Consider the following 54,501-nt stretch of genomic DNA (forward strand, 5'->3'; position numbering starts at 1 on the left):
AGCATGTCTTTGTCCTTTAGACCAGTTTCAGCTAACCCTAAATATCTACCTTTATTTTCTATCCCGTTTGTCGGGCTAATTGTAAAGTCTCTAATATGGAGCTCGTATATGACAACATCATTTTTAGTAAGATTAAAAAGATCAGGCCAATGGTCAGGCTCTGTCAAAGAAAGATCTCCAATCATGGCCTTTTCTCCATTTACACATAGAAATTTGGCATAAGGATCAACCACTTGTCGCCAAGTTTGATTAACATAGACCTCAAAAAGATACCAATTACCTTCATGATTTCCTTCTAATTCAAGACGCCAAACTCCTTTTTCGTCCCGCTGACATGAATGAGCTACACCCTTTTCTTCATACCAATGCTGAAAAATAATTACATTTAACCTTGTCGCAGTTGGGGCCCAAACCGCAAAATTGGCTTTCTCTTTTTGATAGTGTACCCCTAGGTCCTTCCCATCGTAATAGAACAAATCATCAAACTCTTTTGTTCGAACAGCTTCCGTAATCTCCAGATAGCAAGCAATACCTTTATACATGACATAACTGTTTTCTCCAAAGGGGAATGGAAAACCTAGACTTAATTCCACCTTCTTCCCCTCCAAAACTATAACGTTTAAAGGATATTCTCCATCACTATTAATCATCGACCAACCATTTCTGTCTATTTCATGAGAACTTTCAACGATTACTCTAATCGTGTCAACGGTTACAAGTTCAGCCTTTTCCAATCTATAATTGACAAATGGCTCCTTCTTTTGCTTCAATGATGAAAGCCCCCTAACTTTTTTAATCTTCATATTTAATACTACTACACTATGAACGAATGTAGAGAAGCATTCGTTCAGAAGAAAGTTCTATGTTATCGAGGAGATCGGTTAGGATTGAACTGAATTTTTGGAGGAAAAAAATGAGTACGCAAACGAATATTAGAGCCAGATTATTAATTTCTTGTCACGATCAACCAGGAATTGTTTCAGCTGTTTCAACTTTTCTACACCAATACAAAGCAAACATTGTTCAATCAGATCAATATTCCACTGATCCATCCGGCGGAATGTTCTTCATGAGAATTGAGTTTGACCTATTTGAAGAAGGCTACGATTTCACCATTGTGCGTCAAGCTTTTGCTAACGTAGCGTCTTCTTTCAAAATGGAATGGAAGATGGACCTAGCATCCAGAAGAAAGAAAATGGCCGTCTTTGTCTCAAAAGAAGATCATTGTCTGCTTGAACTCCTTTGGAAATGGAGAGCCGGTGAGTTACCAGTTGATATTCCGCTTGTTATTAGTAATCATCCTACCCTTCAACAAGAGGTAGAGTCTTATGGAATCCCTTTTATCCATATCCCTGTTAAGAAAGATAACAAAGCAGAAGCAGAGCGTCAGGCAATAGACAAACTTCTACAGCACGATGTAGATTTCATTGTACTTGCTAGATATATGCAAATCCTCTCTCCTGATTTTGTTGGTACATTCCCTAAGAGAATTATTAACATTCATCACTCTTTCTTACCTGCTTTCATTGGCGCTAACCCTTACGCCAAAGCTTTTGAACGTGGAGTGAAATTAATTGGTGCAACGGCCCATTATGTAACAAACGACTTAGACGAAGGACCTATTATTGAGCAAGATATTCTTCGAGTCAATCATCGCTACACAACAGAACAATTACGAGTAGCCGGCAGACAAATTGAACGAATCGCATTATCAAGAGCTGTCGCTTGGCACACGAACGACCAAATCATCGTACACGGCAACAAAACAATTATTTTTTAAAAGATTTCGTAGTGATTGTTGCTATTGATATTCGATGCCAACTAAAGTGTAATGGAGCGGAAGGCACTTGACTCCTGCGGGAAAAAGAGGAAGGGCAAGACCACACAGACGGACGTCGTGAGGGCTTGGCTCCTCCCCGCGGAAAGCAAGTGCCTGTAGCGCAATGGAACGGCGTTTAGGAAAAAATGTCTCAAAAAGTTCAATAACTTTTTGAGACATTTTTTATCTACAACTTTTTAAGCTCTAAATTAATATAATTAAACTCACTTTCCTCCATAGGAGGATCCAAATAGATAATGTGAGCTCCTTCTTTGATTTCTGGTAATGAATAATCCCCATAGTGTTTAATCCAAAGTTGCAGTGATTCAACTAAATGACTTCTTGCTTCTCTAACCGTATCTCCAAAACTGACACATCCATCTAGATCAACCATTTCTATCATAATCTCTGAACCACCACACCAGTTATTCACTTTTTGAACTCTCCATGTGAAATCGCTTATCTGATATGGTTCAAATGTGATTGGTGTCTCTTTCACTATACTCCTCCTCCAGCAAATCTATTCTTGTTCGTGTTTATCCTCGATAGCTTCATTTTCTTCCTCTGATTCTTGCTGGGCCGTATAGCAATAGTCAAGAAGAGCTGATGTTACTTTCATTTGTTGATTTTTAATGGGCGAAGGATGCTTTTGTAGCTTCTCTTTCCAAGCCTGAAACGTTCTTTTATCTATTAAATCAACTTTGGTCCCTTGGATTTTATGATCTATAATGCTATTTGGACTAATGACTACATTTTTTATAGGGAAGGAAAGGTCATTTTCCTGTAAAATAGGCTTGATAATTCCTGTCATTCTCTGTAATGATACCAATGGGCTAATTCGTTTCTTACGAGTTTGATTGACAAACTCTATCCAGAAGCGTTCAGAACTTGCTTCAAATACACTGTGTTCTGATCCATCTAACAAGGTAATACAATAGATTTCTGTTGGACTTATTAAGATAATATCTAGTTCTACTGGAGCCTTTTTAACAGAAAAAACAGGTTTATACATAAGAAAGTAATTATCAGGAATTTGTTGCGTAAAAAATTTTAACCAAGAGTCTCTTTTATATTGCGGCTGTAAAGTAGATTCCCCTAACAAAGACGAACTTGCCCATCTTAATTGTGAATGAAACAATTCCTCTATGAAATTCGCTCTAACCTGCTCTAGAGAGAATGTCGGTTGGTTAGATTGGATATCCACATGTGTTGAAAGATCTTTCTTGTTTTTCTTTCCCCATTTTCGTAACCTATCAAAAAATCTAGACGTTTCTCCTTCCTCCTCTTGATAATCGTCTTGAAAAGATTCATATTGCATTTGTTCCCATTCTGATTTTAAATAATACCATCTTTCTTTTTTCATACGAGTATACTGACTCGGATAGCGATTCAAATCAAATTGATAACGTGAGATATAATCTTCAAGCTTAATTAAATGAGCCATACTCGTCCTCCCCCTACCTCTATGTTAATAAAATATAATGACTAAAACTGGTCCGATAATTGAAACGATAACTGCACTTATTGTCATAGCAATTGAGCTAGCAGCTCCTTGACTTTCACTATTCTCTAACACCTTTGCCGTTCCAATCGCGTGTGACGCACAACCAATTCCAATTGCTTTTCCAATCTCATTTTTAATTTTAAACCACTTATAAACATATGGTGATAGAACAGCTCCCCCAATTCCCGCAACCATTACAAATACAGCTGCTAAAGGTGGAATACCTCCTATTGCCAATGCGACATCCATAGCAACTGGAGTCGTTACAGATTTTGGTATCAGCGAAAAGATGAGCTCTTTATCTATACCAAGCATCATAGCTAATAGCAAGCCGCTCAACATTCCAACCATCGCACCAACACTAACACTAATTATAATAGAATATAAATGCTCTTTTAACATCTTCATTTGTCGATAAAGAGGATAAGCTAACGCTACTACAGCAGGACCTAGTAATAACTCTATCCAACGACCACCGCTATAATACGTTTCGTAAGGGATTCCTGCTAGAACAAGTATAATGACCATACAAAAAGTTGAGACAAGAATCGGCAAAGTAAAAGGAAACGGAAAACGTTCATAAAGCTTTTTTGCACCTAAATACATTAATATTGTCAGTAAAATAAAACCCAAAACATTAATCATTGTTTATTTTGTTCCTCTTTTCTCTTCACTAATTTTTCTCCAATATAACCTGTTACTACCATTACCATAATTGTACTTATAAGAGAAATGAAGATTAATAGAATTCCTTTACCAGCAAAAAGATCAAGATACAGCAGTATGCCTACTGTTACCGGTAAAAATAAAAGAGGCAAATGTTTTATTAGAAAAGTTGATCCAGCATCCACAAACCGAACTGGAATGATTTTGAAATTTAAAGCTAGAAATAAAAGCAGCATGCCAATCATGCTGCCAGGTACCGATAAGGAGAGAAATTTCTGAATCCAAACCCCAACTAAGTAAAAGCCGGTTAATATAGCAATCTGATAAAGTAATATTAAAAATTTCATTCTCGATCTCCAGTTAATGAAAAAGAGTAAATCTCCTTGTATTTTGGTTCTTCTGTTAAGACGCTTTTGTAAAGAATTATGTTTTCTACTTTCCATTCAAGTTGCAAGGTATTGCCACTGTTCCCTTCCTCATTGTAGCTATCTAAGCCAACCCATTTTCTTGCAAGGGTAATATGAGGCGAGAACGGCCTTTTTTCTAAAACGAATCCTGCTTCTTCACAAAGCTCATAAACTTTGTTTCTAAGGTCGTGTAGCTTTGGTTGATCTTTAACTCCCATCCAAAAAATTCTCGGTTCAGTTTTCTTTCCGTAAGTTCCTAAAGAAGATAATTGCAAGGAGAATGGATGCATGTCTGATAATATTTTTTGTCCATTTTGATTGATGTATTCAAGCTGCTCGTTTGTACAAGCTCCCAGAAAAACAAGTGTTAAATGAAGGTCTTCCTCATGAACCCAACGCTTGAAAGGATAAGATTCTTTCTTAAAGGTTTTTTTCAGTTCTTTTTTTATTTCAGTAGGTAGGGGAACTGCTATAAAATAATGAGATTGCATTCCAAACACCTTCCTCAAAGTTTCTCTTTGTATGTTGTACTATTGTTAGTTGGTTTAGTCAATATCGTTATGTTAAGTTCCCTTCTAATTAGAATAAAGAGCGCCGGAATGTACCAATGCGCTCTTCATAATAAGATAAGTAAAATTTAATTAAACGTTTGATTAAGCATCCTTTGCTAATTCATAAATGGCCTCTGCATATAAAGCAGTCATGCGAAACAAATCATCAATGTCAATAAATTCATTTTTTTTATGAGCCACATCTTCACGTCCAGGAAACATTGGACCAAATGCTACCCCTGTTGAAAGCGATCTGGCATAAGTTCCACCACCGATTGCAAGTAATGTCGGTTCTTCTCCGGTTTGTCTCTTATAAACAGATTGTAGTGTCTGTATAAGTGGGTGTTCTTTTTCTACATAATTCGGTTCCATATGATCATGAATAGTGAAGATAGCCTGTTGTTCTAAAGCTTTCTTGTTTAATCGGTTAAAACAATCGTCAAAAGAAGCAGTTACCGGGTAACGGATGTTTAACCCTACCTGCGCTTCTCCCTTGTCTTTAAATTGCATTAACCCTAAATTAACGGTTAACGGTCCTGAAACGTCATCTGATAGAGCAATTCCAAGTGTGTTTCCTTGTTGGTCACTATGTTCGACAATAAAATTTAAAAAGGCATTAGCCGAATTTTGAAAAACGAATTGAGTCAAAAACTTAGTTAAATACACACCCGCATTTAAGCCGTTTTCAGGAGTAGAACCATGCGCCGCCACTCCCTCATAAATAAGATGTAACAAGTCACCCGTTTGTTCAACTTGACCATTGTGTTGATTTTTTTGCAGATACAGGTTGAATTTAGTTGCCATTTCAACTAACTGTTTTTCTTCTCCATTTATGGAAACAACAGCTTTGTCAGGCACCATATTAAAACGCTCCCCAGATTGAAAACTAATCAACGTCAACTCAGAATAATCATTTTCCTCATGATTATTCCAGTTAAATGACACATCTGTAATGCCCTTTTCCGCATGAATAATAGGGAAATCTGCATCTGGAGCAAAACCTAGTGTCGGCATTTCTTCATGCTTAAAATAGTGCTCAACACATCGCCAATTACTCTCTTCATCTGTTCCTAGAATCATTCGAACTCTTTTATGTAGCGGTAACTGTAATTCTTTCACAATCTCCATAGCCCAAAAAGCAGCCATCGTTGGTCCCTTGTTATCAATAGCGCCACGAGCAAATATTTTATTTTCTCGAATCTCGGCCGCAAACGGAGCGGAAACCCAACCATCGCCTGTAGGAACAACATCAATATGACATAAGATCCCTACACTTTCTGCGCCCTCTCCCATTTCAACTACTCCAGCATACCCATCAATATTTTTTACATAAAATTGATGTTCTTTTCCTTTATTTAACATGTGCAAAAGTGCTTTGGAAATACCTGCCCCAAAAGGTTGGGTTTCAGTTGCTGTCGTTTCGTCTAAAACACTGTTAATACGCAGAAATTCCTGTGTATCTTGGATGATATGCTGTTTTCTTTTCTCTACTTCTTGAAGCCAATTGACGTTCACTACTTCATCACCTCTACCATAATTACGGAATATAATCATACAAGTATTTTGCATCAAAGAGTAAATTAATGTAAAATGTAGACAATAAGAAAAGACCAACTCACTTGTCTAATACAACATTACCTTTCAGCTTCACGAAAAGCAATAAAGGCAGAAGAGAAGCTTCTCTTATTTATCTTTACTTTTCAGAACATTCTCACTGTATTTGTAATGTTCATGCATGTTTTATCATGACATTACATAGTATCTAGTAACTAAAGTCATGATTCTGAATAAGGAGTGGTTATTTGAAAACTTCAACTGATCGTATGCTGACTCGTATTAAGTCTATCTACCTTTACATTAAACAAAGGGGGACCGTCACAACGAATGAACTAGTTGAAGAATTCGGCATCACCCAACGGACGATTCAACGCGATTTAAATGTGCTAGAGTATAATAATCTCGTTGAAAGCCCTTCTCGGGGCAAGTGGAATGCAACAAATAAGAAAACAAAAGTATCTTAATATGAAATGAGAAAGAAAAGGCTGATTCGATTGTCCAAGACACCCGAAACGCCTTTTTTTCTTATTAACTATTTACGCTTTCTGTTTCCCAAGTAAGATCTCTACTTCTTCGTCGGTTAACTCCCTATACGTTCCAAGTTCAAGTTCGGAATCAAGCTCTAAATCCCCTATTTTTAACCGCTTTAAAGTTGTCACTTTTTTTCCCACTGCTTCAAACATTCGTTTTACTTGGTGATACTTTCCTTCCGTTATCGTTAGTTCAATCTTTGACTCAGCCCCTTGTTCAAGCACAACTAACTGTCCTGGCTTCGTCTCATAACCATCTTCTAACGTAACCCCTTGTTCAAAAAGCTTCACATCCTCTTCTGTTACTCTCCCTCTAATCGTTGCATAATACGTTTTAGGAACATGTCTCTTTGGTGACATAAGTGCATGTGAAAATTGCCCATCGTTTGTAATTAGTAAAAATCCTTCTGTATCCTTGTCTAAACGTCCCACTGGGAATGGTTCATACATCGCGTGCTCATAAAGAAGTAGATCTATAACTGTCTCATGTTCATCATCTTCTGTAGCTGAGATGACCCCCTGTGGTTTGTTCATCATCAAATAGATATAAGGTTTATACTTAACTTCTTCACCGAAAACCGTAACTAAGTCTTTTTCGGGATCTACATGAACCTTCCCTTCTTTTACGACTTCCCCATTAACATGTACACTACCTGATTTCATTAATTTTTTTACATCTTTTCTTGTACCAAAGCCCATATTGGCTAATAACTTATCCATCCTCATTTAACTTTTCACCCTTCTGTTCTAATTGCTGAGCTATTTTTTTAGCAAACCCACCTAAGTCCTGATTTTGATAAGCTTTTATGACTCCTTGAACGGTTTGACTCAAGGTATGCTCTGCAATTTTCGGAGAAATTGCATTTCTCTCTAGTTTTTCTTTTAATTGATAAACCATTTTTATTGCTGCTTCTGTTCCTAGTTAATTAGCCAGTAAAACATCAGCTTCTGAACCAATCTCTATATTCATCGTTGGAAACAAATTTTCTATTTTGCCCAAATCTTCTTTATACTGTTCCCCTAACACAAATAAACCGCTTTTTTCTTTTTTCACAACCATTGCGTGACCTGCGAGCTTTAACGGAACCACTTTTTTATTACCGACCATAAGCTGAACATCTTCTTCTTTAAAAGCTGTAGCCATGTGATAAAACGTCACATTATGATCAAATAGATTTTTGTGCTTTAAGATAAAACCTTCATAACCATCTGGAGGAAGACATAAAAACACATCTTTTATTAAGGAAAAGTGTTGTTCATTTGCTTTTTTAACATTTGGAAAATCAGCTAACAAATAATCAACCGTTTTTGGATTTCGACCATAAAGATAGGTTTCTTTATCTTCTCTCATTACTGTCAACAACATACTTGCAAGGCGACCTGAACCAACAACTAATCTCATCATAATCCTCCTTTGAGAGCTGTTAATTGAATTTGTTCGCATGAAACTTCTACCTTTGTCTTTGTTCTAGATCGTTACCAATGCTACGCTCGTGACATGTTTTAAAGGAAAAAAAGCTGTTTTCGTAAGGGTTGTTGCTATAATTAACTTTGCTCTCTTAGTGGAATGGAGCGGAATGCAACGAACATACTGAGACGTGTAACCCATAAAAACACCAACGTATGAGAAAATAGCTTAGAAAAGCCCTTCTCACTTTGGCTGTGCGTCTAACGTTGCAATGGCTCCGCTCGCCACTCGCAGTCTATGAGAAAAGCACTCATAGACTGCTTAAAAGCTTGTGGCGGCTTCGCTCATTGCTGAGTTTATAGAAAAAGGAAGGGCACCTTTTTCTATAAACTCTAAAAAGAGTTGCTAATCATAAGATTATCAACTCTACATACTGTTTTCTTCGGTCTCAAACATATAATGCTTCGTCCTTATGTTTACGTTCATTACTATCCCCATTGCTATCATGTTGGTTAATAGCGCACTTCCTCCGTAGCTAATAAATGGAAGGGCTAAGCCGGTTATTGGCATTAATCCAATTGTCATAGCTACATTTTGAAATACTTGAAACACTAATAGCCCAATTACTCCAGACACTAAGTATGTTCCAAATAAATTATTACAAGTTAACGCAATAATAACCATTCGGTAAAACAAGAGAAAATAAGTAACAATTAAAATGGTGGCACCTAGAAATCCAAATTCCTCACCAATTACGGTGAAAATAAAATCGGTGTGAATTTCAGGAATTCGGTCACTTTGCGTTTGGACTCCTTGCATATATCCACTACCATACAATTGCCCAGAACCAATCCCTCTCATCGCATTCACTAATTGATAACCATATGTTCCTTGATGTTCATAGGGATCTAACCAACCATAAATTCGATCAAGCTGATGCGAAGCGATAAATTTTGTGAATAACTCAAAATTATGATTATGAAGATAAACAAGAGAAAGAATTCCTCCAACAGCTCCTAACCCTAAAACGAGTAAGATTCTCCAAGCTACACCCGACATTAACAGCATCGTCGCCATAATACTAGCTATAACTAGTGCGGTTCCGAGATCTGGCTGCTTCAAAATTAAGAAAAAGGGAGGTAAACCAATAGCAAAGACTTTTGCGACAATTATTAAATCAGATTGTAAGTCTTTTGCCCCTCGGTTAACTGTTACTCGGTACAGCATATGAGCTAAGGCAAGGATTAAGAATATCTTCATAAATTCCGAAGGCTGTATTTCTGCTGGCCCTATGTCTAGCCAGCGCTGAGAACCATTTCGAAAAACGCCCAATGGAGAAAAAGCAACAAGCAACAATAGCGTGACGCCAATCCCATAAAGAGGAATCGAGAAATTCTTAAATAAATCGTAATCTAACACCATGATACTAACCATGATGACGATACCTACAACGAACCAAATAATTTGTCGTTTTACATAATAAGTGGGGTCATCACTAAAATACTGACCTGACCCACTATAGATCGCAAGTAAACTAAAACACATGAGCACAAACAACAGAAAGAGTAATGTGTAATCAATCTGTTGAAAGCCAGTTTTACGTTCTTCCATTGTAGCCTCCATCTATTAGAGATGTCATTTTAGCAATTGCAGATAATTAAAGCTTATTATACAACGTATGCTATTGCTTCAAAACAATTATAACATCTAATTAGAAAACAGCCCTCTGCATTTAAGAAGCGGAAAGCTGCGTTTCTTCCTTGTATTCTTTTTGTCTATTTTGTCTAATGTTATTGCGTGAGATGTTCGCTAATATTGCCAGTGAAACAAGTGTGATAAACAGAGAAGATCCACCATTACTTACCAAAGGCAGTGGAATACCTGTAATTGGAAGCATCCCTGTTACGGCTCCGACATTAAAGATAATTTGAATGGCTATCTGAAATACAATCCCAAACGCCAGTAAGCTACCGAAAGGATTTTTACAACGTGTCCCTATCATAACACCTCGAGTAATAATAAGTGTATGAGCACCAAGAACGAAAAGCACTCCAAACAACCCTAGCTCTTCCGAAACAACGGCCAGAATAAAGTCCGTGTGTGCCTCCGGTAAATAGAATAACTTTTGAACACTTTGACCAAGGCCTGTCCCACTAATTCCACCATGTGCCATGGCAATATATGACTGAATAACGTGAAAACCAGTTCCCGTCGGATCGGCAAATGGATCTTGAAATGAGGTCAATCGTCTGACCCGGTAAGGTGCAGACAAGGCAAACACAACAAATAGAGAAACCCCCACAGCAGCAAGTCCAATTAAATGTCGCCATTTCGCTCCTGAGAAAAAGACAATCATTAAAGTAACTAATAAAATTGAAGTAGCCGTTCCTAAGTCTGGTTGCATCATAATTAAACCAAACACAATTCCCACAACGACTAAAGGAGGCATAACTCCTCTTATAAACTGATCAATATACGCCTGTTTCTGTGAGTACACCTGCGCAAGATAAATAATCATACCTAACTTAACAAACTCTGAAGGTTGGACAACTAATACCTTTAAGTCTATCCAACGTTGTGCCCCGTTAATATCTCTTCCTAGAAAAGGAGTAAGCACTAGAAAGAGTGCTAGAACCGATAAAATAATGATGATCGGCGATAAATTTCGATATAAACGATAAGGCACGTGCATGACTACTAAAAAAGCAAAGGCAGCCAAGCCAAACCAGACAATTTGCCTTTGTATAAAAGCGTAAGGATTTGGGTTTTCTCCTACAATTCCTAACGCGTAACTTGCACTAAATACCATCACTAAACCAAATATGGCTAGAAGGAACGTTGTGAAGATTAGTAACCAGTCATTGTCTTTTCTAAATGAATACTTCATCGCACGCCCCCTCACTTAGCTTTTTTCGTTTTCACGATCTTTGTATTCATTATATAAGGCTGTTTTTCGTAAAGACGTTTCCTCGCACCTTGTTCGTTGCATTCCGCTCCAGCCACTCGCTTTCCGCGGGGAGGTGTCGAGCCTCCTCGGCTTTGCCTGTGGGGTCTCGCCTTTACCTCTAAATCCCGCAGGAGTCGAGTGACTTCCGCTCCATTTCACTAGAGGGCAACTACCTTTGTAGCAAAGTTAATAAGAACGTCCTTAATTTATCTTTCTAATTATATCAAACGACATATGTAAGCAAAAGAGGCTTTCATTGCCATTACTTGTCGAATTTAGCAAGATAAGAAAGACTAAATTTTAGTTTAACCCTCTTGTTGCTGTTTTTTCTTCTTTTTTAAGAATCTAAATCTTGCACCGAGAACTTGGCCTGCTAGGTTCGATCGGTAACCAAGGTATAAATAAATGACAGCTCCAACTGTGATCCCTAAAAATAGGCTAGGAAATGCTTGTAATTGTGTTGTAATAGGGAAAATGGTTTGCATTCCTGTGTTTACGATGCTTACTCCTAGAGCCATAAATGCTGCAAAGATAAGAATTAATAAAGCACGTTTAGCTATTAGTACATAGTTAAATTCAGCAAACTTACCTATTGCCCACACTGTAACGATAAGGGATGACGTATAACCAAGATATGTGGCAAACACTCCACCCAATGGACCAAACAATGATAGAAGCCAAGTGTTCAAGCTGAGCTTTAGCAATAATCCTACGCAAAGGGCTACCACAGCATATTTTTGTTTATTCATCCCTTGTAAAATGGCTGCTGTTACAGCAAATAAAGAAAAGAATAACGTAATAGGAGCATAGTAACGTAGAATATAGCCTCCTATTTCATAATCATCCATCCCATATAAAGCACCAAAAGCCGGATAAGCTAGCACAGCCATTCCAACCGCAGCAGGCACCGTTAAAAATAAGATTACTTGATAAGTTTGCGTGATTTGTTTTTGTAATAATGGTTGGTCATTCGTTGTATATGATTTTGTAATTGTTGGCAATAGTGTAATGGAGAGAGCAGTCGCAAGCGCCATTGGAATAAGAATAATTTTATGTGCCGTGTTGGAAAAAACAGCAAACGCGACTTCAGATTCTTCTTGTGATAATAAATTACCAATTAATGTGTTATTAAATGTAAACAGGTCGATCAATTGATACAATGGAATCGCTAAACCAACGAATGAAAGTGGTAGTGCATAAGAGATTAACTCTTTATACATCGACTTTAGCGATAATTCATGATCAACTTTACTTTGCTCGATTTGTTCATAAATATATTTCTTTCGCTTGAACCAATAAACGACTAACACCGTTAAGCCACCCAATGCTCCAACAAAAGCGGCAAAGGTCGCAAAACCAACCGCAACACCTAAACTCCCTTGCATAACTTGTACAATTGAGAACGTTACAGCGAGAATAAAGACAATACGAACAATCTGCTCAACCACTTGTGAAATTGCTGTCGGCCCCATTGATTGGAAACCTTGAAAATACCCACGTATGATAGACATCATTGGTACGACAATTAATGCCACACTAACCATTCGAATTGTAAAAACAATATCTTCGAATGAATTTCCGTTTTCAGTCGGATTTTTTATAATCAACGGAACGAGATAAGGGGCAGCAAAATATAAAAGCATAAATGCTAAAACACCTGAGAGTCCCATAAATAGAAGGCCTGATTTAAATAATCGATGTCCAGTTCGGTAATCACCAAGTGCATGATATTTCGATACAAATTTCGAAACCGCAAGTGGTACACCCAATGTAGCTAGACTTAATAAGACTGTATATGGTAAATAACCATACGAGTATAAGGCAATACCCGTTTGACCAACAATAGCGGTAAAAGGAAAAATGTATATAAGACCGAGTATTTTGGAGGCAAAAGTTGCAGCAGTTAAAATCATTGTACCGCGCATTAATTTGGAATCAGCCATTCATGATACCTACTTTCAAATAAAGATACATTTAATCGTTTAAGTTTTTAGGTGCAAGTTGGAAATAAGCATCCTAATTACGTGAAGACTCTAATGCATTTTACCATAGTATGAGAGCCAACGCTCATTTTATCAAATTCCTTTTTCGTTGGAAACATGCTACTCTATTTATCTGAGAAATAAACGGATCGAATCTGTTCTACATAATTTGAAAATAATCTTTTTAAACCATATTAATAACGAGGTGAACCTTATGAAATATGATGTGATCGTCATTGGTGGTGGTCCCTCTGGACTGATGGCTTCTATCGCTGCGGCCAAGCATGGTGCTAAAGTTCTTTTACTTGATAAAGGAAACAAACTAGGAAGAAAGCTTGCCATATCAGGTGGTGGCCGTTGCAATGTCACAAACCGTATGGAAATTCAAGATTTAATTGCTCACATCCCAGGTAATGGCCGTTTTATGCATAGCCCCTTTTCTGTTTTCAATAATGAAGACATCATCTTATTTTTTGAAGGATTAGGAATTAAGCTTAAAGAAGAAGATCGCGGAAGAATGTTTCCTGTAACAGATAAAGCTGCTACTGTTGTAGCTACATTGTTACAACAAGTTCAGGAACTTGGTGTTGCCATTCGGACAAACACTTCTGTTAAAACGATTCATTACAACAATGAAACTGTCTCAGAGGTTGAACTACAAGATGGTAGTAGATTAGCTACGGCAAGCATTGTAGTAGCCACAGGAGGGAAATCAGTCCCACACACAGGAAGTACTGGAGATGGATATCCTTGGGCTGAAAAAGCCGGCCATACGATAACAGAACTCTACCCAACGGAAGTTCCCATTACCTCAAATGATGCTTTCATTCGTAATAAAACGTTACAAGGATTATCATTAAGAGACATTGAGTTAACCGTTTTGGACCCTAAAGGTAAAAAAATTAAAACACATGATGGCGATATGATTTTCACTCATTTCGGTATCTCTGGGCCCGCTGCTTTGCGCTGCAGCCAGTATGTTGTCAAAGCATTAAAAAAACACAAAACAAAAACGATTAAGCTTGAGATTGATTTATTTCCAAAAATGTCTGAAGAATCTCTTTTTCAGGAATTACTAGCTAAAGCCAAAAGCGAACCGAAAAAAGCATTAAAGAATTTATTAAAAGGGTTTGCGACAGAGCGCTTTTTACTTTTTGTCTACGAAGAACTTCAATTAGATCAACAAGCTATTGCCAATACAATTTCTCATGACGTTTGGCGATCTGTCGTTACAATGTGCAAACATTTTTCTGTTGAAGCAAATGGAACCCTTTCTATTGAAAAAGCATTTGTAACTGGCGGTGGAGTTTCTATTAAAGAAATCGAACCGAAAACGATGCAATCCAAAAAGAAAAAAGGATTGTTTTTCTGTGGAGAAGTATTAGATATCCACGGTTATACAGGTGGATATAATATCACCGTTGCTTTTTCCACAGGGTACACAGCAGGAAAATCAGCGGCAGAACAAGTTGTTCACACATAATATCCACATTATACACAAATAGTTTGATGAACTAGATTCCTGTCGTTTAATTTTGACAAAAACCTTTCTAATTCAACATTTAGTGAATGTGGATAACTAATGATATCCACAAAGTTACCCACATTACGAACAGGGAAAAAGGACCCGTGTTAGGAGCCCTTTTTCCCTGTCGTTTTGATTTTTCTCAATCTTCCGTTAACGTTAGTAAGTACTCCACTAATGCTTTTTGTTCTTTTTCTGTAAAATTTGTAGTTCTATCTACCCAAAATTCATGTCCTTCACCAGTAACATGAACATCCTTTAATTCTGATTTCGTCTGATTGGCTTGAATTACTTTGTTTCTCAATTGTTTGTCGATTAATGCTAACAAACTATTGTAAGGATCCACTTCAATTCCATTCATAAGCGTTCCTGGTAAACCGAGCTGAGTTTCCATATCTTTTCCTACTGCTACTCCTCCATCATGCAAATAAGGAGCAGTCCACTCAATCCCAATCAATCCCTTTACTTTATAGCCTCCATTTGTTCCGATCGCATAAGCAAGATTTCTTTGCTTTTCGTCAATATGTTCTTCAGGAATTCGTAAGGCTTTTGCATTTGGAGGAATCGGTGTTGGCGTATTAGGTGGATACATATATGATTCTTTTAATACTCTCCCAATTTTTTGCAACGCCTTCGCTCTAGTTGGTTCTGTCTTGACCTCTTCCACCGGTATAATTTGGTTATTTGTAAAGGTGGAACCTGCATGACAAGAAATACAGCCAGCTCTCTCAAAAACCTCTCTTCCCTGTGCCTTTGTATCTTCTGTTGTTTTAAAGTTACTTTTAGGAGGAAAAAGCGTGTTTTGAAAGGCAGACATCGCATTATTTTCTTTTCCAGTTTCGGTTCCAATTGAAGTCACAACGGTGCCATTAGGAGCAAACATTGTTACATTCGGGTATCCCGGTGGTTTTATACTTTCATTCACACCTATAGTCTCTGGATTATCATCAATCATTTCTTTAAATTGCGATGGTGTTAAATTAGATTCTATATCATAACGGTATTTTTCATTCGCAGCACGTTGCAACACAGTAGCTAAATAAACATCTTTACTAATAGACAACAGTTTTTCACTATGATCAGCTAGCGATAGCGAATCCGAATTGAATGCATGAACTTTATTATTGAATGTTGTTAAGCCTTTAAAAGGACCAACTGAAGCGAATCCATTCCAGCCATAAGGATGATCTCCTAACGTAAATACATCTGGAATTTGAGCTGGGTTAGAGTTAAGATCTGCCGTTACATCAAAATTACCTTTAGGCCACTTTACCAACGTTTCATCAACCGCTTTTTCAAGTGCAACAGGATCTGGTAGTATTTCCTTGTTTCCGTCAGAGTTTTTAATGGTTCTATCTGTATCACGAATATAATCTTTTATTGATTCAATTTCGGCCACAGGGAAATACGCGCTGGAATTAGAAGCAAGAGCTAGCAGTAGTCCAGCATCAAGATCAGGGTTTGGAACTCCTTCGATTACATGCCCCGTGTCTCGATCGACAGTTGCGTGACAAGCTGCGCATGTAATTCCTACTCTAACTCTTCCCTCAGATACAAATAAAGGAAATCCAACTGGCACAATCGCTCCTTTAGCGACATCAATTCCAGTGTCTATTTTTTCTCCTTTTTGCCACGATTGATTTCCGATCGTAACATCTTCTGCTAGTTCAACTCTTAAATTAGTTGTTCCCTGTCCACCAAGTCCAAGTATAGCTTTCATTACATTAGTTACGGTGAAAGGACCATCAAGCAATCCAAGGACATCCGTCATAAACACTTCATTTTTAAATGTCCCAGCATAAAATTGTTCTCTCCCAAGTTCTATAAAATCTTCATCAACAGCGATAGCTCCCTGCTCTTCTTTTAACATATCTCCAAGTCCTTGCGCCTTCATATCAGAAGCTTCCTCTTCTGATATATATACACCCATTAAATCAAATGCTACCGAGTTTTGAAAGTCAGTATTCCGTTCATTAATGACTTGTTCACGATCAGGAACAAAGCTTAGTTCAATATCAGCCACCTTCCATCCTAAAAAGAACATCGTAAAAATGGAAAAAGTAAAAAAACAAACTTTAATAACTTTCCCTTTAAACATAAGGAGCTCCTTTTTTCAAAAAAATAGTTAACATAAATATCAGTGGTTATTATTTGTTGTACCTCGTTTAATTATTTAGATAACCATCTAAAAAAAGACCAAATCTCTATGAGATTTGGTCTTTCACCTAATTTATCCGACAACTATATTAACTAATTTACCTGGTACTGCAATGATTTTGCGAATCGTTTTGTCACCAATTGCACCTAATACTTTTTCATCTTGTTTCGCGATTTCTTCCATTTGCTCACGAGTAGCATCTGATGGAATAACTAATTTCGCTTTAACTTTACCATTTATTTGTACAACAACTTCTACTTCATTTTCTACAAGTAATGCTTCATCAAAAGTTGGCCAAGTAGTGTAGCTAATTGTTTCTGTATGACCTAACTTCTCCCAAAGCTCTTCAGCAACGTGAGGAGCAATTGGAGAAAGCATCTTCACAAAGCCTTCCATTAATTCCTTTGGTAACACTTCTTGCTTGTAGCTTTCGTTAATGAATACCATCATTTGTGATATAGCAACATTAAAACGTAATTCCGTCATGTCGTCTGTAATTTTTTTCACGGATTGATGATACACTCTTGTAAATCCTTCTGGACCTTTTACGTCTTGAATTGCAGGATTTAATTCGCCTGTAGCTTCATCCACAAACAATCTCCAAACACGATCAAGGAAGCGACGAGCCCCATCTAAGCCACCCGTTGACCAAGCAATTGAACCGTCTAATGGGCCCATAAACATTTCATATAAACGCAATGTATCAGCACCATGACTATCAACTACATCATCCGGGTTAACTACATTACCTTTTGATTTACTCATCTTTTCATTATTTTCTCCAAGGATCATCCCTTGGTTAAATAATTTTTGGAACGGTTCTTTTGTTGAAACAACTCCGATATCATAAAGGAACTTATGCCAGAATCGAGCGTATAACAAGTGAAGAACCGCATGCTCTGCGCCACCAATATAAATATCAACAGGAAGCCATTTTTTAAGTTTTTCATCATCAGCAAGTGCTTCAGAATTTCTTGGATCAATATAGCGTAAGTAATACCAGCAGCTACCTGCCCATTGCGGCATTGTATTTGTTTCACGACGACCTTTTTTGCCTGTTGCTGGGTCTGTTACTTCTAACCAGCTTGTTTCATTGGCTAAAGGAGATTCACCAGTTCCTGAAGGTCTAATTTCCTTCATTTTCGGTAAAACAAGTGGAAGCTCGCTTTCTGGAACAGTTGTCATCGTGCCATCTTCCCAGTGAATAATTGGAATCGGCTCTCCCCAATAACGTTGACGGCTGAATAACCAGTCACGAAGACGATAGGTTACTTGTTTCTTCCCAAATTGGTTTGTTTCAAGCCATTCGATCATGTTACTAATAGCTGTTTGTTTATCAAGACCATTTAAGAATTCAGAATTTACATGTTCACCGTCACCAGTGTATGCTTCTTTCTCAACATCTCCACCAGCAACGACTTCGCGAATCGTTAAACCAAATGTTTTCGCAAATTCGTAATCGCGCTCATCATGAGCAGGAACCGCCATAATCGCTCCGGTACCATAACTAACTAATACGTAATCTGCAATCCAGATTGGAATGCTTTCGCCGTTTACAGGGTTAATGGCAAAAGCGCCTGTGAACACACCCGTTTTTTCTTTTGAAAGCTCGGTACGTTCAAGATCACTTTTAGCACCGACCTTAGCTTTGTACGCTTCGACTTCGCCTTTTTGCTCTGCTGTTGTAATCACATCAACAAGCTTATGTTCAGGCGCGAGCACCATGTAAGTCGCTCCAAATAACGTATCAGGACGAGTTGTAAACACTTCTACTTTTTCATTTTCATGGCCGTCTACCTGAAATGTTACTTCAGCACCTTCAGAACGGCCAATCCAGTTGCGTTGCATGTCTTTAATACTCTCAGGCCAATCAAGCTCTTCTAAATCCTCTAGTAAGCGATCGGCATAAGCTGTAATTTTCAGCATCCACTGTTTCATTGGTCTACGTTCTACCGGATGATCACCACGCTCACTTTTTCCGTCAATCACTTCTTCATTAGCAAGAACTGTTCCAAGCGCTGGACACCAGTTAACTGCAACTTCATCAATATAAGCTAAGTCTTTTTCGTAAAGCTTAGTGAAAATCCATTGCGTCCATTTATAGTACTCTGGGTCTGTTGTATTAACTTCACGATCCCAATCATATGAAAAACCAAGTGACTTAATTTGACGACGGAATGTGTTGATGTTTTTTTCAGTAAACTCAGCAGGATCATTACCCGTGTCTAATGCGTATTGCTCAGCCGGCAATCCGAATGCATCCCACCCCATCGGATGAAGAACATTGTAGCCCTGCATTCTTTTCATACGAGATAATATATCTGTAGCGGTATAGCCTTCAGGGTGACCCACGTGAAGACCTGCTCCAGATGGATACGGAAACATATCTAATGCATAAAACTTCGGTTTACCCTCGTCCTCACTCGTACGGAATGTTTTATTTTCTTCCCAATACTTCTGCCATTTTTTTTCAATTTGTTCGTGTGAAAAAGACATATTTTTATCCTCCTAGTGTGACTCATGTTCAAATGTGATTTGACGAAAAGCTTTTAAATTCTTTTGTGGTATGTTTAATGTTTGGTAATTAGCTAAAACTTTCTACCATTGCGCTCTCATAGCGCCATTATTGACTTTTTTCATACAAAAAAACCCTCACCTCTAACAAGATTGTTAGGGACGAGAGTTATCTATACTTCCCGCGGTACCACCCACATTAATGATTAAATCATTCGCTCTTCACGTGTAACGTTCGTGACCCGTTGTCGGAACAAGTTATTCCTCTTAAGACTCCAAGGCGAGTTCGTCATAGTTGTTCGACTGACTTGCACCAACCGTCAGCTCTCTTTATTCCCAAATATGAGTACTACTCCTTTTCTACGTCAGCATATGAACTTACTTGTTATTTTAGGCATTCAAACCTTTACTGTCAAGCGGATCTGAGCCTAATTGTTGTTCATTTTCTTTTATTCTCTTTAAAGGCACATCATAAACAAGAAGAATTCCAATTGCTATTACAAATCCTATTAATAATAGGACGATCAAAGCATAGATCGAATAAAAGTCAACCATAAAACCTCCTATTAAAGGTCCAATCATTCTTCCTCCTGTCGCAACACTATTAATGATCCCTTGATAAAAGCCTTCTTTATTTTTAGGAGCTAATTGACTAGCAATGGTCGGAACTGCTGGCCAAACAAACATTTCTCCTATCGTTAAAATGATCATTGCTACTAAAAACATCTTAAAAACACTAGCTTCAAGTAGAACAGCATACGAAACCATAAAAATAACAACACCAACAACCATCTGTTGCTTTAACGTTTTCACCCATTTAGAAATAATCCAAGTAATAAGTGGCTGAGCGAAAACAATCATTAAACCGTTAATCGTCCATAGAAAGCTGTAATGCTGAAGTGAAATGCCTAAAGATTGTGTATGAACAGAAATATTAGCCTGCCACTGTGTGTAGGCAACCCAACAAATAAAAAAAGCACCTGATAATAACGTTAGAGCTTGCAGACGAAAGTTGCTCTTAATCGGGGTTTTCTGTTCAAATACATTTGATGTTGTAGAGTGTATGGCTTTGGCGCCAATGTTTTTAAAACAGACTGCTACAAATATTAATAACAAAACATACATAAGTGCATTCGCAGTAAAAACGGCTGTTAATTGAATGGTTGCGACAATCCCAACTAGAGCTGTTCCTAAGGCAACTCCAACATTTTGTGCGACATACATTGCATTAAATGGTTTTCGACCGCCCTCCGGCCAGAGACTCCCGGCTAATGCGTACATTGCTGGAAATAAAATACCTGAACCAAAACCTAAACCTATAAGTAAAAACATATAAAAATAATAGCTATGATAGAATATTAATATAATGGCACTAACTGTCGTAATAACAAGACCGATAACCATCGTTTTATAAGCCCCAACTTGATCAAACATTCGACCTCCTATTAAACTACCGAGTACACCTGCCCCCGCGTTTAACATTAGAATGAAACCAGCTGCGGTCATTGACCGTCCTAGTTCCTGGTGAATGATGATCGCATTTAGCGGCCATAAAAAAGAAGCTCCCGTTACATTTACAGCCATTGCAATAATAAGGAACCAAAGTGATTTTGGCATAACATTAGCTCCTCCTTCCGCTTTATTCCCTAAGCCATCTTAGAAGATATGAACGTAAATTGCAATGTTTTTCTTTCGACTTTCTAAATAGCATTTTTGAAGATTCATTTTATGACGTGGTACAATAGATAGAAGATAAGAAGTTAAGATTAAAAGAGGCGAAAAATATGGATAGATTGCATTTTGGCGATAAGCGTTACTATTCCTGGAACTATTATCTCCGGGAATATTTTGGTGAAAAAGTTTTTAAAGTACCATTAGACGCTGGGTTTGATTGCCCTAATCGTGACGGACAAGTTGCCCATGGTGGCTGCACCTTTTGTAGTGTGCGTGGTTCTGGCGATTTTGCCGGAGACCGGCGCGATGATCTTGTTACACAATTTAATACAATAAAAGGACGAATGCATAAGAAATGGAAAAGCGGTAAGTACATAGGGTATTTTCAAGCTTATACAAACACGTATGCACCCGTTGAAACACTCCGTGAGTACTTTGAGGTTATTCTGCAGCAAGAAGGGGTTGTCGGACTTTCGATTGCAACACGACCTGATTGTTTGCCTGATGACGTCGTTGAATATTTAGCTGAACTGAATAAGCGGACATTCTTATGGGTGGAACTAGGACTTCAAACCGTACATGAACGAACTGCTCTGTTAATCAACCGAGCTCATGATTATCAATGCTATAAAGATGGTGTTGCAAAGTTAAGAAAACACGGAATTCCTGTTTGCGCTCATATTATAAACGGTCTCCCGCTTGAAGATCATAAAATGATGATGGAAACGGCTCATGAAGTAGCGAAATTAGATGTGCAAGGAATTAAAATTCATCTTCTCCATTTATTGAAAAAAACAGCAATGGTAAAGCAATACGAGAAAGGTTTAGTTGAGCTAATGAGCCAAGACGATTATATTCAACTTGTCGTTGATCAACTTGAAATCTTGCCGCCCGATATGGTGATTCACCGCTTAACAGGAGATGGTCCTGCAGATTTGATGATTGGGCCGATGTGGAGTATGAATAAATGGAGTGTATTAAACGGAATTGAAGCAGAACTCGCGCGCGTGATAGTTGGCAAGGAAAATATTATAATGCTAAGCAGGTGATACAATGAATGTATTAGGCGTTTTACCTTTTGCTCGTTTTTTATTAGAACAAGCGTTACAACCAGGGGATCATGCTGTTGATTGTACAGTTGGCAATGGCCACGATACACTTTTTCTAGCGAATCTAGTAGGAAAGGATGGTTTCGTTTATGGTTTTGATATTCAAGAACAGGCCATTTTAAAAGCTAGCGATCGACTTAAAGATCAAAATCTGTTATCAAGAGTTGATTTATTTCAAACTGGTCATGAACATGTTCGTCAATCAATTCCAACGCAACATCACTCTAAGTTAAAAGGCGCCATTTTTAACTTAGGATATTTACCAGGTGGCGATAAATCCATCGTCACACAACCGACATCAACCTTAGCAGCTGTTAGTGCCTTACTCGAAATGATGCCCGCTGGCGGTTTAATTGTTCTTGTTATTTATCATGGTCACGAAGAGGGTAAACAAGAAAAAACAAGTGTGCTTTCATTTGTTGAGCAAATAGACCAACGTTTAGCTCATGTTTTAAAATACGAATTTATAAATCAAGCCAATCATCCTCCCTTTGTTGTTGCTATTGAAAAGCGTTAGTAATTTCTATTTGATAAAAGGCTCTTTTTCGCAAAGGCTATTTGCTTTGGAATAGACTTTTTCTGTTAGTGAAATGGAGCGGAAGGTACTCGACTCCTGCGGGAAAAAGAGGGAGGGCGAGACCCCACAGGCGTTAAGCCGAGGAGGCACGCCGCCTCCCCGCGGAAAGCGAGTGCCTGTAGCGAAATGGAACGAACCACCTTCTTAACCATTGAAACACCTATGCCAAAATCAGCTTTTAAAAAAACAAAAAAGGCAGCCTGGAGTTTAATCACAGGTTGCCTCTTCTTTACTTCCTCCGAAACATCCATCTATTAAAAAAGAACAGTAAGGTAAGAAAACCACCCGTTTTAATCATTTGTTTGGATTTCTTTCTCATCTCTTTATCGCCTTGAACTTTCTCATCCGCTATGTAAATCGCAATGATTCCACGGATAATCATTCGATGAAATTCTGGATCAGGTAACTTCGCTAAATATTCTTCGGCTTTCTCAACAAAAAAGCGGAAGCGCTCAATCATTGCTTCTTCACTCTCATAATAAAAGAGAAAATTTAATTCGTCATCGGCAATGTCTTCTTCTTGATCAATAAAATAATCTAAAAGGATATGAACTCCTTGTAGCCACGGATAATAGCCTTCTTTAATTACTGTAGCTGTCTCTTCCGTTAAATCCGATTTTGTAGCATAAGTCGCTTGAACATAAACGCCCAAAGTAGAAGCCGTACAAGCAGAGAACTCAAACCAAGTCATTTCCGGTACTTTATGTTTGTGCAGCTCAAACCACTTTTCTAAACGCGGAATTCGCTCTTCTTTTACCACATGTTTATGTACTTGAAGATCACCATAATATCCGCTTAATTCAAGCATGCCAGCTTGAACCTTATCAAAGGATGGAAAAGTCGATAAGATATTTTGACAAGTTTGGACTAAAGTATGTAAATAACCGCCATCTTCTTGTTCTTTCCGATACTCATAATAATTCTTTAACGTTGCTCCTGGTGTAAGAGCATCTAATAAAGCCTGATGCAGGGATCTGAAATCATTTGGGTCAAGCGATGGACTTTGATCACACAAATTATCAAGATAATCGCAAATGATTTGATAAGCAATAATAAATTGAATCAAATCATCAAAGCGATCTTTTGCCAGTAACCCAAAGACTCCACCACCTTCACAGTGGAATTTCTTTTTTGAAATCGCATCAAGAGCTTGTGACCTCAGTTCAGGGTCAGGGATAACCTCCGCTAAGTTCTTCCAGCGATCAAAATGGCGATGAACCGTTGGAAGGACTTCACGATACACCTTTACTAACAATGGGATTGGTTTTGTTGGAACCGTCAACGCTTCTCCTCCTCTGTATTTCCATCCATCAACCTTAGCATAATCAAATCAATTGAACAATCATGACGAGCTTTCCTCTAAGGAGCGAGCAAATTCACAAAACCTACTGCATAGCGAAAAACATCTTCCCGCTCTGGCTCGTTAAATACTTCATGATATAAACCTTCCCACTCCTTGTAAAACTTTTCAGTCGATCCCACTTCATTAAACCAATCACGCACATCGACTTTATTCACTAAATAATCATCACCCGCTTGTAAAACGAGTAAAGGAACATTAGGAAATTTCTCAGGATAACGGAGAGCGAGTCTCATCGCTTTCGATAATTCTTGATACCACCGAGCCGACACTTTCGTTACACGCAACTCATCTTTTATGTAAAGCTCTCGAATTTCTTCGTTTCTTGTATTTAATTCTGAACGTATACCCGAGTTCGAACTAAAGGTAGGGACTATACGGTGAATTAACTTTGATGCTAACTCCTTTGTTTTAGCAGGAGGTTGACTTAAACCTAAACAAGGTGAAGATAGAATGACTCCGCTCACTAAAGCAACATTCCGTTCCATTAATGTTCGAATAACCACAAGTCCTCCCATACTGTGTCCAAGTAAAAACACCGGTAAGCCTTTCGTATTTGCTTCATCTATCCATTCACTAATAGTGTCTATATATTGATTAAACGATTGAATATGACCTCGTTTTCCTCTCGTCTTACCTTGACCAGGTAAATCGCCCATTACAACATCGAATCCATGCGCGTTCCATTTTTCGGCTAGCCATTGATATCTACCGTGATGTTCGCCAGCACCATGAACAATAACAAAGACCCCTCTAGGATCAGCTACTTCCCATTTCCACATAAGCACACTCCCCTTGATGGTGATAATTGAAAAAGAGCTCATGACATACTCTAATTTTGCGTTAAAATAAGTATAGCGATTTTTTTAATAAACGAAAAGGATGTGGCTTAATGATTTACAGATATCAGGACAAATATCCTACAATTTCAACATCAGCTTTTATTGCTGATGGAGTTACCATTACTGGGGACGTCTCAATTGGAGATGAATCAAGCATTTGGTTTCAAACTGTAATTCGAGGAGATGTTTCTCCAACGATTATTGGAAACCGAGTTAATATCCAGGATCAATCTATGCTTCATCAAAGCCCAAAATACCCGTTAATTATTGAAGATGATGTTACAGTTGGCCATCAAGTAATGCTTCATAGCTGTACAATCCGTAAAAAAGCATTAATCGGAATGGGTTCGATCGTATTAGACGGGGCTGAGATAGGTGAAGGTGCCTTTATTGGAGCAGGTAGCCTTGTTCCACCCGGAAAAAAGATCCCCGCTCATACACTTGCGTTCGGACGCCCAGCAAAGGTAATTCGTGATTTAAATGAAGAAGACCTAGTAGATATGGCAAGGATTCGCAGAGAATATGTAGAAAAAGGACAGCACTACAAACAAGTAATAAATGAAGCAGAAAAAAAATAATAAAGTTTGAATAAGATTGATTATTATTATCAATAATAGAAAAAGAAAAGAGCGAGTAGGATCGCTCTTTGGACTATTTTAATGTTGTGGTTCAAACGTCTTACAATCTGTTTCTTCTTGCTTTTCTGCTTCTTTACCAGCGTGACTTACAACATAAATTCGTTCTGCTTCACATTGGTTACCTTGTGCCCAGTACACACAGTTATTTACTTCACATAATACATCTTGTGCCATTTTGCGTCACCTCCTACCCTACATTTTGACCAACTTACCTTAAAGAAATACAAAAACGGACTCAATTTTTGAGTCCGTTTTTGATTATTATGTAAACATGTTTTTTTATCAAAATGTTGTTTATTAAGTTTGGTGTAAGGACAGATTCGTTCCATTGCGCTACAGCCACTCGCTTTCCGCGGGGAGGTGCCGAGCCTCCTCGGCTGCGCCTGTGGGGTCTCGGCTCTACCTCTTAATCCCGCAGGAGTCGAGTGGCTTCCGCTCCATTTCACTAAGAGCGTTAAGCCATATTCAATAGCAACATTCCTAGGAAGAGCCTCAAATGTAAAATTGATCTTTATAAGAAAGATGAAAGAGCAAAAGCATTCTCGTATCGTTGCTACTATTGATAATAATTACAACCAAAGTGGAATGGAGTTTCAGGCACTTGACTCCTGTGGGAAAAGAGGAAAGGGCAAGACACCACAGACGGAAAGTCGTAGGGGCTTGCCTTTCTCCCCGCGGTAAGCAAGTGCCTGAAGCGCAATGGAACGGAGCCAGAACTCTAATTAACAACAAAAGATGTGCCAAAAGATTGTTTACAACCTTTTGCACATCCTTTTAATTTATTCTCGTTTATATTCCTGCTTGTTGTTTCAATGCAGCAGCTTTATCTGTTTGTTCCCATGGTAATTCTACATCTGTTCGACCAAAATGGCCGTAAGCAGCCGTTTGCTTGTAGATCGGGCGACGAAGATCTAGCATCTTAATGATGCCTGCTGGACGTAAATCAAAGTTGTCACGAACAAGCCCAACTAAAGATTCTTCAGATACTTTGCCTGTACCAAATGTATCAACAGAGATAGATACTGGTTGAGCAACGCCAATCGCATACGCAAGTTGAACTTCACATTTATCCGCTAGACCTGATGCTACAATATTTTTAGCTACATAACGAGCCGCATAAGCACCAGAACGGTCCACCTTCGTGGCATCCTTTCCAGAAAATGCTCCGCCACCATGGCGAGCATATCCACCGTATGTATCTACGATGATTTTTCGACCAGTTAAACCTGCGTCACCTTGAGGGCCACCAATAACAAATCGACCTGTAGGATTAATAAAATATTTCGTGTTTTCATCAATTAATTCCTCTGGAACAACCGGCTTAATTACATATTCTTTTAGGTTACGTTGAATTTGCTCTAATGATACTTCAGGATGATGTTGCGTTGAAATAACAATGGTATCTACTCTTAATGGATTACCAGCTTCATCATATTCAACCGTTACTTGAGTTTTGCCGTCTGGACGTAAGTATGGAAGAATCTCGTCTTTTCGTACTTCTGTTAAACGACGTGCAAGCTTATGACTTAATGAGATCGGAAGAGGCATGAGCTCTTTTGTTTCGTTATTCGCATAACCAAACATTAAACCTTGGTCTCCAGCACCGATTGCTTCAATTTCTTCATCAGACATTTGTCCTTCACGCGCCTCAAGAGCCTTGTCCACACCTTGGGCAATATCAGCTGATTGTTCGTCAATAGAAGTAAGAACTGCACAAGTTTCTGAGTCAAAACCATATTTAGCACGCGTGTATCCTATTCCCTTAATTGTGTCACGCACTATTCTTGGAATATCAACGTACGTACTCGTTGTAATTTCACCAGCCACTAACACTAAACCAGTAGTAACGGATGTTTCACACGCTACACGTGCATTAGGATCATTTGTTAAAATTGCATCAAGAATCGCATCTGAGATTTGATCACAAATTTTATCAGGATGCCCTTCAGTTACAGACTCAGACGTAAATAAACGTCTACTTTTCATTTCTGCCATTACTTTATTCCTCCTTTAAACACTGCTACATTCTTAGCATGTGTTCTTCTTTGAGACGGCACTCATGCCCCACCGAATGGGAAATACTACCTGTTAAGACGTATAAACGATAAAAAACCCTTTCCAAAAAAGAGGAAAGGGTTGAATGTTTACCTTTAGCCTCTTATCGTCCAAGACACATTGCCTTGCAGGTTAGCACCTTTTCACTCATGGCTTTAGAGTGTTGGTTGCTGGGCTTCTTCGGGCCTGTCCCTCCGCCTACTCAGGATAAGAGTATCCGTTCGACGCATATCATAACGCACAAGTCGAATACTGTCAACCTATTCCTATAAAATAGGTAGTTTTAGGAAAAAGCAAGGGACTTTGAATTTCAGTCAGTTTATGACAAGTCCCTCACATTCAGAGTTATCTTTATTTTTTCTAAATAAATTTCTTTTATACTTAATTAATACGGAGTATCATCTCTTTGAATTTGGTTTGCCTGATTCTCTCTACGTTGACGTTGTTCTTCTTCCCTTCGAATCCTTAGTTGTTCAGCTTCTTGTTCTTCTCTTGCTTCTTCTCTCAATTGCATCCTAAGCAATTCATTTTGATTATCCCTTGCTTAACCTGACTATAAACCCCACTCGCCATTAAACCAATGATAAGAGCCATTAACACTTGCTCTCCAAATTCTCTTGGAATAAACCAAAGAATACCAGCAAAGCCAATTGCTAAAAGAGCTCGGTATTGTTTCTGAATTCCAAATGCGTTTCCAACAACCGTTACTAAAGCAGCCACTACTGCTGAGACCGTAGCAAGATCTAGCATGGAAATCTCCTGCAAAACTAACGCCTCCTTACCCTTTTCTATCATCGTATGCAGCCTTTTTGAATTTAGGAACTTTTTAGATGGTTGTTGTCATGTACAGTTTAAAACTAGGTAAACATTCTTTTTTAAGTCAAGTAGTCACGTAAAAAAAACGCAATTAATAGTATAGACTAATAAAGTTAATGTGTTATACTATTAAACAAGAATTGATTAAATATGGAAATAATACATGCTATGGAAAGGATTTTGCGACAATGAATATGGTTAGTTTACAATCCGAATTAATTAATTTAGTGAAGCAAACAAACGTTCAATTTAATCTCCCGGTTTCATCTCTTATCGAGAAATCATTAATGCGCGGAGAAGGTACTTTAACTTCAACAGGAGCGTTAGCTGTTGAAACTGGTGCCTACACTGGACGTTCCCCAAAAGATAAATTCATTGTCCATGAACCTAATGTGGCTGATAAAATTGACTGGGGAACTGTTAACCAACCTTTTTCCGCAGACAAATTCACCTCTCTTTATCAAAAGGTTCTCACTCATTTACATGAGAAAGAAGAACTCTTTGTCTCAGATGGTTATGCTGGTGCAGATCCTTCCTTTCGTCTTCCTTTAAGGATCATCAACGAATTTGCCTGGCATCAAGTTTTTGCTCGCCAACTCTTTATTCGTCCTACTGAATTAGAACATGATGCTTCCGCGCAACCTTTTTCCATCATTTCAGCACCAACTTTCAAAGCAGATCCTGTTCGTGATGGAACCGCCTCAGAAGCTTTTGTTATTATCTCTTTCGAGGAGAGAATCGTGCTAATCGGTGGAACAGAATACGCTGGCGAAATGAAAAAATCTATCTTCTCTGTTATGAACTTCTTTCTACCAGAACAAGATGTCCTCTCTATGCATTGCTCCGCTAACGTTGGCAGAGAAGGAGATGTTGCTTTGTTTTTTGGTTTATCTGGAACAGGTAAAACAACATTGTCAGCCGATCCCAATCGTTCCTTAATTGGAGATGATGAGCATGGCTGGTCGGCTAATGGCGTCTTCAACATAGAGGGTGGTTGTTATGCTAAATGCGCCAACCTTTCACAAGAAAAGGAACCACAAATATGGAATGCAATCCGCTTTGGCTCTGTTTTAGAAAATGTCATTGTAGATTCCAAGACAGGGCAACCTGATTATGATAATATTTCCCTAACAGAAAATACCAGAGCAGCTTACGCAATCGAAGAAATTCCGAATGCTCTTTCACCTAGTGTTGCCGGACATCCAAATACCATTGTTTTCTTAACAGCAGATGCATTTGGGGTTCTTCCCCCTATTAGTAAACTAACAAAGGAACAGGCGATGTATCACTTTTTATCTGGGTACACAAGTAAACTTGCTGGTACAGAACGCGGTATAACGTCTCCAGAAGCAACGTTTTCCACTTGCTTCGGCGCTCCGTTTCTTCCACTTCCTGCGGCTCGCTACGCTGAGATGCTAGGTGATCGGATAGATCAGCATGATACAGAAGTTTATCTTGTGAACACCGGCTGGTCTGGTGGACCTTATGGAATTGGCAAGCGCATCAATCTTAAATATACAAGAGCGATGATTCAAGCTGCGTTATCTGGAGAACTGCGCCAAATTGAAACGACAACAGACGAACATTTTGGACTTCACATTCCATTGCATGTGCCTGGTGTTCCAGATCATGTTCTTGAACCCCGTCATACATGGGAAGATCAAACAGCATTTGATTTGAAAGCTCAAGAATTAGCTGATAATTTCAAAGAAAATTTCCTGAAATTTGGAGCTGTTAGTGACCAGATTAAAGCGGCAGGTCCGAGATAGATAAATAAATATAACTGTTTACATTGGGTATCTTCAAAGGTCTGCTTTACCATCTTTGAAGATGCTTTTTTTTGATCTAAACTTCTATATAACATAACTTTTTATATAGAGGCTGTTTTCGAAAGACTTTTTTCGCTTACTGCTCAGAGTGAAGTGGAGCAAAAGCCACTCGACTCCTGCGGGAAATAGCGAAAGAGGAAGCAATGGCTCCACACGTTGCGCACCGCTATGAGAAACCCACCTTTTTAGTAAGTTGTCTTTTTCCTCCTAAAATTAATAAAATCCTTACACAAGCATAAACGAATTTGTATTATAATAAGGCTAACCAAACTTAAGAGAGGTGTTTGAAATTAACCGTCTTGTTAGTTGGCTTACCATTCATGATAACCGCATTTTCTTTATGATCAATAAGCAGTGGAGATGTCGTTTTTTTGATCTTTGCTTACCTAAAATCACTCATTTAGGAGGAGCTACCTTTACTCTTTCGCTCCTATTTGCACTTATTATACTATTTCCCGATCCAATTCGTTCATCTGCAATTACGGCACTAGTCTCTGTTACAATTAGCCAAATTTTTGTCCAAATTATAAAAAAATTATCGTGCCGCAGACGTCCTTATCTTAAATTAACCGATGTAAACACTTGCTCTAATCCACTAAAAGATTATTCTTTTCCATCTGGTCATACAACTGCGGCATTTGCCGTTGCCATTGTCTTTGCCGTTCAATATCCTTTTATCGCATTGACCCTTCTTCCACTAGCTATTTTAGTCGGAATATCTAGAATGTATCTGGGTTTACACTATCCAACAGATTGCATAATTGGGGCTGCGATCGGCGTGGTGAGTTCAATCGCAACTATCACCTTTTTCCCAGAACTAAGCTCTTACCTATCCTTCTTAAAGTAAAAATCCTTTCCTACTATGACGTGTAGGAAAGGATTTGATTATAAACATCTTCAGGTTTTTCCTCGGTAACGAGATGACCTGTTTTTTCATACGTAATGAGCTTCGCTTGAGGAAGATCTTGGACCAGCCTTTTTCCAACATTGACTGGCACAACTTTGTCTTCTTCTCCCCAGATTAGTAAAGCTGGAACTTTAATCTCTTTCAATTGTTCGCTTGTTAAATCTCCCTCCCGATATCGAAGTAATCGAATTAAAGAGATCGGAAAGTCTTTCTCTCTTATAGGTTCTATAAACTCTTCCATTAATTCATCAGTAATCAAGTTGTGATTATAAAAAACATTTTCTAAACTTTTTTTAACATCTTGTTTTTTGATATATCTTTTAACATATTGTTTAAAAAAAGGTAAGTAAGAGCAATATATCAACGCTTTTTTTGCTCTTTTCAGGTAACCAGAACTACAGAGTAAAACTAATTTTGATATTTGATCAGGAATCGTCTTAGCTGTATATAAAGCAACTTGCCCTCCCATTGAATGACCAACAAGAATTACTTTTTTCAGATTAAAATAGTCAATACATGCTGCTATGACATTGGCGTAATTTACAAATGAATAAACAAATGTTTTCGATTTTTCACTTTTTCCAAACCCAGGCAAATCAATGGCCACCACTGAAAAGTGCTCTGTTAACATTGGAATCAATCGATTAAACGTGTATATGGACGAAACAAATCCATGAATTAAAAAAATAGGTGGTTTGCCATTTAAGACATATTCACAATATACATCAACATTACAGAGCGATATCGTTTTCTTCTGAATCTGATCCACTAAAATCAACTCCATATTTAAGTTAATTAAAGGTAGTATCTCTCACACCTAGTTTCTGCATACTTATAACTTCTTCTCGCTTTTTCATCCATTTTGCCGCTGCCGTTAGTATATGCCGTTGGCTGCCCAAAGGAAAATGGTGCCGGTAATCTTTAAAAATCCAACAGTCTACTTCCTTCTTAGCAAACTGACAACTTTTTGCAAGCAACTCAGCGTGTTTAAGAGAAACATGCTCATCTTTCGCACCATGAATAATTAAGATTCTAGATTGAATGTCATCAATAAAATGAAGCGGGGTTCTCCATTTATACCGTTCCGGATATTTAGAGGGGGTTCCCCCAATAACTCGCTTCATCATCCTTCTTAAATCAATTCTCTCTTCATAAGTCAACACCATATCGGTCACACCATTCCAACAAACAATTGACGCTGCTTGTGGCCTAGCTTGTCCTGTTAATAAAGCCATCACTCCCCCTCTAGAAAACCCTAGAATGTGAATGGAATCACTTTGAACTTGAGGAAGACTTTGTATTAGGTCAAAGGCAGAGAAGGCATCCTCTCGGTCATCTCCACAAAAGTCTTCTTGTCCTTCTCCTCCCTTATTTCCTCTGTAAAAAGGCGCAATCACAACGAAACCTTCTGCCGCCCATTGAATCACTCTTTGAATACGCACCATTCCTACATTTTTGATGCCCCCTCGTAAATAAAGTAAACCTGGCATCTGTTCTTTTTTTTGTGGAATCGCCAAGTATCCTTTTACCTTATAGCTATTACTTAAATAAGTAATGAGATAAAGATGGATCAGGGGGTGTGGAGATGGAATTCGTACTTTATCTATCAAATGGTCCATTAATTCGTTCCTTTCAGTTTGAATTTACATTTCCGGAAAAGTAGTCACGGAGAAAATGTCAACAAAAAATTTAGGCAAACACACATTTCATTCTCTAACATACACTATTCTATCCACTTATAAAAAAGTAAAGGAATGAAAACCTATGAAACACCAGAAAAAATACCTGTGTTGGCTCTTATCCCTTATTGTTGTTTTAAGCATAAGCGCTTGTTCTTTTGGGGGAAGCAATCAGGAAACCATTCGCGTTTCCGAAGTAACACGATCGATATTCTACGCACCTTTTTACGCCGCTATCTCACAAGGTTTTTTTGAGGAAGAAGGAATTGACCTTGAACTTACAACAACTTGGGGCGGAGATAATACCATGACCTCTTTATTATCTGGAGGAGCTGATGTCGCTTTAGTCGGGGCTGAAACTTCGATTTATGTTTATGCCCAACAAGCTACCGATCCCGCGATTAACTTCGCTCAATTAACACAAACTGACGGCACTTTCTTAGTGTCACGTGAAAAACTTGATTCGTTTACTTGGGAAGATTTAAAAGGAAGTACCTTTCTCGGACAGCGTAAGGGTGGGATGCCACAGATGGTTGGAGAACACGTATTAAGATTGAATGATATTAATCCACATCAAGATTTAAACCTAATACAAAATATAGATTTCGGTAACATTCCAAGTGCTTTTGCCTCAGGTACAGGTGATTTCGTGCAACTTTTTGAGCCTCAAGCCACTCTTTTTGAAAACGAGGGCATCGGTCATATTGTTGCATCTTTTGGAACTGAATCAGGTACCGTCCCTTACACAGTCTTTATGGCTAAACAAAGCTATATTAACGAAGAAGAAGAAAAGCTCATCGCTTTTACCCGCGCGTTGACAAAAGGTCAACAATGGGTCGATGAACAACCTGTTGAAGTCGTTGCTGAAGCAATTGTCGATTTTTTTGAGGATACAGATGTTGAACTCGTTGCACAAGTAGTAGATCGCTATAAGTCACAGGGCTCTTATGCAACCTCACCTCTTGTTCAACCAGAAGCCTGGGAGAATCTACAATTAATTATGGATGAATCCGGTGAGCTTCCTTTACAAGTTCAATATAGTGATCTCGTCAATACCTCAATTGCCGAAACTGTTTTAGATTAGGAGGCATTCTACATGTCGATGTTACAATTACTAGAAGTTTCGATGGGTTATGTCTCTAAACGAGAAGCCACTTTAGCACTTGATAACATCTCCTTAACGGTCGAGGATGGAGAATTTATTTCGATCCTCGGCCCGAGTGGATGTGGAAAGACCACATTGCTCTCTATTATTTCAGGACTGCTTACACCGACTTCAGGTCAGGTCAAGCTAGGAGATCAATCTATCAAGGAAGCTAACTTAAATATTGGCTATATGCTGCAACAGGATTATTTATTTCCTTGGCGCACCATTGCTGATAATTTATTGCTCGGTCAAAAAATTCTAGGCATTTATAATGAGTCAACAAAGAATGAGGCATTAAACTGGCTGAAGAAGCTTGGACTCGAAGATAAGAAAAACCTTTACCCCAATCAATTGTCTGGAGGAATGAGACAAAGAGTTGCGCTTGTTCGGATGCTTGCCACAAATCCTTCTCTCATGTTGCTAGATGAGCCTTTTTCAGCCCTTGATTATCAAACCAAATTAAAACTTGAAGACCTTGTTTTTCAAACATTAAAAGCCGAGAAAAAAACAGCTGTTTTAGTAACCCATGATATTGGTGAAGCTATTGCGATGTCAGATCGCGTTGTCTTACTTTCACCAAGACCTGGGCGAATACACAGAGTATTTGAGATTCCAAAAGAAATTGCCCTTCTACTGCCTTTTGAAGCAAGACAACACGTAAATTTCAACGATCAATTTCAGCTTATTTGGAAGGAGATGGAGAGCCTTGCATCTGGAACTTGAACGTTTGCACAAAAAGCATCTTACTTCACTCAAAAAGGAAAACAGACGCGTCTTAACCGTCCAGTTAGGTATTTTACTCTCCTTTTTTGCTTTTTGGGAATTAGCAGCGAGAAAACACTGGATTGATCCTTTATTATTTAGCATGCCCTCTAGAGTTTGGGAACTTTTCATTACACGAATCAGTGATGGCTCTTTACTTACACACACTTCGGTCACATTATTCGAGACTCTGCTTGGTTTTATGTTAGGTACTGGGATTGGAACACTGCTTGCCGCTTTACTATGGTGGTCTAGGTTTCTTTCTAAAGTGCTAGAACCTTATTTAGTCGTCCTGAACTCCATGCCTAAAGTCGCTCTTGGACCGATTTTAATCGTTGGGCTCGGACCAGGTTTTACATCCATTATTGCAATGGGCGCCTTAATTTCTGTTGTGATTACTACAATGGTTGTTTATACGGCGTTTCGTGAAGTTGATCCAAATTATTTAACCGTTATGAAAACTTTCCGTGCTTCTAAAAAGCAAACATTTCGCTATGTCATTTTTCCAGCGTCGTTTCCTACGATTATTTCCACATTGAAAGTAAATGTTGGTTTGGCTTGGGTTGGGGTAATTGTTGGGGAGTTTCTTGTGTCTAAACAAGGGCTTGGCTACTTAATTATCTATGGCTTCCAAGTATTTAATTTCACCTTGGTTATAATGAGTTTATTAATCATTGCTGTTATCGCTACAGTGATGTATAAAGGTGTTGAACTATTAGAAAGACGTTTTTTAAAACGATTTTAACCAAGATGAACTAGATAAGGTCCATCTTGGCTATTTGTTTTAAGGTTAAAGGTAGGACCTCGTCTTGCATAACAAAGCTAAACGAGGCATCTGCCTTGATCGTTTCAGGAAGCAAATCCAGTAAAATCGGTCCTTTTGTCTCCATATAGTCGCTTTTCCTTTCAATCGACCCAATGTCAGCAAAAAAGATAGCTTTTACAAAAGAACTAGTCCCATCAAGAACTTCATACTGCCCAATATAAAATAAAGATTCTATTTCTGCTCCAGTTTCTTCCCAAACTTCCCGTTTGGCTGCGTCCAAAACAGACTCTCCTTTTTCCAGTTTCCCACCTGGAAACTCCAACCCTCTTATTGAATGATTTGTAAGTAACCACTTATCTAAATAACGGCAAATGACCCAGACATGTTTAGGGTCCTCAACAAACTCATTTTGGTCAAATGTAATTCGTACAACACAATCATTTACATCTTTAAATTGATACATTTACAATTCGCCTCTTTTACAGTCGTTATAGTTATTATAACGTTGAATAGCTAGAAGCGGAAACGTTTTAACCCCAAGTTGGTTTGATTGGATCTTCTGGTTTGATAAATAACAGGACGATAAGAAGAGCAACCAAACACAATAAAGAATTCAGAAAGAACATAAAGAAATGCGATGACTTCATTAATACGGCAAAAATCGGTGGACCTAAGGCAACTCCCAGAAATCGCATTGAACTATATAAAGAGGAAATCGTTCCTCTCTGCTCCATTTCTATCCCTTCTGTCACAAGTGCATCTAGACATGGTAATGCAATTCCGATCCCAACCCCGCTCGCAAAAATACAAGTTAACAGTAAATAGATGTCCTTTGAAAATGAAACCGTAAATATTGCTATAGTTAAAATTCCTAACCCTGCTACGGTATACCATTTCATTTTTTGTTTATCTTGGCCAATTACTTTCCCAGTTGCAAAAGAAGCAAAACATAGCGCAGCAAGTGGAATCGCTAAAATGATCCCTTTCTTAACTCCTTCTATTTGAAACTCATCTTCAAGCATGGTCGATAAATAAAATAAAACACCAAAAATAACAAGCATTAAAATACCACCAATAATAAAGACAGCATAAAGCCATCTTCCTTCACGCTTGAATATTTTTTTGGTTGTTTTTATAAATTGTTTAAATCCAACAGGTTTACCACTCATTGGTGGAACCTTCACTAAAAAAACAAGTGCAAGAATTGAAATTAAACATAGAATTGGTATGGAAAGTAATGGAATATACCAAACAATAAGTGCAAGTGCTGCTCCTAAAATAGGACTCAACACTTTTCCCAAAGTATTGGCAGTCTCAATCATTCCTAATCCTTTACTCACATCATTTTGATCCGTATACATATCACCCACTAATGGTAAGACGATAGGCATTGCTCCTGCCGCCCCTACACCTTGCAAAACTCTTCCAAATATCATCATCCCATAAGGACTGTCCATTTGCCAGCCAGCAAAACCAGCAATAAAGCCCCCGATACCAGCCAATATTAAGCTTGGGATGATTACTTTCTTTCTTCCGACGTGGTCAGAAATATATCCTGCAATGGGAATGCAAAGGATTGCCACTACTGAATAGACCGTGATAAGCATGCTAACTTGAAAAGCACTAATTCCAAGTGCCCTTTCTATTTCAGGTAATACTGGAATAAGCATTGAATTACCTAACGTCATCACTAGTGGTATGGAAGAAATTGAGAAAATCGCCCATTTGTCTTTTCCTTGCATGTAAGGCTCCCCCATTCCTAACATCAAAATAAGTACCTTGTTAGTATGGGAAAGACGCCCCTGATTATACTTGATGAAAATTCTGGCTTTTGGTGTGTTTGAAGGAATAATATGTGTAATCGCTTTCGGTTTACTATTTAATTATTTATTAGGCTTAAGAAAGACTTTTATAACTTGGGTGGTTCTTTACAGGCAAAATTAAACTTTATTGAAGTTTATATAATCCACTTTGCTGAATAGAACGATAGATCGAACCTAATGCTGACTGTGGGTGTGCTTTTAGATTTTCCATTCTTGTCTTAAATTCCTCTAGGAGTGCTTCCTCTGAGAAGCCTCGACTAACTAGATCCTTTAACACATCTTCGATCACATCGTCTTTTTTCACAGCAAGTTTCGCCTCAAGTAGTACACTAATTTTACTATTAGACAATGAGGTTATTGATTGCACACTTGTAATCATTGCAGCGGGATGATTGTCTTTACTTGTAATGACAACGTCAACTAAAATATGTTCTTCTTTTTCTTTAACACGCTGAAAGAATTCAGCATAATCTTCGCTCACTACAGCCTCTATGTACCACATTTGTTTTTGGTTTTCCATATTTATAATTAACCCGTCTTCGATTGGCACCATTTTTTGATGGACGTTTCCATCTTTTCCTTCAAGCAGGCTGATTGAATAAAGCTTAAATGTTTTCATGTAAAAACGCCCCTTTCTTTTCTTCTATTAAATCATATCAAACGCTCATTTCAAAAAAATAAAAAAGATTTCCTAACAAGCTGATACAATTAGCTTTTATAGAAAATCTTATACATGGATTATGAACTTTTTACTTTTTGAAAAAACGATTCATATTGTTTCTCTTGAATCCATTTTATGAGTTCCACTTCTTCTTTTGTTAGTTCTCTCCCAAGCTTACATTTACATTCGTTAATAAGTTCCATATAAAGGTTTTCTATTGGCATAAAGTAAATGTTCTCCTTTGTCGAATTTCACTGTAATGAGCTAAAGCTTCCCTCATGTATTATACTTTATCTATTATTACTGTTTTTCTACAAAAAAGAAAGGGATTCCTTCTTAAAAATTGTTAAATTAATACTTTTTTAAATTTACAATAGTTTACAGCGTTCTCCCGGTCCATTATCTCGTTTCTTAATAGCTGTATAAAATCATTTTCTAGATTTAATTCAACCGCCCGTTTATATGCTTCAAGTAATACGTTGTATTCCAACCTTTCCATTTCCTGCTTTCACCGCACTTATAAAATTTTTAAAAACCCTTTTGGTCATATGCATTCTTCATACGATTAAGACCCTCTTCTAAAGTCGCTCTTGGACAAGCTAAATTAATTCGTTCAAAGTCTTTTCCTTCGTCACCAAAAATGGAACCAGGATTTAATGCTACCTGAGCGTCCTCAATCAACCATTTTTTCCGTTCTGCTGGACTTAAAGGCAAGTTTGAACATTCCAACCAAAGAAGATACGTTCCTTCTGAATCCATCACACGTAACTTTGGCATATGATCATTCACATAATTTTTAACAAACTCAAAGTTTTCTTCAACATAATTCATTAACTCTTCTAACCATTGTTCCCCGTGATTATAAGCTGCTTCAGTCGCTGCTTCTGCAAAGGAGTTCGTCATGTTCGCAAAAGAGTTCGAGAGATGATTGGTTAGCTTCGTTCGCAATAGCTTATTTTCGACAACAACATAAGAAGTCTGAATTCCCGCTAAGTTGAACGTTTTGCTAGGCGCTAGACAGGTAAAAGTTCGCTCAGCTGCATCCTCACTTACTGAGGCAAACGGAACGTGCTTTTGTCCTTTAAAAAGCAAATCAGCATGAATCTCATCTGAAACAACTAACAAGTCGTATTTTCGACAAACTTCTGCTAACGCTTGTAGTTCCTCTTTTTTCCAAACGCGACCGACTGGATTATGGGGATGACAAACCACAATCATCTTTGTTTTTTCAGTAATGACTGACTCTAAGTGATCAAGATCCATCTCATAACGCTCACCATCAAAAGCTAGAGGATTTCTGATGAGCTCTCGGTTGTTTTTGTTTACAACGTCATAAAACGGGTAGTAAACAGGAGTTTGGATAATAACTTGGTCTTCAGGCTCTGTAAAAGCTTGAATAATATAACTGATTGTTGGGACGATTCCTGCTGTATAAATCAAAGAATTTGTCTCAATTTTCCAATCATATCTTCTTGAAAGCCAACTTTGAACAGCTTGATCAACAGAAGTGGAATGAGCTGGATAGCCAAAGATCCCATGCTCGACAACCTCATGTAAAGCTTGTAACACTTCTTGCGGTGCTCGAAAATCCATATCCGCTACCCACATCGGCAAAAGATTTTCACCACCGAAACGCTGCTTAGTCATATCCCACTTCAAAGAATTAGTTCCGCGTCTTTGTATTACTTCATTAAAACGTTCACTCATTGCCCTACACTTCCTTCCTAAATTACACGTACCTCCATTTAATGATTTTTCTGTCTTTAGGTCAATACATACTATTCAACGAAAAATTTGTAAATTCCTCTCTTTTAGACAAATTAATTTGAGCTTTTTTGTTGGATTAATGACTTTATTGGAATAACATCACACCAAATATAACAATTATGCTTCCCATAATCATTAAAACAATATTTTGTGTTATACGATCTGCCCTGAAATCTCTTTGAACAATATTAGAAGTTCTTGTATCCATTTTTCGGCTATTTAAATAAAGCTGAATATTATTAAGAAAAAATAAAAAAACAGCAAAAACAATCATAAACCAATAAGAGAAAGGCAAATCGAAATTGTTATTCAAAGCACTACTTAAAACAAAAACGAGAAAATACAAACAAACGCTTAATATCATACTCGTTAATTGATTTCTCTTCTGTTTAACCCACTCTGTCCCTAACTTTTCCTTCTCGTAAGACCGCAAGTCATTTAGCCACGAAAATGGTCTCCATTTTTTTTCAGACAAATCAAACCATATACAAATTGCCTGTATCCCATTTAAAACGATCACAGTAAAAAATATGAATCTAATATTAACCGAATGATAAAAATAGAAAATAAATAACACAATTAGAGCGGCTGTAATCACATTCATTAACACCGCTTCCTTAAAACGCCACTGTTTTAATTGCTCCATCAAACTCCTCCTTAGGCCTTTTATAAAACCATATCATAAAACGCTTATAAATTGGGTAATTAAGGAAATTCATTCAGTAATTTATTGTTTTTCTAAAGGCGACATGCCTTCATTCTTATGATAAGATGATAAAAGCAAAAAACCCACTTTATTTAGAGGATAGGTGTTTTACATGAGTGTGTTAACGGTTAAAAACTTAAGCCATGGTTTTGGCGATCGTGCCATTTTCCAGGATGTCTCTTTCCGGTTATTAAAAGGAGAGCACATCGGTTTAATCGGGGCAAATGGCGAAGGTAAATCAACTTTTATGAATATCATTACTGGTAAGTTAATGCCAGATGAAGGAAAGGTCGAATGGTCGAAAAAAGTTCGCGTTGGCTATTTAGATCAGCATACCGTGTTAGAACGTGGAATGACGATTCGAGACGTGTTAAAAAGCGCCTTTCAATATATGTTTGATATGGAAGCAGAAATGACAGCCTTGTACGACAAAATGGGAGATGCGACTCCTGAAGAACTTGAGAAGATGCTTGAGGAAGTCGGTGTGATTCAAGATACTTTGACGAACAATGATTTCTATACCATTGATGCAAAAGTCGAAGAAACGGCACGCGGACTTGGATTAGAAGAAATTGGTCTTGATCGTGATGTAACAGACTTGAGCGGAGGCCAAAGAACTAAAGTACTTCTAGCGAAACTGTTACTAGAGAAGCCAGATATTCTGCTTTTGGACGAGCCTACCAACTATTTAGATGAACAACATATTGAATGGTTGAAGCGTTATTTACAAGAATACGAAAATGCCTTTATCTTAATCTCGCATGACATTCCGTTTTTAAATAGTGTTATTAATTTAATTTATCATATGGAAAATCAAGAGTTAAACCGTTATGTCGGTGACTATCAGCATTTCCAAGACGTTCATCAAATGAAAAAGCAGCAACTTGAAGCTGCTTATAAAAAACAACAACAAGAAGTGGCACAGCTTAAAGACTTCGTTGCGCGAAATAAAGCACGAGTTTCAACTCGGAATATGGCGATGTCTCGTCAAAAGAAACTAGATAAAATGGATATGATTGAGCTAGCTCATGAAAAACCGAAGCCACAATTTAATTTCAAAGAAGCGAGAACGGCAAGTAAATATATTTTTGAAACGAAGGATTTAGTGATTGGCTATGATGAGCCCCTCTCTCGTCCTCTTAATTTGAAAATGGAACGTGGCCAAAAAATTGCGCTTGTCGGTGCCAACGGAATCGGTAAAACGACCTTACTAAAAAGTATTCTTGGTATTAATCCACCTGTCTCAGGTTCGATTGAGCGCGGCGATTATCAAGAGATTGGTTACTTTGAACAGGAAGCCAAGACTCCAGACAAAACTTGTATTGAAGAAGTTTGGGAAGAGTTCCCTTCCCTCACTCAAGCTGAGGTTCGCTCGGCACTAGCTAAATGCGGTTTAACAACAAAGCATATTGAAAGTAAAATCATTGTGTTAAGTGGTGGAGAAAAAGCTAAAGTTCGCTTATGTAAGCTAATCAATCGCGAAACCAATATTTTATTATTTGATGAGCCTACTAACCACTTGGATATTGATGCTAAAGAAGAGCTAAAACGTGCCTTGAAAGCTTATAAAGGTAGTATTCTTCTTATTAGTCATGAACCTGAATTTTACCAAGATGTCGTGACCGATGTTTGGAATTGTGAATCTTGGACAACGAAATTAGTATAACGTTATAAATAGAAAAGCAATGCTTCAGGGGTATCCCAACTGGTATAAAACAACCTTTTGGGGTAGCCCTCTCATAATTTTTTAGGAGGCACGTATGAATAACATCCCCTTTATCGCGGTAGAAGGACCGATTGGTGTAGGCAAGACTTCTTTGGCTAAAGCCATTTCCGCTCATTATCAATATCATCTCTTAAAAGAAATTGTTGATGAGAACCCTTTTCTCTCGAAATTCTATGAAAATATTGAAGATGGAGTTTTCAAACAGAGATGTTCTTCTTATGTAATCGCTATAAACAATTAGAAGATATAAAGAAAAACTTTCTTGAGAAAAAAATCCCTGCTGTTGCCGATTATCACGTTTATAAAAATATTATTTTTGCTAAAAGAACATTAACTGAGAACCAATATGTGAAATATAAAAGCATCTATGATATTCTAACTGCTGATATGCCAAAACCGAATCTAATTATTTATTTACACGCAAGTCTGCCAACTCTTCTGAACCGTATTGAAATGAGAGGAAGAGAAATGGAACAAAAGATGGATCCACGTTATCTGGAGCAGTTATCGGAGGATTATGAGACCGCAATGGACAATTGGGCTTCTCTCTATCCAGAAACGCCTATTATTCGAATAAATGGCGATGAATATGACTTTGTAAAACAGGAAAAAGACTTAAATGACATTTTATCTCTACTAGATCATTACTGGCAAAAAGGAGCGACTCGCTTTGAATCTACGTGCTAAATATAATATCCCTGAAAATGCAATTATCACCATTGCTGGAACGGTTGGAGTTGGTAAATCAACGATGACCAAAACCTTAGCAAAGGCACTCGGCTTTCAAACTTCCTTTGAAAACGTCGACCATAATCCTTATTTAGATAAGTTTTATGCTGATTTTGAACGTTGGAGTTTCATCTTCAAATTTACTTTCTAGCTGAGCGTTTTAAGGAACAAAAGAGAATGTTTGAAACAGGAGGCGGCTTTGTACAAGACCGCTCTATCTACGAAGACACCGGAATCTTTGCGAAAATGCATGCGGATAAAGGGACAATGACAAAAGTTGATTTCGAAACGTATACAAGTTTATTTGACGCGATGGTGATGACACCATTTTTCCCACAACCTAGTGTGTTAATTTATTTAGAAGGAAGTCTAGAAGAGGTCATTAGCCGTATTCATGAGCGCGGTCGTGAAATGGAACAAAAAACACCAACTTCTTACTGGGAAGAGATGCATGGACGCTATGAAAACTGGATTAACCAATTCACAGCCTGTCCAGTGTTGCGCCTCAACATAAAAGATTACGATTTATATAAAAATGAGGAGCAAGCTGTTGAAAGTATTGTTGAAAAGATTAGTGATGTTATTTCAGCGAAAACGCTTGTTTAGTTAGGAACTTATTTCCGAGATAGAATTCCATTAAAGCGCGCTTGTGATTTCAAGCGCTTTTTACGTTTAATTCACTGGCTGTATGAGGTACTTAGTTAAGAGGACATAGAAGACCTTATTTAGATCATTTTAGCTACTTTTGCATAGGAAGAGGACAACAGAGCTCTTATGTGATGAAATTCTTAACAAAATACATTCTTTTTTTCCAATAGAGGCTTCAACGTCCTCCAAGAGCAAAAACTAACTTTATTTTTGCTGAATAAGGTCCCCTCGGTCCTCACATTCTATCCCCGAACTTAATACGCACTATAAAAAACAACCGAGCCATCAAGCGGCTCGGTCATCATCATCGTCCTCGGTCTTTTCCTCTACAAAATAATACACTCGCGGTAACTGCTGAAAGCGAAGATATTCTTGCAATAATGATCCTCCTATAAATGCGACCATTTGCCAATCAATTCCCTTTAGCATAGTCCACCCCCATATCCATCCTTATGTTAGAGGAAAGATGTCCTATTCCGCACTTACCTTTTGTTTGGCTCTTGATTTTTTGTAATAAAATTCTCCTGCTTGAATGACTCCTCTAGTCGATTCCATTTCTTCTATACTGTCTTCAGCCGTGTAGTCGACCCAGTCATATTCTTCTTCTAAACAATCCTTTGCTTCTTCAAAATTTCCCCTTTTAAAGCTTTTTATCATTTCTCCCATCTCAGAACGTGTAAGGATTCTCACTTTAGTCGCAGCAGCTAATTTTCGGCATGGATCTGATACTTCCTCTGCAGATGTGATAATTAAAGCACGGTCTGCTCCGTAGTAGGCTTGAGCAGTATAAATTTGTTGGACGGCATCAAGTCCAAGTTTCTCAGATAAACGTTTTGCTTGAACGACTGTTAGTTGTTCTTCACGATTCCGAAAAAGGAGATCCGCACCGAAGTCCCTGCTTTTTTTCGTTAAATAGGTTTCATTATAATCAAGGGATCTGATCAACACATATAAATACTCTTCAAACTCATGTCCTGTCATTTGGTCTATATCAGATAAGGATATTTTCGCTACGTCATACCTTTTTTTCTTTCTTATTTTCAAAATTACGGCAATGATTATCATGGCAGCTAGCAAACTTAAAAATAAAAGAATGAAATGATTACTCTCCATCTCTTCCCCTCCTTTCTACTCCAAAAGTTGTAGATAATTTCATTCTCTTTCTCGATGCTGTATTTTCCCTATTTCCATAAAATGAAATTATCAGAAACAAAGGAGATTGATCTTATGAATAAACAAACGATTATGATCACAGGCGCTTCAAAAGGCCTTGGGAAAAGTCTAGCTTTATATTTTGCTGAAAAAGGAGCTAATCTTGCTCTTTGTGCAAGAGATGAGAAAGCCTTAAAAATAGTTCAACAGGAAATAGAACTATTGGGTGTTGATGTCGTGGTAACAGTAGCTGATGTATCAAGTGAGAAAGACGTCGAACGCTTTGTTTCAATTGCTGAACAGCACTTTGGACGAATAGATACGTTAATCAATAATGCGTCTATTTTTGGACCTGGTCCTCTCTATTTAGCTGATTACCCTGAAAGAGAATTTGAGACTGTTATCAAGACGAATATTATGAATCCTTTCCTCGTCACAAAACGTGTTTTACCCGGAATGTTAGCAAGAGGCACTGGAAGTATTATAAACCTTACTTCGGAAGTTGGCCAAACCGGATACGCCGAATGGGGAGCATACGCTGTTTCTAAATTCGCCATTGAGGGAATGACCCAAGTTTGGGCTGATGAACTAGCATCTACGGGAATCAGGATCAATTTAGTTGATCCGGGTGAAATGGACACTTCTATGCACGAAATAGCTGTACCTGATTGTGATTATGAATTAACACATCCTAGTGACGTTGTTGAAGTATTTGGTTATTTAGCTTCAGACGAATCTATCGGAATTACAGGCCAACGTTATCAAGCACAAAACTTTGAGCGGGAGGGTTTATCATGAAACCATTAACTTATTCGTTTCAAGTTCCTGCCCATTTACATGCAAACACCCCTGCTGAATATCGCTCTAGTAAGCGTGAGGCTGTTAAATTATTCGTGCTGGACCGACATAGTGGTTCTTACCACCATGACAATTTTGATCATTTTAGCACATACCTTAATAAAGGTGATGTTCTCATATTAAATAATAGCAGAACTTTACCAGCTGTTTTGCATACAATTGATAAAATAGAAATACGTCTAGCAAAAAAACGTCAAGACGACACATGGGAGGCACTAATAATCGGAGCGCTTCCCAAGAATGGTAAGTTAATTTTTCCAGATAACGTTAATGCTACTATGAAAAAGTCAGATTCTAAAAAACCACTAGTAACGTTACAATTCTCAGTTAGTGGTAATTCCTTTTATGAATTCTTGTACCGGCACGGTTCACCTATTCGTTATGAATATATTCACCGTGAATGGCCAATCCAAGCCTATCAAACCGTTTTCAGTTCAGTACCAGGCTCCATTGAAATGCCTTCTGCAGGTCGTGCACTGTCTTGGAAAATGCTCGCCCAACTACAAAAAAAGGGTGTGAAAATTGTTTTTGTCCAACTGCATACAGGCCTAAGCTATTTCGAGAACGATCAATGGCCAGAGCCCTCAAACCATTCAGAAGCTTTTTCCGTTTCAAATGAGGTTGTCACGCTGATTAAGCAAGCAAAAACGACCGGATCAAAAGTCATTGCGGTTGGCACGACTGTTGTTCGAGCCCTCGAGAGCGCAGTAGATGCTTACGGAATGTTGCGCCCAACAACCGGTGAAACCACTCTTCATATAAAAGCTGATACGATGTTAAACGTCGTTGATGGATTATTAACTGGGTTCCATGAACCAGAAGCTAGTCACCTTGATATGCTATCTGCTTTTATCGAAACACCCTATTTACTAACGGCCTATCACGAAGCAATTAATCAAGGCTATTTATGGCACGAGTTCGGGGATATAAATTTAATTCTTCCGCTAAACAAATGATTTTTCATCATATTGGGATATATGTGGATAATCTTTTTAAAGCGAAGAAGCTGTTTGTGGAGGAATTTAATTGGTTATTGGAGTTAAGCTTTACTTTTATGGATGAGGAAATTGTCTTCTTAAGAAAAGGGTTGTTCCGAATAGAAATAATTGAGAGGGTAGATATTGGGCCAGTAGAAATTCATTATGCTTTTAAAGTACCAAGCCTCCATGAGTATTTACAACTTTTTCAGACCCAATTAGTTGAAGGACCCTATTTGTTAGAAAACGGATGGTCTATCGCAGTTTTTGAGATAGATGGACGAATGATTGAACTGATTCAATTAAAGGATATGGGGACCGGCTATGAGTAGCCGTCCCTCTCTTCCCCTCTAGTCAGAATAGATTATAGATTTACTTATGAAGGACCTTTTGGCTTTGTTCTCTACTAATTTTGGACTTCATCCGGTTAATGATGACCTTTCCTGCTTGCTTCTCTTCTACTTTTCGTCTTCAGCAGGCCTATGATGACCTTTTCCACTTGCTTCTCTTCTACTTTTCGTCTTCATTCCGCTTATGATGACCTTTCCTGCTTGCTTCTCTTCTACTTTTCGTCTTCAGCAGGCTTATGATGACCTTTTCCACTTGCTTCTCTTCTACTTTTCGTCTTCATCGGAGAGTTGGCTTAGATTCTCCCCCCTACCTCCTTCCACTTAAATCACGTTTCAAAATGTTACAGCATTAATAAAAAAAGCTTGGAAAAATCCAAGCTACGGGGTACTATCGTTTTTTCACTTGATGTTTTAAGGCAAAAACAGCTGCTTGCGTTCGATCCGAAAGTTCTAACTTGGCTAATAAATTCGACATGTGCGTTTTAACCGTTTTTTCTGTGATATGTAAGTTCTGACCGATTTCCTTGTTACTGTGACCTTTTGCCACTTCTATGAGGACATCTAGTTCACGCCCTGTTAATCGGTTGATTCGTTCTTGTTCATTTGTATAGATCTTTGACACTCTTGTGAGAAGATGCTTGGTTACTTTTTCATCTATGCAGTTTTTGCCTTCGTAAACAGCTCGGACTGTTTCTGCTAGCTGCTCTGGTTCAATGTCTTTCAACTGATAACCTGCTGCACCTGCTTCAAGAGCTGGGATCACATGATCTTGATCAGTAAAACTAGTTAACACTAGAATAATAGCTTGAGGATCGAACTCAATTATTTTTTGAGTACTTTCTATGCCATTCAAAACTGGCATATCTAGATCCATTAAAACAACATCTGGTTGCACTTGTTTATATTTTTCAATTGCTTCTTCTCCATTACCGGCCTCAGCCACTACTTGGAGTCCTTCCACTGTTGTTAAAAAATAGACAAGGCCTCGTCTGACAACATGGTGGTCATCTACAATAAGGATTCGTATCGACATCGTTAACTCCTTACCGATTCGGAATGACAACTTTAATCATCGTTCCTTTATTTTTTGAACAAGTCCACTCAAAGGAGCCGTTAAGTAATTCTACTCTTTCTTTCATACCTTTAATTCCTGTTGATTGTGGATGTATTTGTTCGGTGTTCACAGCCCCTATTCCTTGATCATGAATTTTCATGACGACAAAATCAACACTTGCCTCAATCGAGATCACAGCTGTTTGGACTCCACTGTGCTTTTTCACATTGTTCAAAGCTTCCTGTGCCACTCTCCATAAACATTCCTCACTTCTCTCTGAAAGAGTGAGTAAACCGGTGATTGATACTTCGATCTCAATCTCAAGAAGTTGACTATAACGTTTGATAGCTTGAATCATTCCATCCTCAAGGTCTACTGAACGAAGCTGTGAGATTGATTGCTTCAAAGATTTTAAGGCTTCTTGTGATAATTCTTGGATGTAACCTAAAACTTGATTCGTCGTTTGATCAGATATCTGCTTTTGCGCTCCTTTTGCTGTTAAAGAAATAGAAAACAGCAACTGGTTTACCGAGTCGTGTAAATCACGGGCTAAGCGATTTCGCTCATTTAATCTGACTAATTCCTTTTTTTGCTCAACTAGCTGATTTTTTTCTATTTGTAAACTTATATGTTGAACTAATTGATCAACGATTTCTCGATCAACTTCATCAATAACTGTATGATAAACAGTCAAAACTACTTTTTTTTCAATGCTTGCTTCAGCTCTCCATCTAGTAAGCCCCTCTTGCTTGCCAAGCATGATCTCTTCATCGTCTAGCTGCAAGGAAAATCCACTCCATGAAAACAGTTCACTAACCTTATAAATGATCGCCTCCAGACTGTGTTCCTGCTCTTGTAAAAAGAAACTAAAACGTCCGACTAGGTTCAGCATACATGCTCTTCTCTGTTCTGTTTCAAGCAAAGTGACACGCTTAACCGTTGCGCCTATTTGATAGGCCACCATTTCTAATAAATCTAGCTCTTCCTCGGAAAAATCTGATTTATGAGGAGCCGCGACATTCATTAACCCAAACGATTCATTTCCAGCAAAAATAGGAACGGTCGCATGGTGACTGATTCCGAGTGTATCTCCATGAATGTCTTTTTTCACCCGTTCAATTCGTTGACACTCGATGATATTAACCGCTTTAATTAAACGTCCAGTTACGTATTTTTCTTTACACCAGCAACCACCTTCACATAACAGTTTATTCTCATTAAAAGCTAAACTAGGAGGTAAGCCTGCAGAAGCAATTAACGTATGCTTGCCAGCGTCATCGACTAGAAAAATCCAGCCACACTCAAGCTTCGTCACTTCCAATACTTTTTCAAGCACATGTTGAAGCATTTCTTGTAGGTTCATGCCTTTATTTAATGTTTTAGATATGATTCGTAACGTTTCTAAAACGGTATGCGACGCCATCATTCTACTCCTTTAACTCATCATTGCTTTAATCGTACATGAGAAACGATTTTGAGAAAAGAAGATTATTTCATATATATTCCAATTACGGGGCATACTACAAACAAATTGTAAAAAAGGAGCGTTGTTCATGGCCCAAACAAGCAAACAAAAAGGAAGATTTCTTCCCATTATCCTTTTTTTAATCACATATATTCTCGTCCAGCTTTATAATTACGATTTTACAGTATTTGGTGTTTCTTTAGCATTGCTCTTATCCATGACTGGGATATGGTTGTTATTTAAAGAATATAAACTAACATCTCCTCATATTACAGCTGAGTTTCTTAATGTCGATGATTTACCTGATCGACAATTTCAACAATTACTTGTTCCGATATTTCAGGCACAAGGATATTCTGTCAATAAAATGAAGGAACATTATAAGTCAAAAGCAGATTTAGTTCTTAGAAAAAAAGGAGTTAAAGCGATTGTTTTTGCACGGAGACAAACTAATAATGTTGGAGCAAATGCGATAAAAGAGGCTTTAGCTTGTAAATCATTATATCAAGCATCAAGAGTCATTTTCGTCACAAACCGTCAATTTACAGAAGCAGCCAAACAAGAAGCACGTGCAAATAAAATGATTCTCATTGATCGTGACTCGCTCGAAGCGTTACTTGACAGGTATTTAAGACATAAGAGAACGCACCGCTTTATCCAGCGTGTTCGCACATTGATTGTGAATGAAGAAGTGAAAGAAGACTCTTAAAAGTTACGCATCGAGGCACTGAAAAAGGGGGGCTTTCCCTTTTTCAGTGCCTCTTCCCGCCTTGAGTGGAGTTGGGAAATCCCAAACCTACTACTGCGATACTCCTTCTGTTTTTTGATGCAATTTAATCCAAGAGTGTAAATGATGGACTGATATCCCTTGAACGTTTCGATATTTTTTATTTAATGTTGAAATAAATTGATTCATTTCCGATTCGGTCTTCTCTGAGAAGGAAATAGACTGTTCTTCTCCTTCTAAACTTTCCGTTTCAACTGTTAGAACAATATCGACATGATCCGATGCAAATTCCTCAAAGTATGGTGCCACAATAGCATGAAAACCATTCTCTCCTTCAAGTTCTGTTCGATAAGACATGATTAGTACAGTGTCTATGTAAGAATACATCCATGTCAACAAATTCTCTCCTTCGACCTCTAATTGATAAAACCAAAAAGGAATGGCCATTTCAAAAGGGACATTTTCGTTCTGAGAGAATTCAGAACCTATTCGTACCACTTCTTGATAGCCTTTTAATATTGATAACTGTTCTGTTTCCCACTCATCTAGTAGATATGGTTCTACATCTAATAACAAACCATCAAAACGAGCAGCATCATTTACTTGGCGGTGATATTCCTTTAACCACTCTAATGTATTATTCAATTCATCCAACTGTTGCACCCAGTCTTTTGCTCCATCAATGGCAAAGACCGCAATCTCCATTGCATGAGCAGCCTCTATCATTTTTTCATATTCTTCATATGCTAATTCTTGATCAATTTGTACATATAATTTACTAATTCTTTTTTCAGTTAAAAAATGGAAATATCGCTCGCTGTTTGCTTGAAATTCTCTTGTATCCCATACCCAGGTAGATTGAATATCTGGTTCTTTGTTTACTATCAAGTAAATAACGAATCCTCCTCCTAGAGTGAGAATGAGAGCAAAGATGACATTGATTTTTTTCAACTGATGCCTCCTCCTAATGATGTTCTTTAGTTGAATGTACAATATAATTAAACTAAATACAAAAAAGCTGACCTAGTCAGCACAGGTCAACTCTTATCATTTGAAGAAAAAGATGCTTCCTCAATATAGAAAGCCTCTATATCTGTTATTTTCACATGAATTAAACCTTGTTTCAGTTCGCTTAAGTGATCGGGTTCAATCTCTACTAGTAGAAAGTCACTTTTAATTTCGAGAAGGTTTCCTATAATGACAAACGGATAAGGCTGTATGAGAATAAATACTTTTTTCCCAATACTTGATTTCAACGTATCTGCAACCACTTTTTGTCGGACCGTACCACTAGCTAAATGAGGTTTACTTTTCATAGCTGAATTCCTCCACTGTAAAATTCGAAATACGCTCAATCGGAAAATGAAGAGGGGTATTAAAGCAGTAATCTTCAAGTGGCGTTAAAGGCAGAATAACAGAATCTAAAGTAATATAGCCATTCGTTACTTGGACAACCTTGCCTTTAAAAAGAGCTGGTACTTGAATTTGTTTAAACGTTAGTTGGTTAGCACTAAGGGATAGTGTTATATGTTTACCAACAACTTGTTGAAAAAGCGAATTCATCGCTAGAAGAGTATCACCTGCTCTAATTTTATATTGCTGAAACATATTTTTTCCTTTGCCTATTTTCGATTCGTTGGACCAGTACATTTCTTGCATCGTTGAATTTGACGTTTTCGGTTTGAACACCAATTGATTTTCATTTTTGGCCATCATTCTTTTCCACCCCACTCACTAAAAACGTGTTCGAGACAGTGTATGGTGAACCTGCCTAATTGGTTATGGGCAAAAGAACCAAAAAAGATCAAATATAGCCCTGTTTCTGAAGTTTAAGTCAGAAAAAGGGCTATATTTGATCAAGAGATTAACCTACATAATCATCGGCTATTGGCAGGTATTGCTTTGTAACATTAATATCTGAATGACCTGAAAGCTGTGCGACAATGGACAAATCCACGCCTTTTCGAACTAGATCATAACAAAACGTATGACGAAGTTTGTGTGGATGAATATTATATTCTTGCTTTAACATATGTTGAACTGTGCGTGTTGCAATTCGTTTTTGATAGTTAGATAGAAACAGGGCCTCTTGATCATCTGTTCTAGAAACAAGATAATCGTTTAATTTAGCGACAAGCTCCTTTGATAATGGGATGATTCGTTCATTGCCATTATCTGCTCGTACAACTACTGATCCAGTTTGACTTTTTGGGTTTAACTTTAAGTCTTTCTTATTTAACATACAAAGTTCAGAAACACGAACACCTGTAAATAATAAGGTATAGACAATCGCTACATTTCGCTTACTTGGATCTTTTTTAGCTCGTTTAATTATATCTTGTACTTCATTTTCATCTAGAAAGTCTGGTGCTACATAATCAATTTTCTTATTCGTTCTTTGAACAGAATCAATTAATTCTGGCAACTCTAATGATTTGACAAAGGTATTAATCGTATTGAATATTTTGTTAATTGTAGATACACTTCTTTTTTCAGCTTCTAGATAGTGAATATAAGCTTGAATATCATCTTTAGTTACATCTGTGATGATTGTGTCACGTGACTCTAACCAATTGCAAAATGATAGGATTACACCACAATAAGTTTTGATTGTATTCTCCGATCTTCCTTTTTCTGAGAGATAGACAGCAAAAGAATCGATCACGTCTTTTGTGGTTCCAGCGCATTTTTTATCCAAAATGATTCCCCCTCTAACTACTCAAACTATACACTTTGTCAAGTGTTTTGTCAAGTTCTGCGCAATATTTTATTTGTTAATTTTTTCCCATATGAGTACTGTTAATGATGCTAGTCTCTCTTGGCTATGATATAGTTAGCTTGTGAATAATAAAGGAGGACTATAGAATGGCAAAAGTTACTGCTTATATTGGAACTTACACAAACGGTGATAGTAAAGGAATTTATCAGCTCACACTAGAGACAAAAACAGGAGATTTGTCTGAACCTTTCGTTGCAGCTGAATTAGATAATCCTACTTTCTTAACGATAACAACTGATAATAAATTTCTTTATTCCGTAATTAAAGTAGGAGACGAGGGAGGCATCGGTGCGTACTCCATCCAAGAAAACGGTCAATTATTGAAACTGAATCATGAAGTGACAGCAGGAAGCCCTCCCTGTCATGTTAGCTTAGATAAAAATAATGAGTATGCCTACTCTGCAAATTATCACCTTGGGACAGGCTCTTCCTATAAAGTAACAGACGATGGAGCCATTTCACCAGCTTTATCTGTTGTCGAACATAAAGGAAATGGCCCACACGAGCGTCAAGAAAAGCCACATGCTCACTTTGCAGGTTTAACACCTGATGAAAAATTCTTATGTGTAGTCGACTTAGGAACAGATAAAATGGGAGTTTATGATGTTGATTCAGGAAAACTAAGTTTACATAGTGAAGTCTCTTTTAAAGCTGGAACTGGCCCAAGACATATTCAATTTCACCCCAATGGAAAATTCGCCTATGTTAATGGTGAGTTGAGCTCTGAAGTTATTGTCCTATCTTATGACTCTGAAACAAACTTCTTCGCCGAGCTTCAAACGATTACTTCACTTCCAGCAGATTTTGAAGGTGAGAGTATCGGTGGGGCGATTAAAGTTTCTCCTTGTGGTCAGTTTGTTTATGCTTCCAATCGTGGCGATGATAGCATTGCTGTTTTCGGAGTGGATCAAGACACCGGTATCTTATCATTGATCCAGCATATCTCGACTGGTGGTGAGTTCCCTAGAGACTTCACGATTGATCCAACAGGAACTTACCTACTAGCAGCCAACCAAAATACAAGCAATATTGTTCCTTTTTTAATTGATCAGAAAACCGGTAAATTAACAAAAACTAATATTGAAGTGACAGTTCCAAATCCCGTTTGCATTGCGTTTTTACAAATTTAATTGCATATACGTTAAGGCTGTTCAACAGATTCACTGTTTGAATAGCCTTCTTTTATATTAAAACACGAATATTTTTATATTGACAAAAGTATAACGTTTGCCTTATCATTCCTTTTGTTGAGTTTTTTTTACAATATTATTTTAACGTTCGTATATCCTCAATAATATGGTTTGAGGGTCTCTATAAGGAACCGTAAAATCCTAACTACGAATGAATACA

At 37.8% G+C, this 54,501-nt stretch carries 55 protein-coding genes, 3 pseudogenes, 2 riboswitches and 1 other annotated feature (1 of these 61 cut by a window edge); of the genes and pseudogenes, 19 read left to right on the forward strand and 39 right to left on the reverse strand.

All coding sequences use genetic code 11. The features are described from left to right. Nucleotides 1–770, reverse strand: partial view of a type I pullulanase gene (gene pulA / locus JCM9157_RS05710; RefSeq protein ID WP_035662977.1) — the start only. It extends 1,366 nt beyond the left edge of the window; the window shows 770 of its 2,136 coding nt (coding positions 1–770); it begins with the start codon at nucleotides 768–770; the stop codon falls past the left edge of the window. A gap of 143 nt (nucleotides 771–913) precedes the next feature. Here pulA and purU point away from each other — a divergent pair, with 143 nt between their 5' ends. Further along, the gene (gene purU / locus JCM9157_RS05715) at nucleotides 914–1,780 is read left to right on the forward strand and encodes a formyltetrahydrofolate deformylase (protein ID WP_035662978.1); all 867 of its coding nucleotides are present in this window, start codon (nucleotides 914–916) and stop codon (nucleotides 1,778–1,780) included. A 226-nt stretch (nucleotides 1,781–2,006) separates the two neighbouring features. On the opposite strand, the gene JCM9157_RS05720 is transcribed toward purU, so the two are convergent. From JCM9157_RS05720 to pepV, 6 genes are all read right to left on the reverse strand, one after another. Next, nucleotides 2,007–2,318 (reverse strand): type II toxin-antitoxin system HicB family antitoxin, encoded by a 312-nt coding sequence (locus tag JCM9157_RS05720; protein ID WP_235714815.1) that lies wholly within the window; start codon nucleotides 2,316–2,318, stop codon nucleotides 2,007–2,009. A 21-nt stretch (nucleotides 2,319–2,339) separates the two neighbouring features. Beyond that, nucleotides 2,340–3,263: an NERD domain-containing protein gene (locus tag JCM9157_RS05725; RefSeq protein ID WP_035662979.1), complete on the reverse strand. Its 924-nt coding sequence runs from the start codon at nucleotides 3,261–3,263 to the stop codon at nucleotides 2,340–2,342. Nucleotides 3,264–3,287: 24 nt separating this feature from the next. After that, entirely contained in the window at nucleotides 3,288–3,968 is a 681-nt protein-coding gene (locus JCM9157_RS05730; RefSeq protein ID WP_035662980.1) for an LrgB family protein, read from the reverse strand. Beyond that, entirely contained in the window at nucleotides 3,965–4,336 is a 372-nt protein-coding gene (locus JCM9157_RS05735) for a CidA/LrgA family protein (protein WP_035662981.1), read from the reverse strand. Before JCM9157_RS05735 ends, JCM9157_RS05730 begins: the two co-directional genes overlap by 4 nt. Then, a complete protein-coding gene (gene thpR / locus JCM9157_RS05740; protein WP_035662982.1) occupies nucleotides 4,333–4,887 on the reverse strand; it encodes an RNA 2',3'-cyclic phosphodiesterase in 555 nt (184 codons plus the stop codon). The genes JCM9157_RS05735 and thpR overlap by 4 nt, the downstream gene beginning before the upstream one ends. A gap of 162 nt (nucleotides 4,888–5,049) precedes the next feature. After that, entirely contained in the window at nucleotides 5,050–6,501 is a 1,452-nt protein-coding gene (gene pepV, locus JCM9157_RS05745) for a dipeptidase PepV (protein ID WP_052012961.1), read from the reverse strand. Between the two features lie 248 nt (nucleotides 6,502–6,749). On the opposite strand from pepV, the gene JCM9157_RS05750 reads away from it, so the two are divergent. Then, nucleotides 6,750–6,968 (forward strand): DeoR family transcriptional regulator, encoded by a 219-nt coding sequence (locus JCM9157_RS05750; protein ID WP_035662984.1) that lies wholly within the window; start codon nucleotides 6,750–6,752, stop codon nucleotides 6,966–6,968. Nucleotides 6,969–7,040: 72 nt separating this feature from the next. On the opposite strand, the gene JCM9157_RS05755 is transcribed toward JCM9157_RS05750, so the two are convergent. The 6 genes from JCM9157_RS05755 to JCM9157_RS05780 all read right to left on the reverse strand — a co-directional run bounded on the left by JCM9157_RS05755 (nucleotide 7,041) and on the right by JCM9157_RS05780 (nucleotide 13,332). Further along, complete coding sequence (locus JCM9157_RS05755) at nucleotides 7,041–7,760, reverse strand: pseudouridine synthase (protein WP_035662986.1); 720 nt, start codon at nucleotides 7,758–7,760, stop codon at nucleotides 7,041–7,043. Then, nucleotides 7,747–7,932, reverse strand: coding sequence for a hypothetical protein (locus JCM9157_RS05760; RefSeq protein WP_035662987.1), 186 nt, complete (start codon nucleotides 7,930–7,932; stop codon nucleotides 7,747–7,749). Before JCM9157_RS05760 ends, JCM9157_RS05755 begins: the two co-directional genes overlap by 14 nt. Before the next feature lie 24 nt (nucleotides 7,933–7,956). Continuing rightward, nucleotides 7,957–8,436: a hypothetical protein gene (locus tag JCM9157_RS05765; protein WP_035662988.1), complete on the reverse strand. Its 480-nt coding sequence runs from the start codon at nucleotides 8,434–8,436 to the stop codon at nucleotides 7,957–7,959. A gap of 432 nt (nucleotides 8,437–8,868) precedes the next feature. Then, nucleotides 8,869–10,053 (reverse strand): rod shape-determining protein RodA, encoded by a 1,185-nt coding sequence (gene rodA / locus JCM9157_RS05770; RefSeq protein ID WP_035662990.1) that lies wholly within the window; start codon nucleotides 10,051–10,053, stop codon nucleotides 8,869–8,871. 121 nt (nucleotides 10,054–10,174) lie between these two features. Next, the gene (gene ftsW / locus JCM9157_RS05775) at nucleotides 10,175–11,329 is read right to left on the reverse strand and encodes a putative lipid II flippase FtsW (protein ID WP_035662991.1); all 1,155 of its coding nucleotides are present in this window, start codon (nucleotides 11,327–11,329) and stop codon (nucleotides 10,175–10,177) included. 365 nt (nucleotides 11,330–11,694) lie between these two features. Continuing rightward, nucleotides 11,695–13,332: a putative polysaccharide biosynthesis protein gene (locus JCM9157_RS05780; RefSeq protein ID WP_035662992.1), complete on the reverse strand. Its 1,638-nt coding sequence runs from the start codon at nucleotides 13,330–13,332 to the stop codon at nucleotides 11,695–11,697. A 253-nt stretch (nucleotides 13,333–13,585) separates the two neighbouring features. Between JCM9157_RS05780 and JCM9157_RS05785 the strand changes: the two genes are divergently transcribed. Beyond that, on the forward strand, nucleotides 13,586–14,854 hold the full coding sequence (locus JCM9157_RS05785) for a BaiN/RdsA family NAD(P)/FAD-dependent oxidoreductase (protein WP_035662993.1): 1,269 nt from the start codon (nucleotides 13,586–13,588) through the stop codon (nucleotides 14,852–14,854). Nucleotides 14,855–15,038: 184 nt separating this feature from the next. Here JCM9157_RS05785 and JCM9157_RS05790 read toward each other — a convergent pair whose 3' ends face one another. The 3 genes from JCM9157_RS05790 to JCM9157_RS05800 all read right to left on the reverse strand — a co-directional run bounded on the left by JCM9157_RS05790 (nucleotide 15,039) and on the right by JCM9157_RS05800 (nucleotide 21,185). Beyond that, entirely contained in the window at nucleotides 15,039–16,994 is a 1,956-nt protein-coding gene (locus tag JCM9157_RS05790) for a hypothetical protein (RefSeq protein WP_052012962.1), read from the reverse strand. A 132-nt stretch (nucleotides 16,995–17,126) separates the two neighbouring features. Then, the gene (gene leuS / locus JCM9157_RS05795; RefSeq protein ID WP_035662994.1) at nucleotides 17,127–19,550 is read right to left on the reverse strand and encodes a leucine--tRNA ligase; all 2,424 of its coding nucleotides are present in this window, start codon (nucleotides 19,548–19,550) and stop codon (nucleotides 17,127–17,129) included. A 173-nt stretch (nucleotides 19,551–19,723) separates the two neighbouring features. Beyond that, nucleotides 19,724–19,940 (reverse strand) — a binding site (T-box leader). A gap of 18 nt (nucleotides 19,941–19,958) precedes the next feature. Continuing rightward, nucleotides 19,959–21,185 (reverse strand): MDR family MFS transporter, encoded by a 1,227-nt coding sequence (locus JCM9157_RS05800; RefSeq protein WP_035662996.1) that lies wholly within the window; start codon nucleotides 21,183–21,185, stop codon nucleotides 19,959–19,961. Nucleotides 21,186–21,352: 167 nt separating this feature from the next. Between JCM9157_RS05800 and mnmL the strand changes: the two are divergent. Together mnmL and mnmM are read left to right on the forward strand one after the other, a co-directional pair. Next, nucleotides 21,353–22,299 (forward strand): annotated as a pseudogene (gene mnmL / locus JCM9157_RS05805) (tRNA modification radical SAM protein MnmL/YtqA). Next, nucleotides 22,296–22,868 (forward strand): tRNA 5-(aminomethyl)-2-thiouridylate-methyltransferase MnmM, encoded by a 573-nt coding sequence (gene mnmM / locus JCM9157_RS05810; RefSeq protein WP_035662998.1) that lies wholly within the window; start codon nucleotides 22,296–22,298, stop codon nucleotides 22,866–22,868. Before mnmL ends, mnmM begins: the two are co-directional and overlap by 4 nt. Nucleotides 22,869–23,157: 289 nt before the next feature. On the opposite strand, the gene JCM9157_RS05820 is transcribed toward mnmM, so the two are convergent. Both JCM9157_RS05820 and JCM9157_RS05825 read right to left on the reverse strand, forming a co-directional pair. Further along, nucleotides 23,158–24,210, reverse strand: a complete 1,053-nt coding sequence (locus JCM9157_RS05820) for a tetraprenyl-beta-curcumene synthase family protein (protein WP_035663000.1) — start codon at nucleotides 24,208–24,210, stop codon at nucleotides 23,158–23,160. A 77-nt stretch (nucleotides 24,211–24,287) separates the two neighbouring features. Continuing rightward, nucleotides 24,288–25,070, reverse strand: a complete 783-nt coding sequence (locus tag JCM9157_RS05825; protein WP_035663001.1) for an alpha/beta hydrolase — start codon at nucleotides 25,068–25,070, stop codon at nucleotides 24,288–24,290. Nucleotides 25,071–25,180: 110 nt separating this feature from the next. Here JCM9157_RS05825 and JCM9157_RS05830 point away from each other — a divergent pair, with 110 nt between their 5' ends. Continuing rightward, nucleotides 25,181–25,708, forward strand: a complete 528-nt coding sequence (locus tag JCM9157_RS05830; protein WP_035663002.1) for a gamma carbonic anhydrase — start codon at nucleotides 25,181–25,183, stop codon at nucleotides 25,706–25,708. 78 nt (nucleotides 25,709–25,786) lie between these two features. Here JCM9157_RS05830 and JCM9157_RS23850 read toward each other — a convergent pair whose 3' ends face one another. The 4 genes from JCM9157_RS23850 to JCM9157_RS05840 form a co-directional block, all read right to left on the reverse strand. Further along, complete coding sequence (locus tag JCM9157_RS23850; protein WP_081734061.1) at nucleotides 25,787–25,942, reverse strand: DUF1540 domain-containing protein; 156 nt, start codon at nucleotides 25,940–25,942, stop codon at nucleotides 25,787–25,789. Between the two features lie 615 nt (nucleotides 25,943–26,557). Next, on the reverse strand, nucleotides 26,558–27,754 hold the full coding sequence (gene metK / locus JCM9157_RS05835) for a methionine adenosyltransferase (RefSeq protein WP_035663045.1): 1,197 nt from the start codon (nucleotides 27,752–27,754) through the stop codon (nucleotides 26,558–26,560). Between the two features lie 169 nt (nucleotides 27,755–27,923). Then, nucleotides 27,924–28,037, reverse strand: a riboswitch (SAM riboswitch). Nucleotides 28,038–28,208: 171 nt separating this feature from the next. Beyond that, entirely contained in the window at nucleotides 28,209–28,331 is a 123-nt protein-coding gene (locus JCM9157_RS25650) for a hypothetical protein (RefSeq protein ID WP_268870919.1), read from the reverse strand. Beyond that, nucleotides 28,328–28,588, reverse strand: coding sequence for a hypothetical protein (locus JCM9157_RS05840; RefSeq protein WP_035663004.1), 261 nt, complete (start codon nucleotides 28,586–28,588; stop codon nucleotides 28,328–28,330). The genes JCM9157_RS25650 and JCM9157_RS05840 overlap by 4 nt, the downstream gene beginning before the upstream one ends. Nucleotides 28,589–28,827: 239 nt before the next feature. Here JCM9157_RS05840 and pckA point away from each other — a divergent pair, with 239 nt between their 5' ends. After that, a complete protein-coding gene (gene pckA / locus JCM9157_RS05845; RefSeq protein ID WP_035663005.1) occupies nucleotides 28,828–30,408 on the forward strand; it encodes a phosphoenolpyruvate carboxykinase (ATP) in 1,581 nt (526 codons plus the stop codon). Between the two features lie 340 nt (nucleotides 30,409–30,748). Then, complete coding sequence (locus JCM9157_RS05850) at nucleotides 30,749–31,315, forward strand: phosphatase PAP2 family protein (RefSeq protein ID WP_052012963.1); 567 nt, start codon at nucleotides 30,749–30,751, stop codon at nucleotides 31,313–31,315. A gap of 13 nt (nucleotides 31,316–31,328) precedes the next feature. Here the strand turns inward: JCM9157_RS05850 and JCM9157_RS05855 are convergent, their stop codons facing one another. Both JCM9157_RS05855 and JCM9157_RS05860 read right to left on the reverse strand, forming a co-directional pair. Further along, nucleotides 31,329–32,144, reverse strand: coding sequence for an alpha/beta fold hydrolase (locus JCM9157_RS05855; RefSeq protein WP_235714817.1), 816 nt, complete (start codon nucleotides 32,142–32,144; stop codon nucleotides 31,329–31,331). Between the two features lie 22 nt (nucleotides 32,145–32,166). Next, nucleotides 32,167–32,994, reverse strand: coding sequence for an alpha/beta hydrolase family protein (locus JCM9157_RS05860; protein WP_035663007.1), 828 nt, complete (start codon nucleotides 32,992–32,994; stop codon nucleotides 32,167–32,169). A 145-nt stretch (nucleotides 32,995–33,139) separates the two neighbouring features. Between JCM9157_RS05860 and JCM9157_RS05865 the strand changes: the two genes are divergently transcribed. From JCM9157_RS05865 to JCM9157_RS05875, 3 genes are read left to right on the forward strand one after another with little or no spacing between them, the layout of a single operon-like run. Next, the gene (locus JCM9157_RS05865; RefSeq protein WP_035663008.1) at nucleotides 33,140–34,138 is read left to right on the forward strand and encodes an ABC transporter substrate-binding protein; all 999 of its coding nucleotides are present in this window, start codon (nucleotides 33,140–33,142) and stop codon (nucleotides 34,136–34,138) included. 12 nt (nucleotides 34,139–34,150) lie between these two features. Then, nucleotides 34,151–34,924 carry an ABC transporter ATP-binding protein gene (locus JCM9157_RS05870; protein WP_035663009.1) on the forward strand — a complete coding sequence of 258 codons (774 nt, stop codon included), beginning with the start codon at nucleotides 34,151–34,153 and terminating at the stop codon, nucleotides 34,922–34,924. Further along, entirely contained in the window at nucleotides 34,914–35,708 is a 795-nt protein-coding gene (locus tag JCM9157_RS05875; protein ID WP_035663047.1) for an ABC transporter permease, read from the forward strand. The genes JCM9157_RS05870 and JCM9157_RS05875 overlap by 11 nt, the downstream gene beginning before the upstream one ends. Nucleotides 35,709–35,718: 10 nt before the next feature. On the opposite strand, the gene ytkD is transcribed toward JCM9157_RS05875, so the two are convergent. The 7 genes from ytkD to JCM9157_RS05900 all read right to left on the reverse strand — a co-directional run bounded on the left by ytkD (nucleotide 35,719) and on the right by JCM9157_RS05900 (nucleotide 40,626). Continuing rightward, on the reverse strand, nucleotides 35,719–36,192 hold the full coding sequence (gene ytkD / locus JCM9157_RS05880) for an RNA deprotection pyrophosphohydrolase (RefSeq protein ID WP_035663010.1): 474 nt from the start codon (nucleotides 36,190–36,192) through the stop codon (nucleotides 35,719–35,721). Between the two features lie 67 nt (nucleotides 36,193–36,259). Next, the gene (gene bcbE / locus JCM9157_RS05885; protein WP_035663011.1) at nucleotides 36,260–37,471 is read right to left on the reverse strand and encodes a bacillibactin exporter BcbE; all 1,212 of its coding nucleotides are present in this window, start codon (nucleotides 37,469–37,471) and stop codon (nucleotides 36,260–36,262) included. A 205-nt stretch (nucleotides 37,472–37,676) separates the two neighbouring features. Continuing rightward, nucleotides 37,677–38,171, reverse strand: coding sequence for a YwpF-like family protein (locus JCM9157_RS05890; RefSeq protein WP_035663013.1), 495 nt, complete (start codon nucleotides 38,169–38,171; stop codon nucleotides 37,677–37,679). 119 nt (nucleotides 38,172–38,290) lie between these two features. After that, nucleotides 38,291–38,437, reverse strand: coding sequence for a hypothetical protein (locus JCM9157_RS24870; RefSeq protein ID WP_162831752.1), 147 nt, complete (start codon nucleotides 38,435–38,437; stop codon nucleotides 38,291–38,293). Between the two features lie 122 nt (nucleotides 38,438–38,559). After that, nucleotides 38,560–38,712, reverse strand: coding sequence for a sporulation histidine kinase inhibitor Sda (gene sda, locus JCM9157_RS23855; protein WP_081734062.1), 153 nt, complete (start codon nucleotides 38,710–38,712; stop codon nucleotides 38,560–38,562). 29 nt (nucleotides 38,713–38,741) lie between these two features. Then, entirely contained in the window at nucleotides 38,742–39,920 is a 1,179-nt protein-coding gene (locus JCM9157_RS05895; protein ID WP_035663015.1) for a MalY/PatB family protein, read from the reverse strand. Nucleotides 39,921–40,065: 145 nt separating this feature from the next. Continuing rightward, on the reverse strand, nucleotides 40,066–40,626 hold the full coding sequence (locus JCM9157_RS05900) for a hypothetical protein (protein WP_035663016.1): 561 nt from the start codon (nucleotides 40,624–40,626) through the stop codon (nucleotides 40,066–40,068). Nucleotides 40,627–40,798: 172 nt separating this feature from the next. Here JCM9157_RS05900 and JCM9157_RS05905 point away from each other — a divergent pair, with 172 nt between their 5' ends. The 3 genes and pseudogenes from JCM9157_RS05905 (at nucleotide 40,799) to JCM9157_RS05915 (ending at nucleotide 43,747) form a co-directional block, all read left to right on the forward strand. Continuing rightward, nucleotides 40,799–42,352, forward strand: coding sequence for an ABC-F family ATP-binding cassette domain-containing protein (locus JCM9157_RS05905; RefSeq protein WP_035663017.1), 1,554 nt, complete (start codon nucleotides 40,799–40,801; stop codon nucleotides 42,350–42,352). Nucleotides 42,353–42,446: 94 nt separating this feature from the next. Further along, nucleotides 42,447–43,099, forward strand: a pseudogene (locus tag JCM9157_RS05910) (deoxynucleoside kinase). After that, nucleotides 43,083–43,747: pseudogene (locus tag JCM9157_RS05915) on the forward strand (deoxynucleoside kinase). The pseudogenes JCM9157_RS05910 and JCM9157_RS05915 overlap by 17 nt, the downstream one beginning before the upstream one ends. Nucleotides 43,748–44,074: 327 nt before the next feature. Here JCM9157_RS05915 and JCM9157_RS24875 read toward each other — a convergent pair. Both JCM9157_RS24875 and JCM9157_RS05920 read right to left on the reverse strand, forming a co-directional pair. Next, nucleotides 44,075–44,218: a hypothetical protein gene (locus JCM9157_RS24875; RefSeq protein ID WP_162831753.1), complete on the reverse strand. Its 144-nt coding sequence runs from the start codon at nucleotides 44,216–44,218 to the stop codon at nucleotides 44,075–44,077. A gap of 42 nt (nucleotides 44,219–44,260) precedes the next feature. Beyond that, nucleotides 44,261–44,902, reverse strand: coding sequence for a restriction endonuclease (locus tag JCM9157_RS05920; protein ID WP_035663019.1), 642 nt, complete (start codon nucleotides 44,900–44,902; stop codon nucleotides 44,261–44,263). Nucleotides 44,903–45,016: 114 nt separating this feature from the next. Between JCM9157_RS05920 and JCM9157_RS05925 the strand changes: the two genes are divergently transcribed. Genes JCM9157_RS05925 through JCM9157_RS05935 form a run of 3 tightly spaced genes read left to right on the forward strand, consistent with a single transcriptional unit; the run spans nucleotide 45,017 to nucleotide 47,108 of the window. Further along, nucleotides 45,017–45,739, forward strand: a complete 723-nt coding sequence (locus JCM9157_RS05925) for an SDR family oxidoreductase (RefSeq protein WP_035663020.1) — start codon at nucleotides 45,017–45,019, stop codon at nucleotides 45,737–45,739. Next, the gene (locus JCM9157_RS05930) at nucleotides 45,736–46,755 is read left to right on the forward strand and encodes an S-adenosylmethionine:tRNA ribosyltransferase-isomerase (RefSeq protein WP_035663022.1); all 1,020 of its coding nucleotides are present in this window, start codon (nucleotides 45,736–45,738) and stop codon (nucleotides 46,753–46,755) included. Before JCM9157_RS05925 ends, JCM9157_RS05930 begins: the two co-directional genes overlap by 4 nt. A gap of 23 nt (nucleotides 46,756–46,778) precedes the next feature. Beyond that, entirely contained in the window at nucleotides 46,779–47,108 is a 330-nt protein-coding gene (locus JCM9157_RS05935; RefSeq protein WP_148296814.1) for a hypothetical protein, read from the forward strand. Between the two features lie 406 nt (nucleotides 47,109–47,514). On the opposite strand, the gene JCM9157_RS05940 is transcribed toward JCM9157_RS05935, so the two are convergent. Further along, a complete protein-coding gene (locus JCM9157_RS05940) occupies nucleotides 47,515–48,159 on the reverse strand; it encodes a response regulator (protein ID WP_035663025.1) in 645 nt (214 codons plus the stop codon). Between the two features lie 10 nt (nucleotides 48,160–48,169). Continuing rightward, nucleotides 48,170–49,603 (reverse strand): GAF domain-containing sensor histidine kinase, encoded by a 1,434-nt coding sequence (locus JCM9157_RS05945; RefSeq protein WP_035663027.1) that lies wholly within the window; start codon nucleotides 49,601–49,603, stop codon nucleotides 48,170–48,172. A 130-nt stretch (nucleotides 49,604–49,733) separates the two neighbouring features. On the opposite strand from JCM9157_RS05945, the gene JCM9157_RS05950 reads away from it, so the two are divergent. Beyond that, nucleotides 49,734–50,354 (forward strand): restriction endonuclease, encoded by a 621-nt coding sequence (locus JCM9157_RS05950; protein ID WP_035663029.1) that lies wholly within the window; start codon nucleotides 49,734–49,736, stop codon nucleotides 50,352–50,354. A 90-nt stretch (nucleotides 50,355–50,444) separates the two neighbouring features. Here JCM9157_RS05950 and JCM9157_RS05955 read toward each other — a convergent pair whose 3' ends face one another. The 4 genes from JCM9157_RS05955 to JCM9157_RS05970 all read right to left on the reverse strand — a co-directional run bounded on the left by JCM9157_RS05955 (nucleotide 50,445) and on the right by JCM9157_RS05970 (nucleotide 53,070). Then, a complete protein-coding gene (locus tag JCM9157_RS05955) occupies nucleotides 50,445–51,323 on the reverse strand; it encodes a hypothetical protein (RefSeq protein WP_035663030.1) in 879 nt (292 codons plus the stop codon). 86 nt (nucleotides 51,324–51,409) lie between these two features. Then, complete coding sequence (locus tag JCM9157_RS05960) at nucleotides 51,410–51,688, reverse strand: hypothetical protein (RefSeq protein WP_052012964.1); 279 nt, start codon at nucleotides 51,686–51,688, stop codon at nucleotides 51,410–51,412. Then, entirely contained in the window at nucleotides 51,678–52,088 is a 411-nt protein-coding gene (locus tag JCM9157_RS23255) for a hypothetical protein (RefSeq protein ID WP_052012965.1), read from the reverse strand. Before JCM9157_RS23255 ends, JCM9157_RS05960 begins: the two co-directional genes overlap by 11 nt. 148 nt (nucleotides 52,089–52,236) lie before the next feature. Continuing rightward, nucleotides 52,237–53,070: a tyrosine-type recombinase/integrase gene (locus JCM9157_RS05970; RefSeq protein WP_052012966.1), complete on the reverse strand. Its 834-nt coding sequence runs from the start codon at nucleotides 53,068–53,070 to the stop codon at nucleotides 52,237–52,239. A 167-nt stretch (nucleotides 53,071–53,237) separates the two neighbouring features. Here JCM9157_RS05970 and JCM9157_RS05975 point away from each other — a divergent pair, with 167 nt between their 5' ends. Then, nucleotides 53,238–54,281, forward strand: a complete 1,044-nt coding sequence (locus JCM9157_RS05975; protein ID WP_035663032.1) for a lactonase family protein — start codon at nucleotides 53,238–53,240, stop codon at nucleotides 54,279–54,281. Nucleotides 54,282–54,409: 128 nt separating this feature from the next. Further along, nucleotides 54,410–54,501, forward strand: a riboswitch (purine riboswitch). This riboswitch is flagged as partial in the annotation.

Source organism: Halalkalibacter akibai JCM 9157 (genome assembly GCF_000513135.1).
In the GTDB taxonomy this organism is placed as follows: Bacteria; Bacillota; Bacilli; order Bacillales; family Bacillaceae_D; genus Halalkalibacter; species Halalkalibacter akibai.

Bases quoted from the DNA above. Each gene is read 5' to 3' on its own strand.
- mnmM (WP_035662998.1), top strand. From the start codon at position 22,296: ATGAATGTATTAGGCGTTTTACCTTTTGCTCGTTTTTTATTAGAACAA.
- bcbE (WP_035663011.1), bottom strand. From the start codon at position 37,471: ATGCAAGGAAAAGACAAATGGGCGATTTTCTCAATTTCTTCCATACCA.
- JCM9157_RS05825 (WP_035663001.1), bottom strand. From the start codon at position 25,070: ATGTGGAAATGGGAAGTAGCTGATCCTAGAGGGGTCTTTGTTATTGTT.
- JCM9157_RS05865 (WP_035663008.1), top strand. From the start codon at position 33,140: ATGAAACACCAGAAAAAATACCTGTGTTGGCTCTTATCCCTTATTGTT.
- JCM9157_RS24870 (WP_162831752.1), bottom strand. From the start codon at position 38,437: ATGCCAATAGAAAACCTTTATATGGAACTTATTAACGAATGTAAATGT.
- JCM9157_RS05790 (WP_052012962.1), bottom strand. From the start codon at position 16,994: ATGTTTAAAGGGAAAGTTATTAAAGTTTGTTTTTTTACTTTTTCCATT.
- JCM9157_RS05735 (WP_035662981.1), bottom strand. From the start codon at position 4,336: ATGAAATTTTTAATATTACTTTATCAGATTGCTATATTAACCGGCTTT.
- JCM9157_RS23255 (WP_052012965.1), bottom strand. From the start codon at position 52,088: ATGATGGCCAAAAATGAAAATCAATTGGTGTTCAAACCGAAAACGTCA.
- pepV (WP_052012961.1), bottom strand. From the start codon at position 6,501: ATGATTATATTCCGTAATTATGGTAGAGGTGATGAAGTAGTGAACGTC.
- JCM9157_RS05950 (WP_035663029.1), top strand. From the start codon at position 49,734: ATGGCCCAAACAAGCAAACAAAAAGGAAGATTTCTTCCCATTATCCTT.
- pckA (WP_035663005.1), top strand. From the start codon at position 28,828: ATGAATATGGTTAGTTTACAATCCGAATTAATTAATTTAGTGAAGCAA.
- JCM9157_RS05765 (WP_035662988.1), bottom strand. From the start codon at position 8,436: ATGAGATTAGTTGTTGGTTCAGGTCGCCTTGCAAGTATGTTGTTGACA.
- JCM9157_RS05925 (WP_035663020.1), top strand. From the start codon at position 45,017: ATGAATAAACAAACGATTATGATCACAGGCGCTTCAAAAGGCCTTGGG.
- JCM9157_RS23850 (WP_081734061.1), bottom strand. From the start codon at position 25,942: ATGGCACAAGATGTATTATGTGAAGTAAATAACTGTGTGTACTGGGCA.
- JCM9157_RS05780 (WP_035662992.1), bottom strand. From the start codon at position 13,332: ATGGCTGATTCCAAATTAATGCGCGGTACAATGATTTTAACTGCTGCA.
- thpR (WP_035662982.1), bottom strand. From the start codon at position 4,887: ATGCAATCTCATTATTTTATAGCAGTTCCCCTACCTACTGAAATAAAA.
- JCM9157_RS05905 (WP_035663017.1), top strand. From the start codon at position 40,799: ATGAGTGTGTTAACGGTTAAAAACTTAAGCCATGGTTTTGGCGATCGT.
- JCM9157_RS24875 (WP_162831753.1), bottom strand. From the start codon at position 44,218: ATGCTAAAGGGAATTGATTGGCAAATGGTCGCATTTATAGGAGGATCA.
- JCM9157_RS05785 (WP_035662993.1), top strand. From the start codon at position 13,586: ATGAAATATGATGTGATCGTCATTGGTGGTGGTCCCTCTGGACTGATG.
- JCM9157_RS05730 (WP_035662980.1), bottom strand. From the start codon at position 3,968: ATGATTAATGTTTTGGGTTTTATTTTACTGACAATATTAATGTATTTA.
- JCM9157_RS05890 (WP_035663013.1), bottom strand. From the start codon at position 38,171: ATGAAAACATTTAAGCTTTATTCAATCAGCCTGCTTGAAGGAAAAGAT.
- ytkD (WP_035663010.1), bottom strand. From the start codon at position 36,192: ATGTATCAATTTAAAGATGTAAATGATTGTGTTGTACGAATTACATTT.
- JCM9157_RS05760 (WP_035662987.1), bottom strand. From the start codon at position 7,932: ATGGTTTATCAATTAAAAGAAAAACTAGAGAGAAATGCAATTTCTCCG.
- JCM9157_RS05870 (WP_035663009.1), top strand. From the start codon at position 34,151: ATGTCGATGTTACAATTACTAGAAGTTTCGATGGGTTATGTCTCTAAA.
- JCM9157_RS05930 (WP_035663022.1), top strand. From the start codon at position 45,736: ATGAAACCATTAACTTATTCGTTTCAAGTTCCTGCCCATTTACATGCA.
- JCM9157_RS05830 (WP_035663002.1), top strand. From the start codon at position 25,181: ATGATTTACAGATATCAGGACAAATATCCTACAATTTCAACATCAGCT.
- purU (WP_035662978.1), top strand. From the start codon at position 914: ATGAGTACGCAAACGAATATTAGAGCCAGATTATTAATTTCTTGTCAC.
- JCM9157_RS05755 (WP_035662986.1), bottom strand. From the start codon at position 7,760: ATGAGGATGGATAAGTTATTAGCCAATATGGGCTTTGGTACAAGAAAA.
- JCM9157_RS05860 (WP_035663007.1), bottom strand. From the start codon at position 32,994: ATGGACCATTTGATAGATAAAGTACGAATTCCATCTCCACACCCCCTG.
- JCM9157_RS05900 (WP_035663016.1), bottom strand. From the start codon at position 40,626: ATGGAGCAATTAAAACAGTGGCGTTTTAAGGAAGCGGTGTTAATGAAT.
- sda (WP_081734062.1), bottom strand. From the start codon at position 38,712: ATGGAAAGGTTGGAATACAACGTATTACTTGAAGCATATAAACGGGCG.
- JCM9157_RS05800 (WP_035662996.1), bottom strand. From the start codon at position 21,185: ATGCCAAAATCACTTTGGTTCCTTATTATTGCAATGGCTGTAAATGTA.
- JCM9157_RS05975 (WP_035663032.1), top strand. From the start codon at position 53,238: ATGGCAAAAGTTACTGCTTATATTGGAACTTACACAAACGGTGATAGT.
- rodA (WP_035662990.1), bottom strand. From the start codon at position 10,053: ATGGAAGAACGTAAAACTGGCTTTCAACAGATTGATTACACATTACTC.
- leuS (WP_035662994.1), bottom strand. From the start codon at position 19,550: ATGTCTTTTTCACACGAACAAATTGAAAAAAAATGGCAGAAGTATTGG.
- JCM9157_RS05945 (WP_035663027.1), bottom strand. From the start codon at position 49,603: ATGGCGTCGCATACCGTTTTAGAAACGTTACGAATCATATCTAAAACA.
- JCM9157_RS05725 (WP_035662979.1), bottom strand. From the start codon at position 3,263: ATGGCTCATTTAATTAAGCTTGAAGATTATATCTCACGTTATCAATTT.
- JCM9157_RS05960 (WP_052012964.1), bottom strand. From the start codon at position 51,688: ATGAAAAGTAAACCTCATTTAGCTAGTGGTACGGTCCGACAAAAAGTG.
- metK (WP_035663045.1), bottom strand. From the start codon at position 27,754: ATGAAAAGTAGACGTTTATTTACGTCTGAGTCTGTAACTGAAGGGCAT.
- JCM9157_RS05940 (WP_035663025.1), bottom strand. From the start codon at position 48,159: ATGTCGATACGAATCCTTATTGTAGATGACCACCATGTTGTCAGACGA.
- ftsW (WP_035662991.1), bottom strand. From the start codon at position 11,329: ATGAAGTATTCATTTAGAAAAGACAATGACTGGTTACTAATCTTCACA.
- JCM9157_RS05920 (WP_035663019.1), bottom strand. From the start codon at position 44,902: ATGGAGAGTAATCATTTCATTCTTTTATTTTTAAGTTTGCTAGCTGCC.
- JCM9157_RS05895 (WP_035663015.1), bottom strand. From the start codon at position 39,920: ATGAGTGAACGTTTTAATGAAGTAATACAAAGACGCGGAACTAATTCT.